This is a genomic window from Sulfuricurvum kujiense DSM 16994, assembly GCF_000183725.1.
Taxonomy (GTDB): domain Bacteria; phylum Campylobacterota; class Campylobacteria; order Campylobacterales; family Sulfurimonadaceae; genus Sulfuricurvum; species Sulfuricurvum kujiense.
In genome coordinates this window covers 1,380,978-1,438,648 of the sequence record NC_014762.1, presented here as the reverse complement: position 1 = coordinate 1,438,648, position 57,671 = coordinate 1,380,978, and the positions used below count along the sequence as shown (strand labels likewise).

Below are 57,671 nucleotides of genomic sequence, written 5' to 3'. Positions count from 1 at the left end.
CTAAAAAAGTCGATTTGATCCGAATTGATGATTACCGGCGTGTTAAAGGGGATAAAGTCATCGTTAACACGGTCTACGGACAAGCTTCTGCCGAGAGTGCCAATAATGAGCCGGTCGTTATGACGTTCACCCTTCAAGAGAAAAAATCAAAAGCCAAAAGTTCGACTAAATGATAGAGATTATTGATTCTTCTTTTGTAACGTCGGCACCGAATATCCGGTTGACGCCGGAGAATGAGTACCAAAACGAAGTCGCTTTTATGGCCAGGTCCAATACCGGGAAAAGTTCGTTGCTCAATACGTTGACCAAACGCAAATCACTCGCAAAGGTTTCGGCGACGCCGGGGAAAACGCGATTGATCAACTATTTTGACGTAGTGTTCGCCGATCGGGAGACCAATGAGCGCCTCAGTGCAAAATTTGTCGACTTGCCGGGTTTCGGATACGCTAAGGTAGCCAAATCGCTCAAAACCGATTGGGAGAGCAATCTTACAGGTTTTATCGCCGAACGCAAGCAGATCCGTATTTTTGTCCATCTTATCGATTGCCGTCATCCCGATTTGGAAATCGACCGTTCGGTAGACGCGTATTTGCATGAAATTTGTTCTCCGGATCAGGTTATCGTGACTATTTTTACCAAAATCGACAAGCTGAACCAAAAAGAGCTTTCTGAACTTAAAAAAAGGTTTCCCGGAGCCATTATGGTTTCGAATACAAAACGCCGCGGTGTCGATGCGATCGTCGAGCACCTTTACCGTCTGCTGAAAAGTGACGAGCAATGAATATCACCTATAAAAAACCAACATTGCTTGATATTCCCGCCATGCAGCAGCTGGTTGCTCCTGAAATCGAAAGCGGGGTTATTTTGCCACGCAGCAATGATGAAATCGCTACCAATATCCGATCGTATTTTTTGGCACTGGACGGTGAAAAGCTGGTAGGATTCGTAGCTTTGCATATACACTCTCCGGCATTGGCGGAACTGCGATCGATGATTATAGACACGGCGTACCGCGGTCGTAATATCGGTACTACCTTGGTTGAAAATGCGTGCGAAGAGGGGCGCCGTTTAGGTCTTAAAGAGGTTCTGGCTCTAACGTATCAGCAACGTTTTTTTGAAAGATTGGGGTTTGTCGAAATTCCCAAAGAGTCAATCCCGGAACACAAAATCTGGGCTGATTGTATTAAATGTAAACACTTTCCGGTATGCAACGAAGTTTCTCTTATCAAAACGTTATAAGCCGGCTGCTTTTAGTCGTTCTTTTCGTTTTTTATATCAGCCTAAGCAGCATGTACTTGCTGATGCCCCCTTTGCTGGCCGTCCTTTTTTTTCTTTATTATGACGCGCTAAGCAAACATGACCTTTTTTCTTTGGTCACCGTTGCGGTGATGCTGCTGATTTTTGAAGCTGAAAAAGGGTTTTGGTTCGGCAGTACACTTGTGTTTTTTACGGTTATAACGCAGTATATGCTGCCGAAAGTCGAACAGACTATCCGATGTAAAATTTGTCTTGCGGCAGTTTTGGTCGCTCTGGCCTATCCCGGATATTGGATGTTTATGTGGTTTGTAAATCAAGTATTGATGTTGAGCCCGCCGGTCATTGATTGGCATATGTGGCTTTATATGATTATAGAATTTTTGATCGTTTCGGTATTTATATGAAAATTAAAATATTATTGTCCATCTTTATCATCGTTTGGATCGGATTGATAGTAAGGGTATTTCACCTTGCCGTTCAGTTTAACGAATATTATGAAAACCTTTCTGAGAACAACAGTATCAAATCTGAGCTCTCCGCACCGGTACGGGGTGAAATCCTCGATCGTAACAAAGAGCCGGTGGCGATTAATGAACTGGGCTTTAAAATAGCATTTGCACCTCATTTGACAAAAGGAAAAGACAGCTCTCGGCTGGATGCTGAAATTTCCTATCTGGTATCGATGATTCCGACACTGGATGCGAAAAAAATAGCAAAAACCTATAAGATGCAAGATTCGTATTACAATCATGCTTATATCGATGTCGTCGATTTTGTTCCCCATGAGACAATCATCCCGATTTATGCATTGATGAATCTGCGTGATTCGATTAAAATTTCCCCATCACCGAAACGGCTTTATCCTTATGGTCTTATCGGAGCACATCTTATCGGATACGTCGCAAAAGCCAATCAAAAAGAGATTGATGCCGACCCGTCATTGCAGCTGTTGGGACATGTGGGGAAAAACGGTATTGAAAAATATTACAACAAATACTTGCAAGGTGTTGCAGGAGAACGACGTATTAAAGTCAATGCGCACAATGTCGAAATTGAAGAGTTGGGACGAAGTGCGACACAGGAAAACCATAATCTTGTATTGAATCTCGATATGAACCTTCAAAGCTTCATTACACAGGCATTTGAAACCAAAGTGGGAGCTATTATCGTTATGGATATCCACGGTGCGATTTATGCCGCCGGAAGCTATCCTGAATACGATATCAACCGGTTTGTCTCCGGAATCAGTTCGGAAGAGTGGAACGCACTGATGAGCAGTGTCGATTCACCTTTTACGAACAAATTGATCAACGGACTTTATCCTCCCGGATCGACGATTAAAAATAATATGGGGTTGATCTACATCAACTCCGGGGTATGGAACGAATATACGACGATCAACAGTACCGGATCGATGCGATTAGGGAATCGGACGTTTCGCGACTGGAAAAAGAACGGACACGGTCCTACGAACATTACTAAAGCTATCGTAGAGAGCTGTGATGATTATTTTTACCAAGGATCCTTGCAAGTCGGAATCGATCGGATGAGCAACGGATTGATGCGGATGGGATTGGGCAAAAAAACCGGCATCGATTTGCCGAATGAATTTATCGGGACCGTACCGAGCCGTACCTGGAAACGTGAAAAATTCCATAAACCGTGGTATCAGGGCGAAACGCTCAATACGTCCATCGGGCAGGGTGATATGCTGGTTACGCCGATGCAGATTGCACAGCAAACCGCATTAATGGCGACCGGAATGCTGCCGATTCCCCATATAGCCAAAATGATCGGCAATGCTCCGTATACTCCTGCCCCGTTGGATGTTTTGACCCCTGCGGAAAAACAAAAGCTCCCTATTATCCAACAGGCAATGCGCGGCGTATGTAATGATCCGGGAGGTACGGCAAAAGCGTATGTTTATACCCGCTTTCCGATTGCCGGAAAAACGGGTACTGCACAGACGACCGGGATTTCCCAAACGGTCAAAGAACGTCAAAAAGAGTATTCGATGGATTATTTTAAACGTTCGCATGCATGGTTTACAACCTACGGACCGGCCGATAATCCGCAGTTTGTTGTAACGGTCATGGTAGAGCACGGAGGACACGGAGGAGAAGCGACGGGGGGAATCGTATCATCCATCTATAATAAGCTTGATGATTTAGGCTATATCAAAAAGAACCTGCCGACGGAAGCGCCAACGACTCCGTTGAAGAATCCGTAAATTCTATTCTTCCAAAGTTCTGACAATCAAACTTTTTGGAAGCTTGAAGGTCTCAATGAGCTCTATCTCTTTTTGACGCATTTCGCCGTTATCGACTTCATGGTCGAATCCGAGTAAATGAAGCATCCCGTGGATAAAGAGAAGGGCGATTTCGTGATCTTCGCTGTGTTTGAGCTCATTAGCGACCGATGCGACTTTATCGACACTGATGACGATGCTCCCAAGGGGCGCTCCCGGGAACGGATCGCTGGGGAAACTGAGGACGTCGGTAGCTTTATCTATACCTCTGAATTCGCGGTTGATTTCAGCGATTTCAACATTATCGGTAAGAATTAATTCTATCTCACGGTCGCTCAGCAAATCGGCAATCTGCTCCAAAAGCTGAAAATTATAGGTTTTATCGGTTCGGTTATCTAGTTCAATCATAGCGGTATTGTAGCATATGTTCTGAATACTTATAAAAGTGCCAAAAATAGGGCTTTCAATCAACCTAAAATAGGCAAAAAGTCGGTCACTGACAAACCGAAAACGTACCAATATGGCAACGGTTGCCACGAAGGTTGCCACGGATGACACGCTTTTATATAAAAAACTACATAACCTAATATGGCTCAAGTAGGTTAGTCTTAATACCTAATCCTAACTCTTTTTTATTGATATTTTTAATTAGTAAAAACTTTTTATATCAATATTATTCGATATAATCTTTCAAAATATATTATCTACCTATTTGAAAGTAAAATCATATGATGCAAAACTTACTGCAAGAGGCAATATCAAATTTTAAAAATGCTAAAACACCAGATAGTAAACTAGCCAGTATTAATTTGATTCTTCAAATAGAAATTAGAGACCAAGAAAAATATTCATTTCTTTTATACAAACACCTCAAAATTTGGTTGAAATACTATTTACTATCAATTGAAAAAAAACAATTTTCATATGATGAAATCGTTTATGAGAAAATATATAAAACTATTTCTTATTTGCCAACTGAAGAACGTGTTAATGCATTAAATTATTTTATCCGTCTTTTGCATCAGCACCATAGAACTAATGAAATTGATAAATACAAGCAACTGAAAAAAAAATTTCAACTTGATATTTTATTAAAAGAACATAATTATTTTGGCTTTATTGTTAAATTAGCTCTTTATGATTTATATTCTTTAATTATGACTTTGTTATTTTCATTAATAATATTTACATGTATTTTTTATCATCTACAAGAAAATTTTAGATTACTTTCTATTTCTTTAATTGAATATGATAAAAATATTTTTTTAAATTATTTTGGTAATGTTGTAGCTTTTATTTTTAATATCAACAAAAAACTTCTTTTAAATACAATGCCTGAACTGCTTTTTATGAGTAGTATGAAAATATATTTTTATTTCTTGATTACTTATTTTGTAGTTAAAGAAATTTCTAATAAGGTGGAAAAAATTTGATAACTTTTAATAATAGTGACTTATCTATCAAAAGATTTATTTCTGTTTTATATCGTAATATCTTAGTTTTTTATTCGATTTTTCTTTTATTTGTTCAAAATTCAATACTTACATGGTATATGTATATATTTATCATTATTATATATATATTCATTTATTTTCAGCTTCTTAAGAACCAAAAACACTTCTTGCGTACACTAAATGATTATGTTTTTATAGCCCTAATCTTATTTGATAAAAATATTATAGAAATATACAATATCCTATTGCTTTTATTCCCATTATTTAATTCACCAAATCATCTTAATAATAAGCGCAATCCATTTCTACTTTTAGGGTTGTCATCGTTGATATTTTCAATTATTTTTATATATCAACATGGATTTGATCCCAAAATAATATATATATTAGTTGGATTGTTTTTTTTAACATTAATAAGTTATGCTGAAGTAGGTCGAACAAAAATAATAAATGACTTGTTCAATATCTTTGAAAGTATAGATAAAATTACTGGAGAGACCAGCAACTCATTACAATTGCCTAAAATATATAATAAAGTCATTGAAAGTTTGGAAAATATTCTTACAAAAGTAAACAGTGTCGAGATGATTGCATGCTTTGTCGAATCAGAAAAAACGCGTGAATTACAGATAAGAAGCACTTCGCAATTAATTTTAAAATATGATATAAAAAATTTAGAAGACGCAAGTAAATCAAATGAAAAAAGCATCAATATTCCAGTAATTATTGATGATAAAGTATATAAAAATACATTATATATAAGGATTAATAAATATATTTTTCTTCTTATTTTTTCAAGAGAAATTCAATCTATGAACTTACTTTATTTGATTATAACAGATGAATTAATCAAACCTATATTATTGAAAATTACAAAAATTCTTGATTTTGAAGATGCCTTAAACAAACGAAAATACACAAATTTGAAAAAACTAAATGCAGAGTTACATTATGTGAATCATGTTGTTCAATCTATACATTTTTTAAAGAATAAGTTTTCACCCATTAAAAGTTATTTTCAGTTATTACAAAAACTTGAGACAGTTGATATTGATAAAAAAGAGCAATTATTAGAAATTATTCAAGAGACAAAAGAACGTGCTCTAATTTCATTACACAATATCGAAACAAAAACATTGCAAGTATTAGATAAAACAAATAGCCCATTTGCATCCTATGAGATGGAAAAAATTAAGCTAAAACACATTTATATGTTAATTATGCCTTTATGGTTAGAAAACTTTTCTGAAACAGATGTAATCGTTAATTGTTCAAAAGAAGATATGGATAAAACTTCCTTTAAATTAAATAGAAATTTACTTGAATTCTTTTTTACTGATATCATTGAGAATATAAGAAAATACTCAAGTGGAAAACAATCTATAACGTATGAATATGGAAGTGAAGCTAGAATTATTTTTAAAAATACAGTTCATGAAGCCACTAAGAAAAAAACTGAATTGAAAGAATTAATAAATAATTTCAATAGAGCAGATAGGCTTGAAATTAACCGTAGAAATAGCTTTGGATTGGTACATATTTTAGAATTGTCTGATATATTACATATTCATTGTAAACTATCTTTGGAAGATGAAAAATACTTTACAACAACATTAACATTAGGAAGGGATACAGATGAAAAAAATACTTATCTTTGAAAATGAATATGCTGATCATGAGCCTGCTTTTAAAGCTATAAATTTGTTGTCTTTTGATAATCAACTACAAATTACACAATACAATACATCTCAAGAACTTACAAATATTTCAAATATTGATGCTTATGATGCCATAATAATTGATATTGATTTGTCTTTAAAAAGTCATAAAGATGGATTTGGGATTATTCAAGACATAGATACATTTAACAAAGATGTATTAAAAAAGGTTATGGTATTGACTGGTTCTTCTAAGGTCGAAGAAAAATTGATAGAACAAGGTTATGATATTAGGGTAGCCATTAAACCAATTGATATTGATCAAATAGCGGATATGTTAAAAGACATTCTGAAGTAATTTTTTTTTAAACAATACTGTTCAAGTTTTACGAGTATTTTTTATGTATGAATTAATCGATATCTCGCCTACCGTAATAACTTCGTATTTTGAAGCAATTGAAAAAGCTGATAAACATCCTAACGCAAATAAACTTTTTATTGTAGCAGTCAAAAATACCTTTCATACACTTGAACCTCGTTGCCCCAATGGTGTTGCACAAAACTTCTCAAGCCTTATTTTGATCGTAAGCGATTCGTTGGTACAATCACGCCCAAAGGTATAAATGATGAAAAAAGCACTTTGTATTATGAGCGGCGGAATGGATTCGACCCTTGTCGCCTATATCATGCGTTCGCGGGGATATGAGATCGTTGCACTCCATTTTAACTACGGACAGCGCACCGTTGCAAAAGAACTCTCCTGTTTCCGAGAAATATGCAAAGATCTAGGGGTGAATGAAAAATACGAAATCGACCTCGATTTTTTTAAAACCATCGGGGCATCGGCATTGACCGATCACAGCATCGATGTCCCAACCGGGGGAATAGAACCGGGAGTTCCTATCACCTATGTACCGTTTCGAAACGGAATCTTTCTTTCTATCGCTACCGCAATTGCCGAAAAAGAGGGATGTTCTGCTATCGCTATCGGAGTCGTCGAAGAGGATAGCAGCGGCTATCCCGATTGCCGCGAATCGTTTATCGATGCATTTACGAAAGCGGCAAATCTCGGTACGAAAGAGAGTACCAATCTGAGCATCGAAATGCCGCTTGTCCGCCTCCAAAAATCGCAGATTGTCCAAGAAGCGATACAGCTAGATGTTCCTTTGCACCTGACATGGAGCTGCTACTCAAGCGAAGATAAAGCGTGCGGTGTATGCGACAGCTGCCGTCTGCGTCTTAGAGGCTTTGAACGTGCCGGAGCGGTTGATCCTATAGACTATGTTTAACGCGCATACCTCTCCTGTCTCGATCGAATATCGTCCCCGTAATCGTAATACGTACATACGGATTACGCATAGTGGAGAAGTAATGGTACGGACCCCTCTTAAAACCGAATCCTCAGTCCGCCGTATCTTAAAACTTCGCGAGGAGTGGATAAAAGATAAGCTGAATGCATTGCAGGTCAGTTTAGAGGAGCGGCCCGTATTGGGAAAAGAGATCCGTTTTCGTGGGGAAAAACGCTCGATCGAGCAGCTTCCGAATCTTCAAAAAAAGATCGAAAAATGCAAAAATGAGCTTAATATTGAAAAATATTATCATCAATTTTACAAAGATGAAGCATTGTTGACCATTCCTTCCCGTGTCTCTTATTACGCTAGAAAGATGGAACTTCATCCGAGTGCTGTACGATTTAAACGTCTTCGAAGCCGCTGGGGAAGCTGTGATTCCAAAGGGGTGGTCACGTTTAACACGATGATGATGCAGCTCTCTTACGAGCAGATGGATTACATTATTGTCCATGAACTCGCCCATTTACGTCATATGAATCATTCCAGAGCGTTTCACGATTTGGTGAAGCGCTATCTGCCCGAGGCATCGAAGTTGCGTGCCGAATTAAAATCGATCCGGCCGGTACTTTAGCTAAAAAACGAGTTCGAGTTGTTTCATCGCCGAACGCGACGGATTCAAAATCCCTTTATCGACTCCGGCAACGAGGGCAAAATGAAAGACTTTGGATTGCAAGATAGAGAGTATCTCTTCGGGATAACGGTAGAAAAAGATATTTTCTATGCCGATGGTGAGGGCGGAACGCATCGAATCGGGAAGGATATAGATGATTTTAGCCCACGATGCCTGAACATCAAGAAAATCGATCTGTTCATCAATAAGTTCTAAGAGCGGCTCGAAAATCACTACCCGGTCACTGCTTCCGAACTCTTTGCTCTCCAGTCTTGAATTGGTAAAAACGGGGATAAAGTGACCCATTTTACTAAATCCTTTGATTTGGAAAGGGATTCGCAAAAAGGTGTAGAAAAAGAGGATATGTTCCAGATAGGGGATAAAAAACGGTGAGAGCATCTGCCGTTCGTAAAACGTATCGTTGTGTATGAACGAGGTCTCAAATAGGGTTTGCTCGATAATAGTGATCGTTTTTTCTTGAGCACGGATAAGCTGAGAATGTTCGACAAAAATATCGGGATCGGTCAACGTCGGGGAAAAAAGGACGATCGATTTTTTCTCCAGCGGCCATAGTTTTTCCCATATCTCGCGCATAGAACCTTCAATATTGCAAAAGTTTGCCGGTGTGGAAATCATGGTTGAGAGATGCAGGGTAATCGGATCGCACGCATACACTTGCAGCTCTTTTTCAAGAAGGTAAAATCGGAGAAGTTTTTTGAGGGCATTATCGATATTATCGACTTTGATCCATGCGATTTCGCTGTCACTGATCTGTGTCGGTTTATCGAACATAACGCCGTATGCGCCGTTTTGGAGCGCTTCAGGAATATCCTCGGGCGAATAGGCGACGAAAAACGATCCGCGCTTTACTTTGGAAGCGTCGAATACGACATTTTCAAAGACGCTGACTGCAGGGTCTCCTAAAAGAGAACCTTTGCTCAGTGCGAGGATATTTTCCAGTCTCATCCAACCGAACTTCCGCTAAGACGTGGTTTTTCCGGGCGGACTAGGCAGAGCCCTTCGGCATCTTTTGCCGCTAAGATCATCCCCTCAGAGAGCATTCCCATCAGTTTTGCCGGCTTTAGGTTGGCTACGACGCATACTTGGGTTCCTACCAGAGATTCGGCGCTGTAGTATTCACGGATACCCGCAACGATTTGGCGCGGCGACTCCTCACCCAAATCGACTTGCAGTTTGAGCAGTTTTGAGCTTTTAGGTACTTCTTTGGCTTCCAGAACGGTTCCGATTTTAATCGAGGTTTGGAAAAACTGATCGATGGTTATAAGGCCGTCAGGACTTACCGTACTCTCTTTTTTATTTTCCGTTTTAGGTTTGGTTTCCGCTTTAGGAGCCTCTTCGATCATCGCTTTCGGGGCTTCTTGCATCAAAGGCTCTTCAACGCGCGGGAAAAGCGGCGGGATTTTTTTGATGGTAAACGTCGCAAGCAGCGCTTTATTGGCTATAAGATTACGGTAGCTCTCAGTCGTAATCTCAAATCCGAGCGCATCGGCAATCGTTGCCGTCGTAGCCGGCATGATAGCGTTCAGCATAACCGATGCTTTTGCCAATAAATTCGCGACCAATGCTACGGTTGCGAGCGCTTCATCGGTTCGACCCTCTTTGATCTTAACCCACGGCGCATGCTCTTCGATAGCCTTATTGCCGATCGTAAACACTTTCCACAACTCTTCAAGATAGCGGTGAAGCTGCAATTCGTCCAGATACGTTTCAAGTGAATCCAAAATGCCATGAGCATCGTTTAGCTCTTTTGCATGATATTGTGCGACATTTCCGCTGTCAATGACAAAGTCGGAGTATTTTTCGCTCATTCCGATGATACGGTTCAGAAGGTTCCCCAAATCATTGGAGAGGTCGGAGTTCATGCGATCGATCAGGGCACGTTGTGAGAAATCGCCATCCTGTCCGAACGGAACTTCGCGCATCATAAAATAGCGGAAATTTTCAACTCCGTAGTGTTTGGATACTTCTCTGGGATCGACAACGTTCCCTTTGGATTTCGACATTTTTTCACCGTCGCGGGTCCACCAGCCGTGTGCCCCGATATGTTTTGGGAGCGGAAGGCCGAGACTCATCAAAAATGCCGGCCAGTAAATGGCATGGAATCGGAGGATATCCTTCCCGACAAGCTGAACGTTTGCCGGCCAAAAGAGCATTTTCGATTCATCGGAGCCGTATCCCAGAGCGGTGACGTAGTTCATCAGCGCATCAAGCCAAACGTACATAACGTGCTTCGGCTCGTTCAATGATTCGGGCAAATGCACTCCCCAGCTAAAGCTGGTGCGTGTGACCGAAAGATCGTTAAGGCCACCCTTGACGAAGCTGATTACTTCGTTGCGGCGAGATTTCGGGAGGATAAATTCCGGATGGGCTTCATAATAGTCCAATAGCGGTTTTTCGTATTTGGAGAGACGGAAAAAGTAGCTCTCTTCTTTGACGATGGTGGTCGCTCTTCCGCAGTCAGGACAGCATCCGCCGTCCATAAGCTGTGATTCCGGGAAAAAAGTTTCACAGCTGACGCAATAGTTCCCCTCATAAAAATCTTTATAGATGTCACCGTTTTCGAACATTTTCAAAAATGCGGCTTGAACCCCTTTTTTATGGGCATCATCCGTCGTTCGGATAAATTGATCGTAACTGATATTAAACTCATCCCACAGATTTCGGAACGTGGCGCTGATCTCATCGGCGAACTGTTGCGTCGGTTTATTTTGTTTTACTGCCGATTCTTCGATTTTTTGACCGTGTTCGTCGGTACCGGTCAGAAAATAGGTCTCATTTCCGATGAGGCGCGAATGGCGGGCTAACGTGTCGGCAATAAAGGTAGTGTAGGCATGACCGATATGAGCTTCACCGTTGACATAATAAATTGGGGTAGTAATATAGTTTTTCATTGGTATCCTTAGACAAATTGACCGTGCGTACAGTATTGATGGAATAATTATCGTAATTCTATCGGGTGTTACATTTGAAAGTATTAAATTGCAGGTTGATTTTCGGTAACTTTTAGAGCTTCTATGGCGCATAATCTGATATGAGGGAGTTTTTCGCGAATCACCATTTCTATAATCGGAAGATTGATCCCCTCATAATCGTGAGCGATAAAATTTCGTATATCATATGAGCCTTTGAGGTCTTCTCGATCAAAGTGAGTCAAGATAGTGAAAGCGGCATCGTTTTTGAGTTTTTCAAACTGTTCCGCCATCGCAACAAGGTGCATCAAAATGGCTGGACGTTTGAGTTTTGTATCCGATAACGCGGCAACTATCCCGTCGCTTTCATCGACAATTTCGAGAATAAGATTGATTTTTTCGATGATGGTTTGAACACGTTCTGCGTCACGAAGATCAGACATAAATCGCCTCTTTGAGCAATTTATCTCTTTTGACGTCATCTAATCCTGATAGATCACAAATATCGACACGTCTCCCGCCGAAACGATACGATATAGCACTTCGGAGTTCTTCGATTACACGCAATGCTTCCCATCCGGGATGTACTTGTAAAAAACGGGGAGTAGTATACATCACGATGTCGATATCGCTACCCCATACGGCACTTTCATGTGCATAACTACCAAATAATCCTAATTTTTCGATCCCTTCGCTTTCTAATTTCGGGCGGATGGATGAGAGATAGGCTAAGATTTCTTCTTTTTTTGTCATGAGTTAATTATAACAGAGTTTAGGGGGTTTTCTAGTTCTATTTTGTCATTCCGTACTTGATACGAAATGACGGGGAAAGTGGATTCCCGATCGAGTCGGGGATGACGAAGATAGGTTTAAAAATCAAATCCGCCGGTTTCACCCTTGGACATACTCTCATAAACACTTCGGATGTATTTCGTTCGAATTTCACATCCGATGCACTTTTCGCACACGTAGCAGCTGCTCACATTTTGGACTTGCTGACACTCTTGAAGATCATTCATAGCCGCATCAAGCCGTTCTTCATAAACGCTATTGCTGTCCTGCATAGACACTTATGACCTCATTTATTTCATCGCATGAACCAAAGAAGCACGGACTGGTATCGTGGACATGGCGCGGGTTTTTCTCTAAAACGCGTATAGTTCCGTCAACCGCTTTTCCTCCTGCTGTTTCAAAGATGAATGCGAAAGGAAATACTTCAAACAACATTCTAAGCTTCCCTTCGGGTTTATCGCTCGCACCGGGATAGCTGAACAATCCGCCCCCTTTGAGGAGGATCTGATGCAGATCGGGAACCATACCGCCGGAGTAGCGCAGGCGGTAACCGCGTGCGAAAAAGGAATCGATCATGGTTTTATGAAACGGAGCCCAGCATTGCTGCGTTCCGCCGGGAGCATTAATCTTCCCTTTTTCATTTAAATGGATCTCTTTGACGTATTCGAATTCACCGTTTTGGAGGAGATAAAGCTTTACTTTTCCCTCATAGGCAAACACAAGTTCAACTCGAGGCCCGTAGACTACGTAGCACGAAGCGACCATTTTCTCTGGGGTAAACGCTCCTTCGTAAATACCGAAGATCGATCCGACACTGAGATTCACATCGACAAGCGAAGACCCGTCTAACGGATCGAATGCGATGAAATAGTGGCCGTTTTCGTTTAGAATCATCGGCTCTTCTTTCTCTTCGCTTGCGATCGTATGGACACCCTCTATTTGGCTCAGCTCTTCTTCGATGATCAAGTCACTTTGGATATCAAGCTGCAGCTGCGTTTCCCCCGAGCTGTTTTGCTCTTGGGAATAGCCGATATCTTTTACATCAATCGCGTGCTTGATACGGATAGCGCTTTTTTGTATCGCCGTTAAAATTGGGTTCATTGCATTACCTTTGCGTGAGTTAAAATCCATTCGATTGTCTGGTCTGGGTTGTTCAGATCGAGAATATCGATTCCCTCAGGGATACTATAGTGCGAGGTATCGATACTCTCATCGATCGCCAAAGCGTTCATATATGGAAAATAATCGGTATCGATAGTACCTCTGAAAATACTGATTCTCGGAAGCGGAAGATTTTTTAACCCCTCTACGAGAAGGACGTCGAAATCACCGAATAGGGCCACCAGTTCATCGAGCTCTTTATGGCGCTGTGAGAAATAGGTGGTGCGGGTAGGGGAGGTGACGATGACCTCCGCTCCCGTGTCGCTGAATTTATAACTGTCTTTTCCGGGAACGTCAAATTGAGCTTTGTCTTTCGGATCATTTTTGATAATGGCGACGTCCAGAGCGTGCTCATGAATCAATTTACGTGCAACTTTCAGAATCAGCGTCGTTTTGCCGCTATTGGAGGGGCCGGTAAAGGCTACTGCTAAACGTTTTTTCAAAAAAAGCAACCTCAATGTAAAATAATGGCTATTATAGTCAACAATCATTGAAAGTTCGTTAAGGCGAGTTGACGTATAATAACGATTATTCGATGACAAAAGGATTATAATGCGGTTTTCATGGATAGCAATATCTGCTTTATTGGTCTTTGGCGGCTGTTCGCAAAAAGGGGCATTTGATCTTTTTAAGATGGATGAAGCGCATGAACGTGCGGTTGAACAGCTTCGCAGCGGGGCAATCGTCCTCTCATTAGAGACCAAAGCTATTTTTTCATCTTTGTATCTTAATAATACCGATCCGGCGCACTATAGCGATGGTGAAAACTTTATTGTTTCCGTTTATTTTGAAAATGACGATAAAGGCTATAAAACAAGAGAGTTGGAATCGAACGGCTATACGCTATCCCTAAACGGCAAAAAGGCGACGCTTATCGAGCCTCTTTCCGAAAAAGACCCTAAACGTCTCCTAATGCCGGTCCAAAACAATTGGAACCGTTATTATTATGTTAAATTCGACTCAGTGCCTGAACCTTCTTTAGCGCTTCGGCTCGAAAATAATCAGACTGGCTCGGTTGTATTAAATTATCAAAAATGGCCTTTAGTGACACCGGCTCCCCAAAAATCTTCTTATAAATAACATAGTTGGCAAGAACCTTCTTGCCGTACTCGCGATTTTCGTCATTTCCGATCAGTTCCATACTTAAAAACGGCTCAAATTCACCCGGTAAAAATCGGCCGCCATTCATCAAAAGACGTTTTGTCGACCCGATACCGCCGTTATATCCGTATGCGATCAAAATCGGGTTATGCAGGTAATCGATCAAGTGCTGCATATGGGCTATTGAATATGCGATGCTCATTTCAGGTTTGAGCATGTCAAAATAGGTAGTCGGCTTAAGCGGATGTGCTTTGCTGATAGTATCGATATTAAACGGCATTATCTGCATTAGTCCCAGTGCAAACGAGCGTGAAATAAGCCCGGGAACAAATCGGGTTTCCTGCCGCATAAGAGCATAAACAAGCGCTTTTTGATCGGTACTTAAATTGGTCATATATTGATCGTAAGCCATTGTGAAATTATGAATATACGGCTCATACGTCCGCTCCAGTACATATCCTTGAACTCCTACGGAGTCGTCCCCGTCGCATCGATCGATTAGATTGACGAGTGTATCGGGTGTCGAAGCTTTAATCTCCTCAGCAAATTCCCGCCATTGAAACGGATCGATACCGTTGATGCTGTCGCTGCGATGAACGGTCGGAAGGGAGGTGAAATAGTTTTCTGTCGGAAGCTGGAGCAACTCGCGTGCATACAGAACATACATATTGATATCAAGACTCTTGGAGAGTTCATCCAGATAGGTCTGATCTTTGGTGATCTGATAAATCCAGAATGTACTTTTGTCCCGATCAATAGGAGAATAGAAACGTCCTTTTGCCTCTTTTAAATGCTCGAGTGCAATGTCGAATTTTCCGTATTTTATATCGTTCATCGCAAGGAAAAAATGGGTTTGCGGATCGAAGTGGCCGCCTGTAACGGCGCAAAGCGACTGCTGCATTTGAACCATTTCGGGATCGGTAACGGTGAGAAAAACGATTTGGGAAAAATACGGATTTTGGGTCAGCGCGTTTACAACGTCATAGGAGAGGGGATGATTGAAATTCTCATGCCGATAGAGCGCTCCGGAGAGACGAAAAACGGTAGTCTCATTGGTAAGATTATCCGTCGACGTATAGAGGCTCTCCTGATTCATCGCCCGGAGCCATTCGGTATTTCCGAATCGGTTATTCAGCCGCGCAGCGATAGTTTCACGTTCTTCGGGTTTAAGGGCTATGGCTTTTGCCGGAGTAAGTGCGAGCATGAGGCAGTCGTCTTGTTCGATAACGGGAAGGTTGCATGCCAGCTCTTGCATGCATGTTGCCGTATATTTGATTTCCGGTTCATCCGTTTTTTTCGCATAGTCGAATAAAAACCGTTCGTTGACATTTTCGACCTGGTAGAACGCTTCAGCCGCTTCCGAAGCGCTGATATCCTGATGTAAAAACTGCCAGATCAAAAAATTCTTTTGACGGGACGCGGGTTTGTCATTGATATCCGAGAGGGTAATACTCCATGCTCCGGAAGTGAGGAGCAGGGCTAAAAAGGCAGAACGCATCATGAGGAATAAACCAATGCGTTGATAACGTTCACCAAAATAACGTCGATAACTTGAAGTAAAATCACCAAAATCAGCGGCGCAAGGTCAATCCCGTTGAAAACCGTCGGCATAAGGCGGCGGAGCGCGCGATACGCCGGTTCGGTAAGACGGTAGATAATCTGAACGATAGGATTATAAGGATCAGGGCGTACCCATGAAAGGAGGGCGCCGATAATCAGAACCCAGATATAAACGGTGATAAGCGAGTGGACGATTCCGCCCAAACCAGAAACGATTCCCCCCATCATTTGACCACCTCTTTCAGATAATTTTTAATGTGCATGTATAAATCTCCCATTTCAGGTCCGTGTTCAACTCCGCTTAGAAGAAGACGAAGCGGCTCCAAGAGATTTTTTCCTTTGAGACCGCTGTGCTCCATCAGATATGTTTTATATGCCTCGTAATCATCGAAATGCGGTGCTTTCAAGGTCAGCTCACGTAAGATTTCAAATTCCTCTTTGTACTCATCCGGAACAGTTTTAGCACCGAAAACAGCCCTGATTTTTGTGCGGAGCTCTTTGAGCGTACTCGCCTCTTCGAGGAAAAGTTTTGCGAGATTTCCTATCTCTTCGTCGGCAAACCCGACATAACGCGATAGCTCTTTCGGATCGAGCCCTTTGAGATGTTCACGGTTGATAAATTTAAGTTTGTCGATATCGAAACGGGCAGGGGCTTTTGAAATCGTTTTAAGATCGAACCACTTGATCGCCTCTTTTAGGCTAAAAATTTCAACGGGTGTTTTATTGCCCATTAATATGAGGTAATTGCTGATCGCCTCAGGCACGTATCCCTCTTCAAGGAGCCACTTTACACTCGAAGCGTCATCGCGTTTCGACATCTTTTTTCCATCATTTCCGAGGATGATCGGCAGATGGGCATATTCGACTTTTTTCGTATATCCGAGCGCTTCATGGATCGCTATTTGTTTAGGGGTATTACTCAGATGATCTTCGCCGCGAATGATCAATGATACATCGGCGAGCATGTCATCTACCGCACATGCGAAATTATAGGTAGGGTATTTGTCGGCACGCATCAAAATAAAGCTGTCAATGTCATCGGGGACGAACGTCGATTCCCCTTTAATGATGTCGGTGACGGTAATAGCGTGATCAGGTTTTTTAAGACGGATCGTGAAAGGAAGCGGATTGTCGATAACTTCTTCCGGGGGGAGATTTTCGCAAGCACCGTCATAACGGTAGGCAGTTTTCCCCTCTATTGCCGATTCTCGTTTAGCATCTAGTGTTTCGGGAGCACAAAAACAGTTAAATGCTTTTTTATCCTGAAGAAGCTGTAACGCCATTGCCCGATGAAAACGGAGATTATCGCTTTGAAGCTGCTGTTCTTGGTATTGGATCCCGAAAAGTGCCAAAATCTCAAATATCTCTTTATCTTTTCCGGGGATATTGCGCTCTTTATCGGTATCTTCAATACGGATCAGGAGAGGTTCTTCACGCTGTACAGAGGATATATAATTAAACAAAGCGACACGAAGATTGCCGATGTGCATATCGCCGGTCGGGCTTGGGGCAAAACGGAGCATGTAAAATTTCCTATATCTTTTTTACAATCTTAGCAGAAACTCCGTTTAAGGCAGCTTTGAGTGCTTTTTGAAAGTGTTAGAATCAGATTTGGTATAATATAGTCTATATTTAATAACCGATAAATTTTAAAACCTTAGGGATACAGGTGTCCATTCAAAAAATTGCCAAATATGCTAAGCACTTTGATCTTCTTATCGTTCATGAAGAGGGATTTGTTTTACCGTTCCAGGAATATGCGGAGGATGTTTTTCGAACTGTCAGCTTGAAATCTCCGGAAAAAATCATTTCCGAAACTTCTCCTACTTCATGCCACTTATTGATTGCATGCGGGTCATACGAATTTTTTAAAAAACCTTCGCTCAAAAATGCGGTTTCTTTGCTCAATCCTCTCGAAACCATCATTTTGACTCCCGATTATTCTAACATCAATCTTTATAAAATTGCGCTTTATTTCCGTGTTGCGAATGTAAGTTTCGTCCCCTCAAATGAAGAAGAATTTGTCAAAACGATGATGGCTGTTTTTTCAACTTTGGTGAAAAAACACAATGAGTCTATCGTGAACAACTATGAGCGGATGATTTCTGAATTTTCCACTAACCTTTTTTGGATTCATAAGCAAGCAAAAGCGGTATACGTCAATGAAGCTTTTAAACGAAAATTCGGAATTAAAAATTTAGATGAACTGAACCATTACTTTCATGACAAAGATATGGCGGATATGTTTAAATCTTCCGGCATTGCTCAAAAAATTATTTCTAAAGAAGATACCGAAGGCGAAATAAAAGAATATTTGGTGACAAACCAGCCTCTTAATGACGGGGAGTATCTCGTAAGTATGGCTCCTTTGCTTGTGCCGCTGAAAAATGAAAAACAGCTTCATAACCGAATGGGATTTATCGAACTTTTAAAAGATGCTTTTGTCATTCACAAAGGTGAAAATGAAGCTATCCCGATTATTATTATGCATATTGAGAATTCGGATAAAATCATTGAGATGCACGATGAAAATATATTCAACGATCTGTGTAAAGAGATGATTGAACTTGCACAAGTCCATTTTAAAGATGATATAGAGATCGCGCAATGGAATAAACATATTTATACCCTTATCGCATCCAGGGCTTCTTTGGATGAACTGAAAAAATCGTTGGAGAAGTTTCATCAAAATCTGAAGCTTGAAGCATCGGTTGACGGGGCATCGCTGGTCATAGATTCGTTTATCATCGATATGCACGGCGTCGAGCTCAACAAAGCAATCGGAATTATCGATCATATCAAACACAAGCAGCTCCTCTCTAGGGATTTGGCCCATTTAGTCCATTTTGAAATTTCCGCATCGCCGCAAGAATCAGTGGATGAGCAGGAACATGCGCTCCATTATCTTGAAAAAATGATTATGTCCAAGACCCCGGTAAAGGTTTTGAACTTTTATAAAGGAATTCGGATCAGTACGGCAGCACAGATTGTCAAAATTTCGAACGAGACGGTGTATCTTTCTATAGAAAAAATTCAGGGATATGCGATGAAACTTGAACAGCACGTCGTGATTCAAGGGACCAATATCCCTTTCGACATCCTTGCCAGTGTCAAGATCGTTGATGTAGCTAAAAAAATTGCCGTCCTGTCTAATTTTGAGCCGTTGGAAGCTTCCGGCAATAACCGTCAATATATCAGGATACAAAGCGACCATAGAATGCACGTTACGATTGCGACTGCCAAAAGCGTCATCTCCGGTACGATTTTAGATATTTCGATAAAATCGATTGCGTGTAAATTAAGCGTTTCAAAAGTTCCGTTAAAACTGGATTCCAAAGTCAATCTGCAATTCAATCTCCCCCTTGAGCGATTTGAGGGCGGTATGGTAACCATGGTTATCGCCGGGAAAATACAGTATATTCAAGAAGGGGACGAGTTTACCAAGGTAGTCGTGGAACTCATGCTTGCCGAGCCGTATGAGAGTTATCTGATCGAGTATATATATGCCCGTCAACAGGCACTCGTTAATGAGATTAAAACGATTGCCAATAAACTTTAAATCTTTTTACTGAGTGCTTCGATATGTCCGCTGTTGCCCAGTACAACCAAAATATCCCCTTTTTCGAGAATATCATCTTTTTCAAACGATGTGTACCAAATGCCCTGATGTTTATAGGCAATAGGCTTTACCTCGAACTCTGATTCGAATATAGGAGAGAGAATCGATGTTCCAACCCAAAACGATGGGACAGTCAACTTGGCGATCTTCATCGTAATAGAAAGATCGATGGTTTCATAGTGCATGTTTTTGACCATTTTTTTAACGATTTTTTTCGCCGATTCCATCTCGGGATAAATCACTTTGGCCGCACCGAGTTTTGAGAGGATCTGCCCGTGCACCGTTGTAATCGCTTTGGCAACGACCGTCTCCACCCCAAGCTCTTTAAGAGCCATAACGGTCAAAATACTCGCTTCGATGTTTTCACCGATACTCACAACGGCGACATCGACGCTACCGATCCCCGCTTCGCGTAATGCACGCATATCGGTAGAATCGAGGATTACAGCATCTTGTACAAATTCGTTAATTTCACGAACCTGTTCTTCATCCACATCAACGGCGATAACACTAAGTCCTTGTTGTGCCAGCCCTTTGGCGACATGAAATCCGAATTTTCCCAAACCAATTACAGCAAATGTTTCCATCTAAATTATAACCTTTCCTTCTGCATATTTTATACGGCTCTCCACCGCTTTTCCAACGATGATAATAGTAAAAGCAAATACGCCCACTCTTCCCATCAGCATTAATACTATAATATTGATTTTTCCCCAATCGCTAAAAAGGGCACTGTAGCTCAATACTCCGCCATCTCCCGTCGATACACCTACCGTCCCGAATGCCGAAGTCGTTTCAAACAATATACGTAAAAAAGGCAAATGCTCCACTTCGCTCAAGATAATAGTGGTCATTACGACATAAAAAGAGGCGACGAAAATCACCGCATAGGCTTTATTAATCTGATATTGGGCAATGGAACGGCGGAAGATATGCGCGTTTGTATCACCGCGAAGCGTATACCAGACACCGATAAGCGCCAAAGCAACCGCAGTCGTTTTAATCCCCCCGGCCGTACCGCCCGGACTCCCCCCGGTCATCATAAAGAAGGTAGAGAAGAAAAGATTGGAGTCGGTCAAAGTCGAAAAATCGATACTGTTGAATCCGGCAGTACGGTAATTAACGGATGCAAACCATGCAGCTAAAATCTTCTCATAAGTATCAAGTCCGCCAAATGATTTTGGATTGTTCCACTCTAAAGACAAAAGCAGTATCATCCCGATAAGAATCAAGATTCCGCTCATCCAAAGAACAATTTTCGTATGCGTAGAGATCCGAAGTAACCGATCGCGGCGAAAATTATATATTTCCAATAGAACTATGTATCCTAAACCGCCCAGAATAACCAACAACGGTATCGCCATATTGATAACAAAATCACCTCTAAAACTCATCATATTGTCGCTGAACAATGAAAATCCGGCATTATTAAAGGCGGATATCGAATGAAATGTTCCAAACCATACTGCTTTGCCAAACGGCATATCAACCCAAAATCGGAGTGTCAAAATCAACATTCCCACCGCTTCTATGATAATAATTGAAGCGAATACAATTTTCAAAAAACGGACCAACCCGTCCATTCCCGGATGGTTGAGGGACTCTTTTAGAATAAGCCGGTCGCGATGACCAATCTTTTGTTTACGCATTACCGCCATAAAGGTCACTGCAGTCATATAGCCAAGCCCGCCGATCTGGATAAGGGAGAGGATAACGACATGTCCAAACGGCGTAAAATCGACCGGAGTGTCTTTGACGATCAATCCCGTCACACAAACTGCCGAAGTTGCAGTAAAAACGGCATCAACAAATCTAAGTTCACCGTTATGGGCAAAGGGGAGCGACAGAAGCAACGCACCTCCGAATATGAGTGCTATAAAGCTAAAAAGAATAATTTTTATCTCTTGCGTATGTATTTTCTATCCTTTTACTAATACTACTTTTTTTGAAAAAAGAGGAAGAGAAAGTATATCACTGAACCCATATTGAATACTTAAAAAAGTGGTTGTGACACATTGCTGAAATGTTCTAGACATTTCGATATAATTCGTAAAAAAAGCCATATTGAAATTGAATAAAATAATTGAAGGCAGAGAAAAATGCTACCGGTGCTATCGCCCGATAACATCCTGCATGTGCCCGTATGTTAAGCCTATAGCGACACAAACTAAATTTGTTATCTTAATGCACCCCAAAGAGTTTAAAAAAACCAAAAACGGCACCGGAAGACTTACCCATCTCTCACTGCCGAATTCAGAACTCTATATTGATGTCGATTTCAGCGAGCATAGCGCCATTAATGCATTGATTGAGGACAGTAACAACCTCTGCTATGTTCTTTATCCCGGGAAAAAAAGCATCAATCTAAACACCCGGAAGATTGATGCGCAGGGCAAACAAATTGTCATCTTCATTATCGATTCAACCTGGGCATGCTCGGTAAAAATGCTCAGAGTCAGCCGCAATCTTCAAACATTGCCGCGCGTCAGTTTCACCCACTCTAAAACTTCCCAATTCCTTATTAAGGAACAGCCCGAAGCATACTGTCTTTCGACGATCGAATCGACATTGAGTGTATTGGAATTATTGCATCAGCAGGGTCTTGAAGCGATAGAAGAGGGGGCTTTTGAAGCTTTTTTAAATCCGTTCAAAGCTATGGTGGAATATCAAATCGGATGTGCTTCGCACTCTGAAGAGAGCGTCAGATTTAAGACAAGAAGAGAAGAGATTTAATTCTCTTTTTCATCTTCGAATTCTAAAAGCAAACCCGCTGCATCGACAATCTCTTTTTCCCGCTCTTTCAGCGCTTCTGCTTCTTCGACTTTTGCATGTTCGACTTCAACGTATTCTATAAATATTTCAATATCTTCGTCAGTGTTATAAAATTCTTTGTATCCCAAAGCGATTTCGACAAATTCGTTTCCGCATCCGAAATCAACTAATTTCTGTTTTAGATCCATTGCTTAATAAACTCCTGATGCTTTTTCTTTGTAGGAATCGAAAACTTCATCCTGAGCCGGGGCGAGCTGGAAATAGCCGTCAAGTTCTCGATGTTTTGACTGCAAAAGGGTTTCGAAGTCATTTTGCGTTACCGGAATATTATCCTGAAATTTATCGAGTAAAATGGTAGTGTTCCCCAATAATACCAGATAGCTCATCGTTCCGTAATCGAGCATTGCCACAGTATGGGAATTATCAAGCGGTTTTTGAAAACGGATATGAACTCCCCCGCTCTCATTTGACATAGGAAGAGATGCGGAGAGTGACGCTTTTGTTTCCGCAGCGGTCGTTTTATCAAATAACCATGGAGATTTCGGCTCATTTTTCATGGCTGTAGTGCGTTTGGCTATATTTTGTTTCAACCAGAATAAAATAGCAATCCCGATGATTAATATGCCGATAACAACATAATAGCTTTGCTCGAATTCATTTCCTTTTTTTGTCGGAAGCCCATCCACCGATGTTTCATCGACCGGTGTATTCTGCGTAGCGGAATTTACGGCTTCAGGATGCATAAATCGTAGACGCAGACCATATGAATCGGAGGTTTTAGAGGCTTGCATAATGACGTTATTCGAAAGTTCGGCAATAATTTTGATATTTTCGTTTTCAGGTGTAATGGTAAGTTTGTTGAGATATTTGGAAGTAACGTTTTTGACTACCGGAGAATCGATAAACGCCTCTTCAAGCTTTACGATGACGGTATCGTTCTGGCGATTTTGGCGCAATACCCCTTCATACGGAGTATCGAACGTCAACATCACATCGACGCGGTCATTCCGGTCATATACGTTGTAACTTAAAATTTTAGCTCCCCATAAAAAAGCGGGAAGAAGCAGCAGAGGAAGTAAATATCTCATAGTCTCTCTTTTGATAGGTAATACAATACGGCGCTCGAATCGAGTACCTCATTGATACGTATCGCTAAATTCTTCTCATAAACCATTACTTCCCCCTTACCGATAATACGTCTGTTGACATACGATTCCACGCTTTCCCCCGCCGGTTTGCCCAAGTCGATGACGGAACCTTTTTCCAGTTTGAGTATTTCGTCCAACGTGAGAGTCGTTTGTCCCAAATCCGAAACAAATTCCACTTCCATGTCAAGCAATCCGTCGTAATCCATCCATGAAAGTTCTTTTTCAGGATCGAAACCGTGTTCATGATGTAAAGAAGTTTCTGCCGCTACTGTTTCATCCATCTCTTAGAGCCTTTGCAAAGCAATTGTCATTTCTCCGCCATTAATACCGATACATTTTGAATTATCCAATTGAACCGCCGATACCTCTTCATCCGATAAAAGAAAAGGGGTCGCAATCGATAAAGATGTTTCATATAACTCACCGGCCAGTACTTTTGCACTTCCGACAATCATATTGGTTGTTTCCAACAGCATATCGATGAGTGTCTGTTCATCACTCTCATCTTCGCCCAAAAAAATCTCGGCTATGGTCTGAATCAACATCGGATCGCATCCGATATAAGCACGGTGAATCTCACCGTTCGTCGTTTCAATATCGATATAAGCAAAAAGCGTTCTCTTTTTAGTTGAGTCTATAAAATCATAAGGGAGGCGTATTTGATGAAGAAAAAAATTAGTGGCTGCTTCGACAATAATCGGTAACATTACATCCCTCACTCTTGTTAAATATCTATGAGAATCGATTATAGCGTAAAATCTAATGAACGAAAAGGGTATTAGTTGAAGCACTAAGGGGGTATAATCGCGCGCCATAATCTAAACAAAGATAAAATATGACTATTGAATTAGCACTTTTAGGGGTAGGGGTCGGTACACTGTCAGGATTTTTCGGAATCGGCGGCGGTACGGTGAGTGTTCCGATTCTGCTCTATCTCGGGTTTGGTATCAAAGAGGCAATCGGCATATCGGTTACCCAAATGGTTGCCGGTTCGTTGTTGGCGGCGTGGATCCATCATAAAAAACAAACGTATGCGATCGGCGATATCAAATATTTCGGTTACGGCGGAATTCTTGGTGCGATAGCGGGCGGGATATTGGTCAAAGCACTCCATTCGAGTATATTGGAATGGCTTTTTCTCTCAATTGTCGCCTTTACGCTGGGGCGACTGGCTCTTTCCAATCCCGAACCGACCCGTCCGGAAGTGGTCAATCGGCCGTTATATACGTTTGTCGGAAGCGTGATCGGCGTATTTTCCGGAATGCTTGGAGTTGGAGGTTCGATTTTGATGACGCCGGTACTGGTTAGTTTTATGGGATTTCCGCTGAAGAAAGCTTCAGCAGTAGGACATTTTTTTGTTACGTTTTCTTCCGTTTCGGCTTTGGCGACACTTTTGTGGCTCGGTCTTGTGAATCTTGAAGCGGGTCTGACGATGGCTTTGAGCTCATTATTCGGCATTATGGCGGGCATCGCGTTGCTGCATCGGGTCAAAGTGACTCATTACAAACAGGTATTGGTTATTTTTTACATCATTATTTTTGCCATTACGGCATACAAACTTATCGCGGGGTAACTTATGGACAAGATTAAAATTATCGGAGCACGGGAGCATAACCTCAAAAACATCTCTTTGGAGATCCCGAAAAACAAGCTGATTGTATGTACCGGAATCAGCGGAAGCGGTAAATCGACATTGGCCTTTGACACCCTTTATGCCGAGGGACAGCGCCGCTATATCGAGTCTCTCTCATCGTATGCCCGTCAATTTTTGGACCGTGTCGGAAAGCCCGATGTCGATAAAATCGAAGGCCTCACTCCGGCTATTGCGATCGATCAAAAAACGACCTCAAAAAATCCCCGTTCAACCGTAGGAACGATTACCGAGATCTATGACTATCTGAGACTTTTGTATGCCCGTATCGGAGTTCAACACTGTCATCTGTGCGGCAAGCCGATATCCAAAATGTCGGCTCAAGATATAATCACACAGGTTTTAAAGCTTCCCGAAGGTTCCAAAATCGTCATACTTGCACCGCTCGTACGGGAGAAAAAAGGCTCCTTTGCCGATATTCTCGAATCGCTCCGTCATAAAGGGTATGTACGTGCCATGATCGACGGCGTCATGGTGCGTCTGGATGAAGAGATTGATCTCTCCAAGACCAAAAAACATACTCTTAAAGTTGTGATTGACCGTCTCATCATAAAAGATGACAACCATGACCGTGTGGCCCAAGACGTCGAAAAAGCGCTCAAAGAGTCTTATGGAGAGGTAGAAATTGAGATTCAGAACCACGACGAAGTAGGGATGGCTGACAAGCTGATCCACTACAGTGAACACAGCGCCTGTTTTGACTGTAAAGTGAGTTTTGATCCGCTCGAACCGCTCTCGTTTTCGTTTAACTCTCCCAAAGGGGCATGTTCTGAATGCGACGGCCTCGGCATCCGCTATGCGCTCGATTACGACAAAATTATCGATTCCGAACTCCCCATAGAGAAAGGGGCGATAAAAATCGTTTACGGATTTAACAAAGGGTATTATTTTACCTTCCTAAAAGCGTTTTGCGCTGCGGAAGGGATCAGTATTACGGCTCCGTTTTATGCACTCGAAGAGTATCAGAAAAAAGCGATCCTCCACGGCAGCGTCGATGAAGTCGAATTCAAGTGGCAGGACCATCCTATCAAGCGTGTATGGCCGGGAATCGTACGCATCGCATACGATATTTTCAAAGATGAAAAAGATCTCGCCGATTACATGTCCGAAAAACCGTGCAACATCTGTAATTCTCACCGTCTCAAGCGCGAATCGCTTGCCGTTCGCGTTGCCCAAAAGGGGATCGGGGATGTGATATCGATGCCCCTTAAAGATTCGTATGCGTGGTTTGCCGATCCAAAGACATTTGATGGTCTGAGCGATCAAAATGCAATGATTGCCGCACCGATTTTAAATGAGATACGCGAACGTCTTTTCTTTTTGTTTGATGTCGGTTTAGGATACCTCTCCCTCAGCCGCGACGCCCGCACCATCAGCGGGGGGGAAGCCCAGCGTATCCGTATCGCTTCTCAGATCGGAAGCGGTTTGACAGGGGTAATGTATGTTCTGGATGAGCCGAGTATCGGATTGCATGAACGCGATACCCTCAAACTGATTCGAACGCTCCGTTCATTGCAGGAAAAAGGGAATACCGTTATCGTTGTCGAACATGACAAAGAGACGATTGAAAATGCCGACTACATTGTTGATATCGGCCCCGGTGCCGGAAAATTCGGCGGTAATGTCGTCTTTGCAGGTACGTTGGAGGAAATGAAACAATCCAATACCCTCACGGCCGACTACCTCTCTGGACGCAAACAAATCAAATATTTTTATCGACGCGAACAAAAAGAGTGGATGGCAATCAATAATGTTACATTAAATAATATTACCAATTTGAGCGTAAAAATTCCACTTCATAATTTTGTCTGTGTAACGGGAGTCAGCGGCAGCGGAAAAAGCTCTCTGATTCTGCAGACGTTGCTTCCCGTTACTCGCGAAATACTGAACCATGCACGTAAAATAAACCGTGTCGCCGGGGTCGAAGTAGAAGGTCTGGAAAAACTCGACAAAGTGATCTATCTCGATCAAAGCCCGATCGGACGTACGCCTCGTTCGAACCCTGCCACTTATACGGGTGTCATGGACGAAATTCGAAATCTATTCACGAAAACCAAAGAAGCACAGATCCGCGGCTATACGGCATCGCGCTTTAGCTTTAACGTCAAAGGGGGGCGATGTGAAAAATGTCAGGGAGAAGGGGAAATCAAGATCGAAATGCACTTCCTTCCCGACATTATGGTCAAGTGTGATTCGTGTCACGGAAGCCGATACAATCTCCAAACACTTCAGGTTGAGTATAAAGGGAAAACCATCTCCGATGTTCTGAATATGTCGGTCGGCGAAGCACTCGAATTTTTTGCACCGATCCCGAAAATCAAAGCGATTCTACAGACACTTAGCGATGTCGGGCTTGATTACATTACGCTGGGACAAAATGCCGTTACCCTCTCAGGAGGGGAAGCGCAGCGGATTAAACTGGCCAAAGAGCTTAGCCGACGCGATACGGGAAATACCCTCTATATCCTTGATGAACCGACGACGGGTCTGCATTTTGATGACGTCAACCGTTTGACAAAGGTACTTCATAATTTCGTCGAACTCGGTAACTCCGTACTGGTTATCGAGCACAATCTCGATATGATAAAAAATGCCGACTATATCATCGATATGGGGCCTGAGGGGGGCAGCGGCGGCGGATTATTGGTCGCGCAGGGGAACCCTGAAGAAGTTGCCGAGAGCTGGGAAAAAACGGGAAGTTTCACCGGAAAATATTTAGCTCTTGAGCTAAATAGGCTATAATAAGATTAACAGGATTTACAGAGGATTTTTATGAAAAGCTCGATTATAAACAGTATTAAATCTTTGCCGCCGCTTCCTAAAACGGTGATAGAGATGCAACGTATTTGTAATGATCCCGACAGTTCGATCAATGATCTGATTAAAACTGTCGAACAAGACCCGATGATCGTTGCCAACTTGCTTAAAGCCGCCAATTCGCCTCTGTACAGTTTCCGACGCGAGATACTCAATGTCTCTCAGGCGGTCTCTTTGTTCGGGATGAGTATGACGAGATCTATCGGTATCGGCAATTCGGTCCGCAAACTGCTCAATGTCGACATGGAACCCTATGGAATTACATCGGACCGTTTTGCGGAAATTTCATCGATGCAGGCTGCTTTGGTTCATGAATGGTACATGAAAATAGACCGCCTTAAAGCCGATAAGCTTTTTTTAGCCGCATTTTTGCAGGAGACGGGAAAAATTATTATCGCAAGCGACGTTATTCAAGAAGATTTAGCTGCCAATTTTAAATCCGATATTGAAGTGACGATTGACATTGCAAGAGTTGAGCGCTCTTACATTCATGAAACGACGGCTACCGTGACGGCGGAAATTTTTACCCACTGGAATTTTGATAAAGAATTTGTTGAGATGATTAAATTTTCCGATGCGCCTGCCAAAGCGCCGGATGATGTCAAAGAGTACTCTACCGCTCTGAACATCATTAAAACGATTATTCCGGTCAATAATCCGCTGGGGGAACACGGAATCTCATATGGCCTTAAAAAAGCGGAAGATGCGGGCTATGACGTCACTATGCTTCAAGCGGCAATTGATTCGATGCTCGCTCGAATCCGTGCCTGATAAAGACGATTGATGGCACAACCTACCGTTACTATAATCGATACTTTCGGATTTTTCTTTCGTTCGTTTTATGCACTTCCCCCTCTAAAGAATAGACACGGGTTTCCTACCGGACTTTTGACCGGATTCATTAACTTTATTGCATCACTGCACAAAGACCACAGCAGCGATTATTTGATATTCGCTCTCGATGCAAAAGGGCCGAGTTTCCGGGCCGAGATCGATCCAAATTATAAAGCCAACCGTTCACCCGCGCCCGAAGAGCTGATCCAGCAACTCCCCATCGCTATCGACTGGATCGATAAAATGGGTTATAAATCTCTATCCCAAAGCGGGTATGAGGCCGATGACATGATCGCATCGGTTGTTCGTCAAGCGCGCCAACACGGTTTTTTGGTTCGCGTCGTTTCCCATGATAAAGACCTCTATCAGCTGATCGATGATGATCGGGTCGTGTTGGTCGATGCGATCAGCAAAAAAGTGATGAATGAACGTCACTGCGATGAAAAATACGGTGTTCATCCGTGCCAGTTTATCGATTATCAATCCCTTATCGGCGATACTGCCGATAATGTCCCCGGTGTCAAAGGGATCGGTAAAGTGACGGCACAAAAACTTCTTTCTCAGTTCGGGACGCTGGATACACTGTATGAACGCATCGAAGAGGTTACCCCTCCGCGGATACGGGGTCTGCTTGAAACGTACCGTGACGATGCATTCCGCTCCCGCGAACTGGTACGTCTTAAAGATGATGTGTTTGATACGCTCGATTTTTCGGAGTTTGCAATGCATTTCGATAATCCGTTTTTGCCTATCTATGATGATCTGGTGCACTATGAGATGAACGCCGTATTGCGTACCCTTAAAGCCAAAGCATTGTTTGAAGAGTCACAGCCCTCAAATACGCCTCAGAGTGAAAAAACTGAAAAAGCGGAAGTTCCGCAGTGCGATAGTCTCGATGGATGCAGTGTTTTGATCGATAGCGATGCCGCTTTAATTGCCCTGATGGAAACGATAGCCGATGATGCACTTATCGCCTTTGATACCGAAACGACTGGGCTTGACCCGAGTAAAGATCATTTGGTAGGTTTTAGCTTCAGCACTGATGGCAAAACCGGATATTATGTTCCGATGATGCACAGTTATCTCGGAGTCGGGGATCAGGTCAGTACTGAAGCGGCGGCGAAAGCAATTCGATTGATATTTGAACATCGCGTTATCGGACATAATATTAAATTCGATCTTCATTTTGTCACCCGGTTTTTGGGTGTTGACCGCTTAAGTATCTATGCCGATACGATGGTTCTCGCTTGGCTGACCGACTCGTCGCGCTCACTGGCGATGGACAACTTGTCACAATCACTTTTGCATCACGAGATGATCCATTTCAAAGATACGGTAAAAAAAGGGGAGAACTTCGCTTCCGTCGCTATCGAAGATGCCTGTAAATATGCGGGAGAAGACGCTTACATAACCTACCGTCTGTACGAAGTGCTCAAAGAGCAGCTGCTGCTAAAAGGCGGACAAGAAGCATTAGACGAAGCGTTTGATGTCGAGTTTCCGTTTACATTGACATTGCTGGGAATGGAGAAAGAGGGGATAGCCGTCGATACGGCGGTTTTGGAACTCTTTAAAAAAGAGGTTGCCCATGAGATAGCGACACTGACCGAGCAGATACACAGTGCGTGCGGAACCGTCTTTAATCTCAATTCTCCCAAACAACTCGGTGTCATCTTGTTTGAGACGCTTGGGCTTCCTCACGGCAAGAAAACCAAAACGGGATACAGCACCGACGAGCAGGTTTTGGAGGGGCTTCAATTTGAACATCCGATGATTCCGATGCTGTTGCAGTATCGCGAGTACCACAAGCTCTATTCGACCTATATCGAACCGCTGATCGCTTTGGCGCAAAATGATCCCTCATCGCGCATTTATACGTCTTTTGTCCAGACGGGGACGGCGACGGGTCGGCTCAGCTCCAAAAATCCGAATCTCCAAAATATCCCCGTCAAAACGGCATTGGGAATGCGGATACGCGAAGCGTTCGTGGCACCTCGGGGCAAAAAACTGATCGGGATCGACTATTCTCAGATCGAGCTTCGTCTCCTCGCCCATTTCAGTGAAGACACTGTTTTGGTCAATGCCTTTAACGAGGGGCACGACATCCATATGCAAACGGCGATAGCACTGTTCGGTGCGGAGGATGCATCTAGGAAGCGTAATATCGCCAAGACGGTCAATTTCGGTCTATTGTACGGGATGGGGCAGAAAAAACTTTCCGATACTCTCGGGATTACGACGAAAGAGGCCAAAGAGATCATTGAACGCTATTTCGAGACGTTTCCGAGTGTCAAAGGATATTTCAACGGCATTGTTGAACAGGCCAAAGAGATAGGGTATGTCGAGACACTGCTGCACCGTCGCCGCTATTTTGATTTCGGTTCCGCTACCCCGATGCTGAAAGCTGCCTATGAGCGCGAGTCGGTCAATACAGTCTTTCAAGGAAGTGCGTCTGATCTTATCAAACTCTCGATGAATAAAATTGACACGATGATCCGAACCGAAGGTTTGCGAGCCCGAATGCTGCTGCAAATCCACGATGAACTGATTTTCGAAGTGGATGCGGATGTTGCCGAAGAATACGCCGTCCGTTTTGTCGATGCGATGGAACGTATTTTAGAACTACGGGTTCCGCTCAAAACTTCGATGCATATCGGAAACCACTGGGGCGAGTTAAAATAGTTTAGAGGAGATTTACATGGTCGAAAAAATCTTAGCCAATCTCGAAAAGTCCAATTGTTCAACCGACGACACTTTTTTACAGGCGGTAAGCGAAGTGCTCGCTTCATTGGAACCGATTATCAAGAGTGATTCACGTTACGAGCAGTTCGCTATTTTGGAACGTCTTGTCACACCGGATCGGATCATACAGTTTAAAATCCAATGGCTCGATGATAACAATAACGTCCAAATCAACAACGGATATCGAATCCAGTTCAATAATTCGCTAGGACCCTACAAAGGGGGACTTCGGTTTCATCCCAGCGTCAATATCAATATTCTGAAATTTCTTGCGTTCGAGCAGATTTTTAAAAACTCGTTGACAGGGCTTCCGGTCGGGGGAGCAAAGGGGGGGAGCGATTTCGATCCCAAAGGGAAAAGCGAATTTGAGATCATGCGGTTCTGCCATGCTTTTATGCGCGAACTTCACACCTATATCGGAGCGCGTATCGATGTACCCGCCGGAGATATCGGCGTAGGGAGCCGTGAGATCGGCTACCTTTTCGGCGAATATAAACACATTACCAAGAATTACGACGGTGTACTCAGCGGGAAACCGTATGCGTTCGGCGGATCGCTTCTTCGCCCTCAGGCTACGGGATACGGCGTCGTCTATTTCGCCCGGGAGATGCTCTCCCAGGAGCTGCAGGAATCTTTGGAGGGAAAAGTGTGTACGGTGAGCGGCGCCGGAAACGTTGCAATCCATACGATTGAGAAGCTTCAGCAGTTGGGGGCTCTCGTCGTGACCGCCAGTGACAGTGATGGAACAATCTATGATCCCAGAGGCATTGATCTTACCGTCGTCCGTGAGCTCAAAGAGAATGGCAGACGTTTGTCACTCTCAGGGTATGCGGATCGCATTCCTGGATCAGTCTATACCTCCAAAAATGATTATCCTGCGCAAGGGCATGCGGTATGGCAGTATCCCTGTTTTGCCGCTTTTCCGTGTGCTACTCAGAACGAACTCTCCCTTTTTGATGCGAAATCGCTGATAGAAAACGGATGCGTAGCCGTTATCGAAGGGGCCAATATGCCGACGGCCCCGGATGCGATCGAATTGTTTCAGCGTGAGGGGGTACTCTTCTCCCCCGGAAAAGCTTCCAATGCCGGGGGTGTCTCGGTCAGTGAATTTGAGATGTCTCAAAACGCATCTATGGAAAAATGGGATTTTGACAAAGTGGACCGTAAACTCGATGAGCTGATGCGCCAGATTTACAAACGGGTCTCACTGACGGCTAAGGAGTACGGAGTGGAGCGAAACTTCGTTGACGGCGCAAATATCGCCGCATTTAAACGGGTTGCCGAAGCGATGATTCTTGAAGGCGTTTGATTGTTAATAGTGAATTAACAAATATTTACCAATGTGCGACTACAATTGCACCATACTATACAGACAGGTCTATGAATGAATAAAATTCTCTCCCTTTTGAGCTCCATGAAAACCATGGCCGCTCTTATGCTTATTTTTGCCGTCTCGATCGGCTATGCTACGTTTATTGAAAACGATTACGGATCAATGACCGCCAAAGCGGATGTCTATAATGCCCGTTGGTTTGAAATTCTTCTTGCATTGCTCGCCGTTAATTTAACCCTCAATATCATCAATTTTAAAATGGCACGAAAGGGCAAACAACTCGTATTTATTTTTCATGCCGCCTTTTTGATTATCCTTGTCGGTGCGGCGGTTACCCGATATATCGGGTACGAGGGGACCATGCACATCCGCGAAGGAGAAAGCAATAACGCCATAATCAGCGCCGAGCCGTATGTCACATTCAATGTTGACAAGGGGGGCAAGCAATACGAATTCAAAGAGAATCTGTTTCTTTCCAAACGTACTGCAAACCATTTTGACCGGACTTTGTCCGTCGACGGTGAGCAGATCAATGTCCGACTTGAGCAATACATGGGGGATGCCCGCTATGAACCTGCCGCTGATCCAAAAGGGGAGCCTCTTTTTAACCTTATGGTTACCGGTGCGATGGGGGCGCAGCAAGTCGCTCTCAAACAAGGCGAGTTTGTCGAAGCGAACGATGTCGTCATCGATTTTGATTCTAACCAAACGTTCAAAAAGCCGGTTGTTTCACTAAGCGTCGAGGGAGATAAGCCTTATATCACTACCCCTTCTTCCCTTGCTACCCTCAGTATGGATACACAGCAAAACGGTATGCTTAATGGCGGAAAACACGAGATGACGAAACGGACATTGTTCCAAACGTCTCAGAGCGGCTTTGTATTGCGGAACTTCCTTCCTAAAGCCTCGATGCAGCTGGTTTCAGCCCCTAAAGGGAAAGGTCCCATGATGCAGGGTGGGCAGGATGCTTTAACCTTGACGTTTACAAGTAAAGAGAACAAAGTGACGGAAGTGATATTGGGGAGTCCGGGAGCTATAGGCGAAGCTAAAAAAGTAGTTTTGGGTGATACCGTAATCAATGTCGCTTACGGTTCTATCGAGCGCAAAATCCCGTTTTCGGTTGCTTTGCGCGATTTTGAGCTGGAACGTTATCCGGGATCCATGTCTCCGGCATCCTATGCCAGCGAAGTAAGCGTCATCGATCCTGCGAATCAGGAAAAATTCGATTTCCGTATCTACATGAACCATATTCTTGATTACCAAGGATTCCGATTTTTCCAATCTTCATTCGATCAGGATGAACTCGGTACCGTTTTATCGGTCAATCATGATCCGGGGACATTGATCACCTATATCGGCTATATTCTGCTTGCATTCGGAATGTTCGGAGTCCTTATCGTGAAAAACGGCCGTTTCAATGCTTTGGGTGAAAAACTCAAAGCGATCAAAGCTGAAAAAACGTTAGCGGCTTTAGCCGTTGTCACTCTTGTACTGTTCAGCTCGACGAACGCGATCGCCGCAGACGAAGAAAATCCCGTAATAAAAATTGCAAAAGGGTTTGATAAAGCACACGCCGATAAATTCGGGCATCTTATCGTACAAGATGCCAGCGGTCGCATGAAACCGATGGATACGCTGAGCCATGAGATTTTGGCTAAACTCAACCGCAACGATGCCTTTTTAGGTTTGAATTCGAACCAAGTCGTTCTGGGGATGATGCTTCGTCCCGACGCATGGCGTGAGATTGCTATCATCCGCACCGGAGATAAAGAGATCAATAAAATGATCGGCCTGCCGGAGAGTGCAAAAACCGCCGCATTCTCACAGTTTTTTGAAGCTCCCGATGAAATCAAAGGATACAAATTAGGACAGCTTGTTGACGAAGCCAACCGAAAAGCGCCGGGTCAACGGGATAAATTTGACAAAGCTCTTTTGCAGGTTGACGAACGTGTCAATGTCGCTTATATGGTCTATACCGGTTCACTCGTCCGTATGTGGCCTAAACCGGGCGATAAGAACCATAAATGGGACGCTACTATCGAAGCGTTACAGACACTTAGCCCGAAAGAGAGTGAAATTGTGCGCCTTCTCGCCATCAGCTATTTCGGTTCTATCGATCAGGCAATGAAAAGCGGTGATTGGACAAAAGCGGACGAAGCGCTTGACCGTATCGACAAATACCAGCGATTTGTCGGAGCGAGCGTTTATCCGAACGATTTGAAATCAAAAGTAGAGATTTTCTATAACAAAGCCAATATCTTTGAGCAATTATGGCCTTTATATTTCGTCGTCGGATTTACTCTGCTCATCTTGTCGTTTATCAAAATCATCAAACCGACGTTTAAAGAAGAGTGGCTCAGCAAAGTCTCTTTCGGCTTATTGGTTCTTTTCTTTGCCGCACATACTGCAGGATTAATTATGCGCTGGTATATTTCAGGACACGCACCGTGGTCAAACGGCTATGAATCGATGATCTATATCGGTTGGGCGAGTGTACTGGCAGGATTTATCTTCTCAAAGCGCTCTGTAATGACGATGGCGGCTACAGCCATCATGACAGGACTTATCCTCTTTGTCGCTCATCTAAACTGGATGGATCCGCAGGTGACCAACCTCGTACCGGTACTACAATCGTACTGGCTGGCAATCCATGTTGCCATGATTACGGCAAGTTACGGATTCTTGGGACTCGGCGCACTCCTTGGGATGATTGCTCTCATCCTTTTTATTCTCAAAAAACCGGAAAATTCTGCACGGTTGAATCAGGCCATTAAAGAGCTGAACGCTATTAACGAGATGAGTCTGTTGGTCGGTTTGATTCTCCTTACTGTCGGAAACTTCCTCGGAGGTGTTTGGGCAAATGAGAGCTGGGGACGTTATTGGGGATGGGATCCGAAAGAGACGTGGGCCTTGGTCACAATTCTCGTGTATGCCGTTGTCATCCACTTGCGAATGATCAAAGGGGCTTACAGCGACTATATTTTCAGCGTTGTGTCGCTTCTCGCATTTACATCGGTACTTATGACCTATTTCGGTGTAAACTACTACTTAGCAGGTATGCACTCGTATGCCAAAGGCGATCCCGTCCCGGTACCGGATTTCGTCCCATGGACGTATGCTGTGATTGCCATCGTTATTGCGATGGCTTATACAAAGAGATCTACAAAAATTTAATTTTTGTATTTTGCAACAAACTTGCAACACTAAACTGTAATAATGGATAGTTAAGATCCATAAAAGGATATTACAGTGGAGAATGCAATAAAAGGTCTCTTTTATGCATACAAGCATCTCCCTGTCGGGGTGATGCTGTTCAAGAAAAGAACCCTTTTTTTTATAAATGACCATCTTCAAAATGTTCTACTCTTATCTGCACTCTCAAAAGAGCGTATAATCGAAATCATCGGTAACCGCTTAGGAATACCGAACCCAACGCATAACACAGTTCATGACTTCTTTTTTAACAATAGCTATTTTTTAAATCAAAACAGTATCATTCAAATTGAACGCCGAAGCATTAGTGATGATATAACCATCTTCGTCTTAGTCAAGATATCTGAACAGTCGATAGAAGCTATAAAGAATAGCAGCCAATCTCTTCCAAATCTCCTTCAAAAAAAACATGAATATTCACCCCTTAATAACAGTGAGTGGAAATTGCTTACGAACGCATTGGGAACGAACTTTGAGGATAAAAAATTTATTTCGATAGTTCTTTATAAAGGGATCCCTCTCAAAGCCGAAAGTAAAATAATCAGTATCAGCAATGAAATGATTGAAATAAGTATTGAAAGAAATCAACTTATCGCAACGGAAACAGGCAAGGAATGGCTGATCGGCATCAAACAAGATTTGATGATTGCGGGGGATGTATCCAGTTATGATTTGAAAGGGGGAAGAATATGGCTGAAAAATCTTCGCCTTGTCTCAGAGGGGTTTCACCTGCGAAACAATATACGCTATGCGATAGAAAAAATCGGCCATTTAAATATATTTAGCAAAAATGAGAAAACTATTTCCTTGCCGTTACACGATTTATCGGAAAAAGGTGTTTCCGTGCAAACCGATGATCCAACAGTATTGGTAACTATATCATCCAAAATTGGTAAACCCTTAGATGCACAAATTATTGTCGACAATCTGAATGTATCCGTTGAAGCTATACCGCTTTATATTGAAACTATGGATATCCCCGGAATGATGAAAGTGGCATTCAGTATCGTATATGATTCGCATAACGAAACCCTACTGCATAATTGGATGAATAACGAGCAGCACAGCGTGATCAAAAAAGTCCGTCATTTTATCCAAATGATATCCGGGGAAAAACCGGATATCCCGAACGGATAGTTATTTAAACCATCCTTTGACTTTTTCAAAAGCCGATTCAAACAACGACTCGTGAGGTTTAGATTCGATACCGAAACTCTCCTGGAGCTTTTGCAACAACTCCTCTTGAGCCGAGTTTAGACGGTTAGGGTAGGTGAGGTGGATTTGGGCAATCAAATCCCCTTTGCCGCGACCGTGTACATCAGTAACCCCTTCATTTCGGAAACGGTACTGCTGACCGTCTTTGGTTCCCGTTTCGAGTTCCAATGTCAATTCACCGTTCAATGAAGGAATCGTGATATCTTCACCCAGGACCGCTTGGGTAAAAAATACGGGAACTTCGAGATAGATATCGTTGCCGTTTCGGATAAAGTGACTGTCTTCTTCGACTTCAAACGTCACATACAAATCGCCTCTTACGCCGCTTTTTCCGGTATTACCCCGTCCCGAGACACGTAAACGGTTCCCCGTATCGATTCCGGCAGGGACTTTGATAGTAACGGTCTCTTTTTCTTCCGTATAGCTCTTGCCTTTACAGTCGGGGCATTTTTCACTTGCCATGGTACCTTCGCCGTGACAGGCAGGGCAGGTTTGGGAGAAGGTCATAAAGCCTTGGCGTACATACACCTGTCCTTTGCCGCCGCACTGGCTGCACGAAGTGACTTTGCCGTCTTTGGCTCCGGTACCTTTACAGGGTTTACAGGAATTTTTGGCGGTAAATTTGACCTCTTTTTCGCATCCGAAAACCGCTTCTTTGAAGCTGACACGCATCTCTACGCCCAAATCGAGCGGGAATTTATCGCTTTGCGCGCGTGATTGGCGACGTCCGCCTCCCGCAAAACCGTTGAACATCTCTTCAAAAATACTTCCGAGATCGTCAAACCCGCCGCTGCTTCTACGACCGCCACCCCCTTGAAGACCTTCTTTCCCGTAACGGTCATAAATAGAGCGCTGCTGATCGTCACTCAGGACTTGATATGCTTCATTGCAGAGTTTGAATTTATGTTCTGCCGTCGGATCATCCGGATTACGGTCAGGATGGTAGAGTTTAGCCATTTTGCGGTACGCTTTTTTGATTTCGTCTCCGCTGGCATTTTTACTAATCTCTAAAATCTCATAATAACTCATTTCTTCCACGAAACAACTCCAAAAACATATTTTTTTGCAATTATACCATGTCAAAAAGAGTGTTAGCTTAATTGAGTCATTAAGACTAAACTATTTGTGGTACAACCTTTGCTACAATATCGATTATGAAACGTTCCCTTGAAAAATTTAACCGCCTTGTCGATGCCCTCCAAAATCTCCCGACCGTCGGGCAGAAATCGGCGACCCGTTTAGCCTATCATATGGTTATGAACGACAGCTTCGGGGCACTTAAACTCGCCCATGCGATCGAAAATGCTATTACCTCTTTGAAAAAATGCCGTTCCTGCGGTGGATTGAGCGAAGATGAACTGTGTTCGATTTGCAGTGATGAGCGGCGTAATCATGAAGTGCTTTGTATTGTCGAAAATGCCAAAGATATTTTGACCTTTGAAGAAAACGGCCTTTTTGACGGTCGTTATTTTGTTTTAGACTCTATAGAAGAGCTTGATATAGCCCATTTGCGCGGAGTGATCCAAAGCGGAATCAAAGAGGTGATTTTCGCATTGACCCCATCGATCGCCAATCAGGGAGTTATGCTCTATATCGAAGATAAACTGATCGATTGCGATGTCCGATTCAGCCGAATCGCGCAGGGGGTTCCGACGGGTGTGAGTTTGGAAAACGTCGATATACTATCGCTTACCAAAGCGATGGAAGACCGCGTCAGCATATAAATCACATATATTTTTTCGTTCTGCTCGTTGCTTCCGCATTGCGAGGATCATCCGGCCAGTAGTGTTTGGGGTATCTCCCTTTTAGCTCTTTTTTGACATCACCGTACGAGCCGTTCCAAAAGCCGACAAGATCGCGGGTCACTTGGATCGGGCGGCGTGCCGGCGAAAGCAGATGCACCAACAGCGCTATTTTCCCCTCCAAAACGCTCGGATGGCTCTCCAATCCGAAAACTTCCTGTATCCTCACAGCCAGAACGATCCCCTCGGGATCAGAGTAATCGAGTGGAATTGAACTTCCGGTCGGGGCCGTAAAATGCGTCGGTAATAATAGATCAAGACGCTGACTCTGTTCCCACGAAAGCTGTGATGCGAGGATGGCATGCAGATCAAGCGATTCACACTCGCGCAAAGAGCTCTGTGCCGTTAGATAGGGAAGCAGCCATATTTCCAACGACCCCAGCAGCGCCTCGTCACTAAAATCGCCGAAACTGCTTTCGGGAGCATGGTAGTGCAATGTTTGGAGGCGATGGCGAAGAGCAATCGACTGTACCGACCAGGGGAGGGCGTCAAGTCCCATTAAACGTATCCCCTCCAAAAGTTTTTCTTTCATTAAAACCGGATCAGGACTCTCAATCGGACGCGACTCAATGACGATAGCACCCAAACGACGAATCTCTCGGGCTTCGACCCGTCCCGTATTGCTATTCCATGTTATCGTCTCATCGGTAGTAAAAAGTTCGGGGGCATGATGCTCTAAAAGCTCATATTCAAGCGGAGCACATTGGTATATCTCTCCGGTCGTTGATTCGCCGTCGCTTTGAGTGACGACGAGCCATTCTGAGCCAAATAGATCATCCTCTCGCCGCAAACGTCCCTCTTTGCCGTTGCTGAGGAGATATTTCTCCCCTTTGGATGTACGAATACGTGCTATTCGATCAGGATAGGCGACGGAGAGTAAAATAGCGATCATTGCTGAGGGGAAATCGCGTGATAAACAAAGCGATGTATTCAGCCGTTTTGAAAGGTCACTCGCGTTCATGAGGATGACTTTAGCATTCTCTGCAATTACGGACGGGAGCGTTTTTTTGATCATCGCATCGCATAAGCTCCAAAACCGCTCCCGCATATCGGAAGTTCGGACAGAACTTCGGGTGTAGAGATCGCGTTCGCTTAGCAAAGAAGCAAGTAAAATCGCTTCACTCTGATACCCGAGTAAGCGCCCGATGAGGATCATGTGCGCCAAGCGGGGATGAATCCCCAACCCCAACATCTCTTTGCCGTGCGCCGTTATGACACCTTTATCATCGATCGCCCCCAATGAGCCAAGCAAAGACTCGCCGTGCATCAGTGCCTTGGACGGCGGCGGAGTAAGCCATGATAGATCCGAATCCCCCCATGCGCTGAGTTCTAAGGCTAGAGGAGTCAAGTCGCAAAGACGGATTTCCGGTTCTTTATGGGGAGAGAGACTGTGATGAGCCGCCGCACCCCACAGACGGTAACATTTTCCCGCTTCAAGCCGTCCTGCACGTCCTGAACGCTGTTGTGCAGAAGCTCGGGAAATTTTTTGGGTAACTAAACGCTCCATACCGCTTTTCGGATCGAACATAAGCACTTTTTCCAGTCCGGAGTCAACAACGATACTGATCCCCTCGATCGTCAAACTGGTTTCGGCGATATTGGTGGCCAAGACAATTTTACGTTTTTGTGACGGTGCTATGGCATGTTGCTGCGCTTCTTTTGTGAGTTCGCCGTACAGTGGAGCGATATCGATATCCATCGTGCGGCAATACTCTTTGAGAAAAGTATCAAGTTCTTTGATCTCACGGGTACCGGGCAAAAACACCAGAATACTTCCCTTATCCTGCTCGATGACTTTCGTGAGCAGGTTCATGATAGAGGGAACAATCTTTTTAGGCTCGACCGGCGATGAGTTTGGGGGCAAATGCTCAACGCTAATCGGATAACTGCGCCCCTCACTGGTGATAAGAGGAGGATGGTTCAATAGGGTTTGTAAAGAAGCAGTATCGAGGGTTGCAGACATAACGACAATTTTGAGATCATCGCGTAAAAACTCCTGTGACTGCAGAGAAAAGGCTAGAGATACGTCACTGTGCAGATGACGTTCATGGAACTCATCAAAGATAATAAGGGCGATATTTTCCAATGACGGATCACGCTGAAGCATACGGGTCAAAATCCCCTCGGTGACGACAACTATTTTCGTCTGATCAGAGAGTTTTTTTTCGGAACGGATTTGATATCCGACCCTCATTCCTACCTTTTCGCCCAGCATATCCGCCATACGCATTGCAGCACTCCGTGCGGCGATACGACGGGGTTCCAGCATGATGATCTGTTTACCGTTGAGCCAGGGTTCGTTAAGCAAGGCGAGGGGGACGGCAGTCGTCTTTCCCGCTCCCGGAGGGGCTTGAAGGATTAGACGGCTGTTATTCAATAAGGCTGATCGTATATCGTCGATAACGTCCAAAACGGGGAGATGCATAATAGGGTTCAATCAGCCGAATAATTTAAATCGTCGCGCTTCAACTCCGTGAATGACAAAATAGAGTTCATAATAATGGTTGACAATGGTTTGGAATCGATCCAGACTCGGACGGGTAGATGCGAATAAAATATGGTCATTCGGCTGCAGCAAGGTAGATTCATCCGGTAAAAGGATGAATTCTCCATTTGAACGCTCAAGCCCCAAAATGACTATCTCCAGATCTTCGCCGTCATGGTAAGGATTACGAATCAATTGTCCGATAGATACGGACGCTTCAGTTAAATAGCGGCTGAGCGCATACATATGGTGTTCATCGATCTCCATTTCGATCAGAGCAGGGCGCTTATTAACTTTTTTGGTAATCAGCAGCAATGTATCAACATACATTTCTTTATTGTATTTTGATACTTCATCGATAAATTTAAACGTCATCGGACGATCAATGTAGTTATAGCCGTCCAGTGCGGCGATTTGATCAAGAATAAATATTTTATCCACTCTGAGATTGCTAAAAAGACTTCTCTCTTCAAGCTCATTTTCCCGCACGATAACAAAAATTTTAGGATTCAGGCTACGCGCGGTCGCAACGATGGAGAGATTGATCGCATCATCATTGGTTCCGGCGATAATACAGGCGGCATCCATAATCCCGGCCTGAATGAAAAAATCCTGATCCGAAGAGACTTTTTCATGGGTATCTTTATTAATATCCAGATAGGTGTATTCAATACGGTTGTTATCAAGAGTCTTTTGAAGCGTGTTTCCGAACCGCCCTTTAGAACATACGATATATTTCCCGATAGGGAGGATATCGCTTTTGCTGACATGCAGATTTCCCCCCTGAACCCAACTCAAAAGATTAAACAGGTACGGGGAACGCAGAGCGAAATCGATCCGTTTGGAGATAATCGAGAAGGCGTCGATGACGTGATTGACACCGATATTAGAGAGATTTTCGCCCCCCTGTTTAATCCCGGACCGGGCTATAATACGAAGTCCCTGATTTAAAACACGGGCGCGGACACAGATTTTGAGGTTGAGCTGATCATCATCGAACAACGTAACCAAAAATTTACACTGAGGTGATTCAATTCCCGATGATTTAAGTACATTCGTCATCGAAGCATCGGCAACGATTGCGGGAATCGAGGGGAGATACATTTCACTTTGCAGTGCTTCGATTTTTTCGATACTTTTATCAATAACGATGATACGGTAAAGATTATCTTTATTGAGCCTATCGATCAACAGTTTCCCCGCATCGGTATAGCCGCATACGATGATAAAATCTTGCCTGAGGTGACGAACCTTGCGGCGGAATGTATTCATTTTGATCGCATTGGTAAACGTTTTCTCTTGAAGCAATGCGATAATAGAACCCAATGCGTAAATCCATGCCGGAACGCTCGAATAAATTGTAAGAAGAACAACCAACCGCTGAGGATAGGTAAAAGCATACGGGATCTCACCAAATCCGATCGTCGTCGCAGTGTATCCGACGATATACATCGCATCAAAAAAACTGAGATAAACCGTTTTCCCCTCTCCGTCAACACCCGGAACAGCGGTGAGAAGGATAACAGGGATGGCATGGGCTAGATTTAGGACAATGAGGGGAGTCCTCATTTTTCGCAAAAAAAGCCAAATGGTCGATTCGTTACTCATAGATCAGTAATCAGCGTTTGAGAAGAAGCGTTTCACCGACGAAAAGGGTGACAGAGATAATATTCGCAACCAATGCGCCGACAGCTAAAGAGACGACAATAGTAAAGAGTTCCGGGGTCATAACGCTGGTCATATTGACAATCCCCCAGAAAGACGCTGCGGCAAGAAGTTGCAAGTCCGCTACGAAACTAGTAGCCAGAAGAACCGATCCGGTTTGGGTTTTATCCCCCAGTTTCATGATCGTAGCAATAATATTAACGGTAATGGCTGCGACCAATTCATAAACACTGTGATAGGCAATCACATCGAAATCACCGTACACAAATCCAAAGTTCAGTGTAAGGGCCAGGATGATAAAAAAACCGGAAATCACTTTTTCGGAATTCATATATACCTCTTTTTCTTTTATTGTACATTATTCTTACTTTAGACAATGTCAAAAAGACGAATGAAGTGTTACACGAGCGGATTTGAGTGCACTTTGGGATGAAAACGGATCGTTTTTTACCGGAACCAGTGTATTAATCGGAGTTTCCGGATAGCCGAACGGGGCAAACAGATGATTCGGTGCCAGTTTCCCGAACCGTACCGGAAGCTCGAGCGAGCCTAAGTGGTTGGTGATGATTACAGGCTCCCCCTCGTATATCCCCAACGCTTCCCCCTCCTCGGCGTTCATCAAAAGATAGGGGTATTCTTCCTCTTTTAAAAGTTCGGCAACCTGCCCGGTACGGGTCATCGTATGCCACTGTTTTTTGGTTCGGCCGGTAATCAGGACAAACGTATCTTTATCCCGCTGAGGGGCCGAGGAGAGGATAGGATGAAACTGGGCTCTGCACGTCGGTGTGGCGAAATGTTCATCCGCATAGAGACGCTCCCCTCCCCATTGGAATGAGAGCGATTCATACGCTTGGTTACTTTGATCGCATAACCGCCCCTCGGTAAGTGCTTTATACTCGTTATAGATCGCTTCTGCCCCGTGATAGTCAAATCCCTCAAATCCCAGTTTCTGCGCTACGCTGCAAATAATGTCAATGTCGCTTTTGGCTCCCTCAGGGCCGGATTTAAACGGGCGCAAGCGTTTGATAAAACGTTCCGAGTTGGTCATGCTCCCCTCTTTTTCTCCCCATGATAGTGTCGGCAGGACGAGATTGGCAAGCGATGCCGTTTCGCTGAGGACGCAGTCTTGGACAACCAAAAAAAGGTTCGGATTTTTGAGGGCACTCTGTGTTTTTTTCACGTCGGGAAGGGTGAGGAGAGGATTGGTGCAGGCGACCCACAAAAATCGGATTTGATCGGCGGCTATGGCATCGATCGCATCGGTAATAGTGATACCGGGAGTAGGGGCAATCGTATGTAACGGAAGATTCCAGTACGCTTCGCATACGGCTCGATCATCGCCGTTGCGGACATCACGGTATCCCGGCAGGGCGTTGGAGAGATATCCGACTTCCCGTCCTCCCATCGCGTTGGGCTGACCGGTAAGGGAAAGGGGTAGCCCTTTTTGGGCATTTAAACGCCCCGTGGCTAAAAAGAGGTTGATGAAACCGAGATTTCGCATGACGCCATCATGTGCCTGATTAAGTCCCTGACACCATAACCCCAGTATCTTTTTATCGGATGCAAAGAGTTCGACCAGTGATTCGGCATCGTTCAAAGAGAGTCCGCAGGAGGCGACGGAATCGGCAAAAGAGATATCCATGGCTGCAGATACGGTTTGCTCGAACCCTTCGGTCGCGCGATCGATGAAAACGGTATCACATGCACCGCGTCGATAGAGCTCGGCTAAGAGGGCGTTATAAAGGGTCGTATCGCTTCCGCTAGAGAGACCGATCCACAGATCGCTTTTTTCGGCCGTCTCGGTATAGATCGGATCGATGACGATGATTTTTGTCTCGGGATGGGCTTTTTTACGTGATAGTATCCGACGGAAGATGACCGGATGCGCCCACGCGGGATTGGAGCCGCTGATGATAATGGCATCGGCATCGTCGATATCGGCGTAACTGCCTATCGGACCGTCGCTTCCGAACGCCATTTTGTGGGCGACGACGGCGGTTGCCATGCAAAGGCGGGAGTTCGCGTCGACGTTGTTGGTTCCCAAATGCCCTTTGATCAGTTTGGTAAAGAGATAGCTCTCCTCGCTCAGAAGCTGCCCTGAGAGATAAAAGTAGAGTGCCTCTTTGGGAAGATCGGAAATGTTTTGGGCGAGGAGGGCGGTTGCTTCATCCCACGATATTTCCTGAAAAGGTTTTGTCTTATCCGAGCGATAAAGCGGGGAAGTCAGGCGGTGAGCATCGAGGGCTTTCGCCATCTGAATCGGTTTGAAACACAGATCCCCTTGGGTCGAGGGGTTGGTTTTATCCCCTTTGACTTTGTATCCGTTCTCATTGCACTCGACAGAGAGTGCGCATCCCGTTCCGCAAAACGGGCAGCCCGTTAAGGTGATATTATCCGTTTTCATGGAGCTTTTTCTCGATGTCGCTGACGATTTCGGTAAAAACCTGATACCGAAGCATCGGGTTGGGATGGAGCATTTTTTCGATAATCTCTTTATAGGGGCGATAAGATACGTCCAACGATGCGGTATCAAATAGATACGGTTTTTTCCCCTCGGCAAACGGGTCTTCGACGTCATAGGCTTTGCTTTTGGTCATCGAATGGACCAGTGCCAAACCGAAATGGTAAATCTCATCGGGCTCTTTATGACTTCCGCCGTGCGTTTTAAGATTAAAACGGAGTTTTGCTTCGAGCGAATGTTGCTCCATGAGGCGATTCCATTGCATTACAAACCCGATCGCATAGTTGCTGTATCGATGCTGTAACCGTCGGATAAAACGTTCCAGATTCTCTTTGTCCGTTTTAAGATCGCGATACTCACGCATTAACTCGGCAACGTACTCTTTCGCCTCATCCAGGATAACCCCTTTGAGCAAAAGATGCCCCTCTCCCCCCTCGCCGCTGAGGGTTCCGCCGATAAAGATATCGACCCCCAGCATTGTTTTGCCCCCTTTAGCGACTTTGCATCCGACGAATCCCAAATCTCCCGCTCCGTGAACACCGCACCCTTTGATGCAGGCCGACCAATAGAGGCGGATTTTAGCATCTTCGATCGGCACGGTATAGGCGAGATATTCGCTCATAGTGATGGCATCAGGCTTGCCGGGTATAACACCGAAAGGACAATGCTCGCTTCCGGCGCACGCGATGAGGTTCGCCATATACGGTGAAGGGCGATTCGGATAGTTGACAAACAGCGGTGATTGCAAAGCGCTCTCTTCGTCATGGACACCGGCGACAATGAGATTTTGCTCGATCGTCAGACGGATTGAGCCGTTTTGTGATCGGGCGATTTCTGCCGCGTGATAGAGATCGCTTCCGCTGAACACACCGGACGGAACGGCCGAATACAGGGCGAACGATCCGTCTTTTAGGGCTATTTTTCCGTAATGATCGCCCCCCTCCAATGCCGTTAGAGACTCTCCCGCGTGCGCCATAGGGCGCCCGAGATACTCTTCGATCGCTGAACGAAACTCATCCATACCGACCGCTTCTATGAGAAATTTGAGACGGTTCTTGTTGCGGTTGTCCCGAAAGCCGTAGGTTTTAAAGAGGGTTGCTACCGCTTCGAACACTTCGGGTGCTTCGCTCGGCAATACAAACATATCGGCAGTGTGGGCCAACGATCCGACACGTCCCCCCAGATAGAGATTAAAACCGTAAACTCCCTCTTTCTGGGCAAGCGAGAGGGCGAAGTCCTGACCGAAGATGTTGCATCGGTTGGAGAGGGATCCGTTGATGCCGATGTTGAATTTTCTAGGGAGGGTGGTGATCCAGTCGGGATTTTTTAAAAAGAGCGATTGAATATCTTCCAAAATACTACGACAGGCAATAATATTGTCCATGGCCAACCCATCAAGCGGATCGATGAGAATGTTACGGAAATTATCGACTCCGGTTTGATATCCCGTGAGGCCGACATCTTCGAGCCGTTTGTACAGTTCGGGGATATCTTCGATCCGCAGGTATCGCAGTTCGATCTGCTGTCGGGTTGTTAGATCGATGTAGTCTTGACCGAACGTTTTGGCGACATACGCGAGTGCCGTAGCCTGCTCGACATTTAAAGCGCCTCCGGCAATCCGTACACGGAGCATAAAACGCTCCGGAGTGGCGGGACGGTCGAAAATACCGAAACTTTTGAGGACAAAATCTTTATCGTCATCACTGATCGATGCGTAGCCGTTTTTCGAATAGCCTATCAGCCGTTCCCACGCTTCGGTTGCGTTAAAGGCATCTTTGATCGATTCGGTTTTGTGGCGTTTGGCGCTGCGCGCTTCATTAGCCTGCATGAGCGATGTCATACGATACCTCCTTCGGTTCATAACGGTATTTCGGGAGAATCTGAGATAGATTGACTACTTCTCCGAACACTAAGATCGCCGGTTTAGGCGCCCCTTTGGCCGTTGCGACAAGCTCACTGAGGGTCGTGACGATAGAGCTTTGGATCGCGGTTGTGGCATTGGAGACGATGGCGACGGGAAGATGAGGATCGATTCCCTGATCCAGCGCCTCTTTGACGATTTGGCGTATGCGGCTGAGCCCCATCAGCACGACCGTCGTATGGTCGCTTACCCCGAGCATCGGAATCCATGAGAGATTGACCCGGTCACCGGACAGATGTGCCGATACGACCGAGACCCCGGTACTGACACCGCGGGCAGTCGGAGCAATCCCGACCGAGAGCGGGCCTGAGAGCGCCGAGGAGATACCGGGGATGACTTCCGTCTCTATACCGTTTGATGAGGCATAGATCGCCTCTTCGGTACCCCGGCCGAAGATATAGGGATCGCCGCATTTGAGACGGCCTACCGTGTAGCCTTGACGGGCATATTCGGTAATCATTGCGTTGATCGTCTCTTGCGGGAAACTGTGTTTTCCTTTCTCTTTTCCGACAAATACCACTTTGGTGTGCGGCAAGATCAGATCGATGATCTCCTGGGTGAGGAGATGGTCGATCAGGGCAATATCAAGTTTATGAATTGTTTTAAGTGCTTTGAGGGTTAATAGATCGGCATCACCGGGACCACATCCGATCAAATAGAGTTTTCCGTGCATCTTATTTTCCTTGGAGTCTTTATTCAGACTTTTTTATCTTTAAAAATAATAGTCAAAAATATCGAGAAGTAAATCAAATTTATGATTATTTTTTAATCACCCGATTTTCTTTATGTAGAAGGGTAAAATAGGGGGCGGCTGAATACGCAAAGGTATTCAGCCGTATGAAGCAAGAAGGCTAGAACTTATAATCGAGTTGGAGCCAGATTTTATCGGTATCAGCGTATGTTGTTGTCGGATTGACGTCACCGGCATTATAAAAAGCGGCTTTCACAAGAGCGTTTAGCCCTTTTACACCGGGAATCGCATTGGTGTAGAGCAGATCCCATTCATTCCCTAAGTCGCTTTTGCCGCCCATTTCCACGTCCGTTGCGAAATCATGATACACGACCATCGCTTTTCCCAGACCTGCCGCACTGTAGCCGAGGGTCACGCTTGTATCTTTGAGGCCGCCTGTCGGGGTAGCCAAAAATTTATCGGCCCATCCGTTGAAGGCATGAAGCGTGGCCAGAGGGGTCTGAAATTTGGTTTTGCCATCAGTCGTTGTCGTTCCGCTTAAAAACTCGTATCCTGCACCCGCAAAAAAGCCGTTCATATCGGCTTTTAGATCCAGGTTGTAGTAGTAGGCATCGGCTTGAACATTTTGATTTGCCGGAAGATTGTCGGTGTCACGCGACGCATCCCCCTGTGAAGCGTATTCGGCACGGTAGGCGACTTTTGCATTCGCGAAAGGAAGCGTCCCCGTCAATGCGATTCCGACGGTATCGCTGGCAGACGAGATCATATAGTCATAGGCGGTAATTTTGAGCATATCACTCACTTTGTACGATCCGTTGAGGATTATGGAGTTTGTCTTCGACGTCGGATTATTATTGATCGCCAGATCTCTTCCCCAGACATACGCACCGGTCAGCGTCAACGCGTCAATGGTGTTATCGCTGATGAGTGCCGCATCAAAAACTTGCGGCATCTGACGCCAGTCAACCGATCCTACGAAACGCTGATTGTCGATGTTGATGATCTGACGTCCGACTTTGGCCGTTGTTTTGTTCAGTTTGTAGTGCAGATAGGCTTGAGTAATACGTGACTGCTGAGGATCGGCGATCGTATCGTAAGCGGTACTTGAACGGCTGTTTGTGACACTGTAATAGTGCTCTCCGCCGATCGATTGAACAGTTGTCCCTTCTACTTTTCCTGAGAGGCCTTCGATGCCGAGCAGTTGCGCCTCCAAACCGAGCACCGCGCGCACGGTCATAGCATTGGCGGCACTGCCCGATGCGGTAGATTCGTCGTCTACGGTTTCATAACGGGGGCGGATTTCGCCGTTGAACTTAGCATTGCCCAATAGGCTAAAGCCCTCATCGGCGCTCAAAGAGACTGTAACCGGACTGGCCATCGTCAAGATGGCAATGGCTGATAATGTGATTTTTATCATGTGTGAATCCTTGTCGTGTTATAGGGTATTTATTCATCTTCTTTTGCGAATTTCGAATAGAGAAACTCGATGATCGCACCACGGCATCGAAGATACTCTTCGTTATGCTGTAATTCCAGACGATTGCGGGGACGCGGAAGATTGACCTCCAATACCTCACCGATCGTCGCTTCCGGTCCGTTAGTCATCATAATGACCCGATCCGATAGCAGTACCGCTTCGTCGACATCGTGGGTGATGATGATGACGGTATTTCCTGTTTGCATCTGAATCCGCATTAAATGATCTTGCAGGTTGGCCCTGGTCAATGAGTCGAGTGCTCCGAACGGTTCATCCATCAGCAGTACTTTTGGCTCGATGGCGAGTGCACGGGCGATTCCGACACGTTGTTTCATCCCCCCGCTGATCTCACCGGGAAATTTATCTTTCGCATGGTCGAGATTGACCATATGGATGTATTTCATCACATGATCGCGGATCTCGCCGGGGCTCAGATCGTCTCCCAATACTTTTCGAACGGCCATCTCGATGTTTTGATACACACTGAGCCATGGTAGGAGTGAATGGTTTTGAAAGACTACCGCCCGTTCCGGTCCGGGTGCCGTGATATGTTTGTCTTCCAACAGTATGGTTCCGTTACTGATCGTATCCAAGCCGGCTATCAGATTGAGAATCGTCGATTTTCCGCAGCCGGAGTGTCCGATAATCGAAACGATTTCATTTTCTCTAATCTCGAGTTTGACATCCCGAAGGGCGACATACTCTTTTCCTCCGCCCAAAGGGAAGATTTTATCGACATGATCGATTTTTAAAAATGGTTTTACACTCATGCTCGTCCTCGCTTTCGATAATCAAAGAAATCGGCAATCAACCCCATAATAGCATCCAAAATAAGCCCTATTACACCGACAATCGCAATCCCGATAATGATCGAGTGGTAATTGAGATTGTTATATTCATCCCAGATCCAAAAGCCGATACCGATACCGCCGGTGAGCATTTCTGCCGCGACGATAACGAGCCATGCTATCCCCAGCGACAGACGCATTCCCGTAAAAATAAACGGAACCGCTACAGGGAGAATGATCTGAAACACTTTTTCAAACGGCGTGAGCTGCAACACTTTCGCGACGTTGAGATAATCCTCGCTTACACTTCTCACACCCAGAGCCGTATTGATGATGATCGGCCAGATCGAGGTGATAAAAATGGTTGTAATCGCAGTTAAATTAATATCTTTAAAGACAAACAACAGCAGAGGCAGCCATGCCAGCGGTGAAACCGGTTTGAGTATCTGGATAAACGGGTTGAGAGCGATAAACGCATTTTTACTCATCCCGATCAACAGTCCTAGCGGCACTCCGACAAGAATGGCCAGAGCGAATCCGCCGAATACCCTCTCTAGAGAGTTGAGTATCTGCCATCCGATCCCTTTGTCATCCTCATTGTTGATATAAAACGGATCGGCGAACACCTCTTTGGCGACATCGTACGTTTCACTCGGAGTAGGAAACTGTTCCACATGACTCGATAGTGCCGACCATCCGGCGATTATGAGTACGAGTACGAGCAGAGGAAGAACAATCCTCTTGCCCAATTCAAACACATTGGAATTCATAACTCAACCCTTATTTGATAAATTTCGGATTAGCACAGCCTGCAGGACCGTAAGGACATACATACGCCGGCTGAAGTGTTTTAACTTTCCACGTATTTGCTTTGGCCAAAGCTGCTTTGGAAACTTTGGCATGATTGACTTTGGTATCATAGATATAATCTACGGCATGATTGGGGTCAAACACTTTGCCGTCGATAAATTTGTTATATTGGTCTTTACCGTCTATTTTCCACGGTGAAGCAGGGAGGCTGTACCCTACGCTTTTCGCTGCTTTGGCAAACAAATCGGGACGGTAAACCGCTTCGACCGTTTTTTTCATGTCGATCGCTTTATTGATTTGACCCCAGCGGATCATCTGAGTCAGATACCACATCCCGTGGCTGTAGAACGGATATGCGGCATAATTGTTTGCAAAGACGTTAAACATCGGATTAGGTTCACTCGGTTTTCCTTTTAGGAATTGAAATGTACCTGTCATCGAATTGTCGATAATATCTTTAGGGGCATTGACATACTCTTTTTTAGAGAGGATGGCGGAAGCCTCTTTCCGGTTATCCCAAGAAGCATCAAGCCATTTTTGCGCCTCAATGATCGATTGCATGACGGCTTGGGTAGTCTCCGGATTTTTATCGGCAAATGATTTGGTCGACATCAATACTTTTTCGGGTTTATTGTTCCAAATGTCATAGTTGGTAACCAAAGACGAACCTAGATTTGCCATTACCGCCCGTTCATTCCACGGTTCACCGACACAATATCCGTCAATATTACCGGCTTGAAGATTCGCGACCATCTGAGGCGGCGGAACAACCTTAAGCGTCGTATCGGCATCCGGATCAATTCCGCTCATTGCCATCCAATAACGAATTTCATAGTTATGGGTAGAGACAGGAAATACCATACCGAATTCAAGAGGCTTATATTTTGATCCTTCAGCGGCACGTTTGGCATCGATCAATTTTTTGAGTGAGGCAGACGTAACCGGTCGTTTGACCGAATCCAATCCGTATTTTTCCATTTGATCGATTACGTCGTTACTGAAGGTAATTGCATTACCGTTGTAATCGAGGGAGAGGAGGGCATACATCGGTGTATTTCCGCTGATACCGAGTGTCGCGGCTAACGGCATCACGGCAAGAGCGTGGGAATAGTCGTATTCTCCACTGATCACTTTTTGCTGTATTCCGGCCCATCCGCCCCCTTCTTTTACGACATCAACGTTTAATCCGTGTTTGGCAAAGAAACCTTTTTCTTTCGCAATGACGATCGGAGCACAATCGGTAAGGGCGATAAACCCTATTTTCAAATTTGCTTTTTCCGGTGCGGCCATGGCTATAGAGGCGGCAATAGAGAGCACTAATGCACCTTTTCCTAAAATACTCAAGCTTTTCATAATGAAACTCCTTATTAAGACTATTTTGTCTGAAATAATTGTAGAGTAAAAATTAGAAATACTATGCAGTATGTTGATTAAAAAATAATCACTTTTATGTATGGTGTGAGAATTGTGAAAATAAGAGGTCTAAATCCGTTTTACTTTTCGCAAGATGACGTCATCGGTGATCTCGCTCAGGCGCATGGCGGAGTACATCTCCAGCATCTCTTGGCGCCATACATCCCATTGCGCATGCAAAGCGCACGGTTTTTCCGCTTCGCAATCTCCGATACCTAAAACGCAGGTATCAAAAAAGACGCTTCCGTCTACGGCATCGATAATCGAGAGCAGGGTGATTTCCGATGCGGGTTTTGAAAGGCTCACCCCTCCCGAGGCACCCCGCAAAGAGACCAATATCCCCGCATGAACCAGTTTTTGGAGCGATTTTGAGAGAAAGTGATACGGCAGTTCCAGCGATTCGCTGATCTCTTGTATACGATAAAACTTTCCGATTTCTTTGGTGGAGAGCCATACGGCGGCGCGGATAGTATCTTGACAAGCAGAAGAGAGCATAGAGGGACCTTCTAAGGAAACTGATAGCTGCATTATACAAAACTTCCAGTAATAAGAGATGGATGCCTTAAAAGAAAGAGCACTCAAAATATGAAGTATCAAATGCTAAAATATTCTCGACAAAGGGTGAAAGTGCAAAAAATTATAATTAATCAAAAATATTTCGGTTCGATAGAATTAGAAAATACCGACGAGGCGAAACGTCTCTTTGCCAAAGTCAAAAGGGCTTTCGGTGAGGGGAAAGCGATGAATATCGGGATTATTTTCCCCCCCTATAAACTCAAAGCACTGGAGAGTTATCAAAAGGGTGGGGCGAGAGAGGAACTCGCCGATATCGAGCTGTACATCGAACTGGGAAAGGTGCTGAAATTTGATACGACCGATGCGCAAAAACTCAAAAACAAGATCGAACTAATCAATGATATTGCCCATAACCACTACAACATTTCCAAACGTCTGACCCTGATAAACAAGTCCAAAGCGACGCAAAACCGCGGAGATTATCTGTTTTGGGATATTGAAAACTTTTCCAACATCGGATCGTTGTTCAACGACGTTATCGAGAAATTCGACATTCCCGATAATCGTATTTATGTCGCGGCCAACCCTGATTCTCTGTATCTATACAAAAGCCAATGGGAAGCCGATCTGTACGATTATAAAAAGACGCTTCAGTCGTTTAATTTCACCAAATGCGATCACGGCAAGAATGTCGCCGATGATATTTTACTGGGGCACTTTCAAACGCTTTCGCTCAAAAATGCAAATGTTTATCTGATGACGTTTGACCGGGAGCTCAAAGAGCGGTTTATCGCTGAATGCCATCCGAGCAACAATCTGTTTATACTTGAAAAGTAGTTGTTTTCAGGCTACTTCGAAACATAGAGGACAAAGGTTACAATCTCGGCAGCGAGGGCAAGAAAAAATCCGATCTTGTAAAACATGACGGGCGAACGCTCGATCAGGGGTGTCTCATCGCTGAAGAAAGGTTTGACTTTCTCGGGCGCTTTAAGCTCATAAAAAAATTCGGAGTAGTGAGTGTAGCGACGCTCCGGCGAAACGGCAATGGCACGCATGATGATCGAATCAAGCCAGAGGGGGATATTGCTGTTGAGCTTGACCGGACGTTTGGGAGTTTTGAACGTCGGAGTCTGGAACGGTTCGATCTCGCCGTAAGGGAGTTTGCCGCTCAAAGCCCAGTAGAGGGTGACTCCGATTGAGAAGATTTCGGTCGATTCGTTGATAACGCCTCCGATGAACCGTTCGGGCGCAAGGTATGAGGGGGTCCCCGCTCGGGAGTCGGTCGAAAAAATTTCGACAATCGAGCCGAAATCGACCATTTTAAAATTGACCCCCGCTTCCCCTTCCTTTTTGTAGACGATGATATTTTCGGGTTTAATGTCGCCGTGCACCAATCCCAGATGCAGCAGATGGGCTTCGGCTCGGTGGAGAAATTTTCCGAGTTCGATTGCATTGTCGATGGAGAGAGGGCGGTTTTTGACGTAATCTTTTAAATTGATTCCCTCAACGAGGTCCATCATATAATAGCGGACACTGCGCCCTTCGGGAATCCATGCGTGACCGAAGGCTTTGTGGGTGATCTGTTTTGCGGTCCATGCTTCGCGGACGAATTCGTCCAAGGCTTGTTCATCATACGCGCGCATCGGGAATTTCATGACATAGAATTGCCCCTGCTTGCTCACTTTCCAGATCCGCCGGTGTTCCATCATCGGTGATATGAGGGTATATCCGTCGATAATGTCACCTTCATACAGCGATTTAGGGATAGGAAGATCGTTGTTTTTGAGTGCGTGCAGCGGATCGAGTGATTCGATACGAAAGATCTGCAGACTCATATCATCACGATCGTGCAGTTGGCCGTCTTGAGCGGCGTGGTTGATGATCGTTGCAGATCCTAATCCCTGATGTACCAGATCCATAAAACTTTTTTCATCGATCAGATTGTAGACGCCGTCGCTGCATAAAACCAGAGTGTCTCCGACGGCGATCGGGGTAGAGACGATATTCGGATCGATGTTTTCACTCATGCCGCAGGCTTGGGTCAGGACGTGCGACATGTATTCATCATCCATCGTATGATCGGTACTGAGGCGCTTGAACTCTCCGTTTTGTTTCAAAAGATAGATGCGGGAATCTCCGAGATTGAGGGTATAGAGGCTCTCGCCTTCGATGATTGCCAGACAGAGTGTTGTCAGCAGTTCGATTTGCCCGTACTGGGAAATCGACTCTTTAAAGAGGAGCCCGTTGATATGGCGGGTAAAGACTTCCATCGTTTTGGAAATCCCCCATGCTTTTGGACGGGATTTGAACTGATTGATAAAAAATTTGACACTCTGACGGGCGGCGGTTCCGCCGCGTTTGGCGCTCCCCACGCCGTCGCACAATACCGATACGAAAAGCGAATTATCGATAATGGCATAGGCGCATGCGTCATCTCCTGTGGAACCGGGTTTGGGAAGAATATATTCGCTGGATTGCAGTTGCAGCATGCTAAAAGTCCAAGTTATATAGGATTTTGTCAATTTCATATTTACGGTGCGATGCACCGTATAATACAGGATTTAAATCCGTCCGCCTGCAGTCGCACCCCACGTCGTTCTCCATCGGGTTTTTACCAGAGAGATACCCGATATCGCCACTAAAACGAATCCGGCAAAGATTAAGAACCCGGCGGCATAACCGTCAAATGCCCCCTGAGACCAACCGAATGTTTTGATTAAAGCCGATCCGCCCAATCCTCCGGCCGCACCGATAAGTCCGGTCATAATCCCGATATCTTTACCAAAGCGCTGCGGTACGAGCTGGAACACCGAACCGTTTGCCATTCCGAGATTCGCCATGATCAAAAACATCACCGTAATCGCTGCCCAAAACGGCAGGTCGATCAAGGCCGTGATCAGAGACAACACTACAATGCTACCATAAAATACATAGAGGGATTTTACCCCGCCCATTTTATCGGCGATAGCCCCTCCGACCGGACGCAAAACAGCCCCGGCGAAGATACAGAGAGCTCCGAAATATCCTGCCATGACTTTGACATTGTCTTCATTCAGAATATCCAGACCGATAGCGGACATATCGCTTTGATAGGTGTTCATCAAATAGACTTTCATATAGTTGGCAAATCCGACAAACCCACCGAATGAGACTGCATAAAAGAGGTTGAACCACCAGGTGTCTTTATCCCCTAGAAGTTTCATGTAGTCTTTGAATCTCTTCGGGTTCGGCTTATAAATGCTTAGCGGGGCATCTTTTGCCAAAAACATATAGGCGATGAAAATGATTGTTGATAGGACTCCGCCCACGAGAAAAACCGATGGCCATCCCCACAGTTGAGCGATCTTAGGAGCAAACAAAAAGTCGATCACGACCCCGATGTTTCCCGCACCCGCAATACCCAAAACAACCCCCTGAAGACGCGGCGGATACCATTGTCCCGCTTGCGGAAGGGCAACGGCGAACGACGCACCGCCGAATCCGAGACCGAGCGCAACCAGCAGCAGCTGATTATAGGTAATCGCATCCGATTGGATGAATGCGAAGAAGAGGGTGAAAATAACGATCAATTGTGATCCCAACGCGGTCTTTTTCGGTCCGAATTTATCGACGAAGAAACCGAGAAGAATCCGTAAAAGGGCTCCGGACATAATCGGAAGCGCCAGCAAGGTCGCGATCTGCGAATCATTGAGGGCATTGCCTGCCGCACTTAGCGTCTCATTGATCTCAGTCGCCAACGGTCCGAGCATCGTCCACATCATAAAACTAAAGTCGAAATACAAGAAGGCGGCCAGCAGTGACGGCCAGTGCCCCTCTTTTTTCAATTCACCCAATTTCATATCCACTCCTAATTAGGATTTTTTTATCTGAAATAATTGTAACGCGAAAATTTCACTGTTAATACTATATTATGATTAAAAATTAATCATATTGATGTTTAAAATAAAAATCATGCTATAAAGTCAATAATTGAAGATAAATCGATAGTGCATGTATAATACGCTAGGATAAATCCCACGGAAAATTTATATATAAATCTGCGTTTAAAAATTGAAAAATAGAGGCCTGATATGCAAATACGCGTATATTACGAAGACACTGATGTCGGGGGAGTCGTCTACCACTCCAACTATCTTAACTTCTGCGAACGGGCCCGCAGTCAGCTTTTTTTTGATGCC

53 protein-coding genes (2 of these 53 cut by a window edge) are annotated in these 57,671 nt (G+C 44.5%); 22 read left to right on the top strand and 31 right to left on the bottom strand.

Going from position 1 to position 57,671, the window contains the following annotated elements; genetic code table 11:
* The 5 genes in view from lptA to mrdA are tightly spaced (each overlapping or abutting the next) and all read left to right on the top strand, a layout consistent with a single transcriptional unit that may run on beyond the window.
* Window positions 1-173, top strand: partial view of a lipopolysaccharide transport periplasmic protein LptA gene (gene lptA, locus SULKU_RS07190; RefSeq protein ID WP_013460287.1) — the end only. 319 nt of this gene lie to the left of the window's left edge; the window shows 173 of its 492 coding nt (coding positions 320-492); its start codon lies beyond the left edge, outside the window; its stop codon occupies window positions 171-173.
* Window positions 170-781, top strand: coding sequence for a ribosome biogenesis GTP-binding protein YihA/YsxC (gene yihA, locus SULKU_RS07185; RefSeq protein ID WP_013460286.1), 612 nt, complete (start codon window positions 170-172; stop codon window positions 779-781). The genes lptA and yihA overlap by 4 nt, the downstream gene beginning before the upstream one ends.
* Window positions 778-1,239 carry an N-acetyltransferase gene (locus SULKU_RS07180; protein WP_013460285.1) on the top strand — a complete coding sequence of 154 codons (462 nt, stop codon included), beginning with the start codon at window positions 778-780 and terminating at the stop codon, window positions 1,237-1,239. Before yihA ends, SULKU_RS07180 begins: the two co-directional genes overlap by 4 nt.
* Window positions 1,206-1,661, top strand: coding sequence for a hypothetical protein (locus SULKU_RS07175; protein ID WP_013460284.1), 456 nt, complete (start codon window positions 1,206-1,208; stop codon window positions 1,659-1,661). Before SULKU_RS07180 ends, SULKU_RS07175 begins: the two co-directional genes overlap by 34 nt.
* A complete protein-coding gene (mrdA, locus tag SULKU_RS07170) occupies window positions 1,658-3,487 on the top strand; it encodes a penicillin-binding protein 2 (RefSeq protein WP_013460283.1) in 1,830 nt (609 codons plus the stop codon). Before SULKU_RS07175 ends, mrdA begins: the two co-directional genes overlap by 4 nt.
* Window positions 3,488-3,490: 3 nt before the next feature.
* Here mrdA and ybeY read toward each other — a convergent pair whose 3' ends face one another.
* The gene (gene ybeY / locus SULKU_RS07165) at window positions 3,491-3,913 is read right to left on the bottom strand and encodes an rRNA maturation RNase YbeY (RefSeq protein WP_041667017.1); all 423 of its coding nucleotides are present in this window, start codon (window positions 3,911-3,913) and stop codon (window positions 3,491-3,493) included.
* A 320-nt stretch (window positions 3,914-4,233) separates the two neighbouring features.
* Here ybeY and SULKU_RS07160 point away from each other — a divergent pair, with 320 nt between their 5' ends.
* The 5 genes from SULKU_RS07160 (at window position 4,234) to SULKU_RS14405 (ending at window position 8,540) form a co-directional block, all read left to right on the top strand.
* Window positions 4,234-4,938, top strand: coding sequence for a hypothetical protein (locus SULKU_RS07160; protein ID WP_013460281.1), 705 nt, complete (start codon window positions 4,234-4,236; stop codon window positions 4,936-4,938).
* A 188-nt stretch (window positions 4,939-5,126) separates the two neighbouring features.
* Entirely contained in the window at window positions 5,127-6,617 is a 1,491-nt protein-coding gene (locus SULKU_RS07155) for a hypothetical protein (protein ID WP_151174278.1), read from the top strand.
* Window positions 6,595-6,975, top strand: a complete 381-nt coding sequence (locus SULKU_RS07150; protein WP_013460279.1) for a DNA-binding transcriptional response regulator — start codon at window positions 6,595-6,597, stop codon at window positions 6,973-6,975. Before SULKU_RS07155 ends, SULKU_RS07150 begins: the two co-directional genes overlap by 23 nt.
* A 265-nt stretch (window positions 6,976-7,240) precedes the next feature.
* Complete coding sequence (queC, locus tag SULKU_RS07140; protein WP_013460277.1) at window positions 7,241-7,906, top strand: 7-cyano-7-deazaguanine synthase QueC; 666 nt, start codon at window positions 7,241-7,243, stop codon at window positions 7,904-7,906.
* Window positions 7,899-8,540: a M48 family metallopeptidase gene (locus SULKU_RS14405; protein ID WP_013460276.1), complete on the top strand. Its 642-nt coding sequence runs from the start codon at window positions 7,899-7,901 to the stop codon at window positions 8,538-8,540. The genes queC and SULKU_RS14405 overlap by 8 nt, the downstream gene beginning before the upstream one ends.
* Here the strand turns inward: SULKU_RS14405 and SULKU_RS07130 are convergent, their stop codons facing one another.
* The 10 genes from SULKU_RS07130 to gltX all read right to left on the bottom strand — a co-directional run bounded on the left by SULKU_RS07130 (window position 8,541) and on the right by gltX (window position 17,646).
* A complete protein-coding gene (locus tag SULKU_RS07130; protein ID WP_013460275.1) occupies window positions 8,541-9,545 on the bottom strand; it encodes a hypothetical protein in 1,005 nt (334 codons plus the stop codon).
* Window positions 9,542-11,491: a methionine--tRNA ligase gene (gene metG, locus SULKU_RS07125; RefSeq protein WP_013460274.1), complete on the bottom strand. Its 1,950-nt coding sequence runs from the start codon at window positions 11,489-11,491 to the stop codon at window positions 9,542-9,544. The genes SULKU_RS07130 and metG overlap by 4 nt, the downstream gene beginning before the upstream one ends.
* Before the next feature lie 83 nt (window positions 11,492-11,574).
* A complete protein-coding gene (locus SULKU_RS07120) occupies window positions 11,575-11,952 on the bottom strand; it encodes a HepT-like ribonuclease domain-containing protein (protein WP_013460273.1) in 378 nt (125 codons plus the stop codon).
* Window positions 11,945-12,262: a nucleotidyltransferase family protein gene (locus SULKU_RS07115; RefSeq protein WP_013460272.1), complete on the bottom strand. Its 318-nt coding sequence runs from the start codon at window positions 12,260-12,262 to the stop codon at window positions 11,945-11,947. Before SULKU_RS07115 ends, SULKU_RS07120 begins: the two co-directional genes overlap by 8 nt.
* 116 nt (window positions 12,263-12,378) lie before the next feature.
* Window positions 12,379-12,573 carry a hypothetical protein gene (locus SULKU_RS07110; protein WP_013460271.1) on the bottom strand — a complete coding sequence of 65 codons (195 nt, stop codon included), beginning with the start codon at window positions 12,571-12,573 and terminating at the stop codon, window positions 12,379-12,381.
* Window positions 12,557-13,402: a class 1 fructose-bisphosphatase gene (locus SULKU_RS07105; protein WP_013460270.1), complete on the bottom strand. Its 846-nt coding sequence runs from the start codon at window positions 13,400-13,402 to the stop codon at window positions 12,557-12,559. The genes SULKU_RS07110 and SULKU_RS07105 overlap by 17 nt, the downstream gene beginning before the upstream one ends.
* Window positions 13,399-13,905, bottom strand: a complete 507-nt coding sequence (mobB, locus tag SULKU_RS07100; RefSeq protein ID WP_013460269.1) for a molybdopterin-guanine dinucleotide biosynthesis protein B — start codon at window positions 13,903-13,905, stop codon at window positions 13,399-13,401. The genes SULKU_RS07105 and mobB overlap by 4 nt, the downstream gene beginning before the upstream one ends.
* 506 nt (window positions 13,906-14,411) lie before the next feature.
* Window positions 14,412-16,064, bottom strand: coding sequence for a lytic transglycosylase domain-containing protein (locus tag SULKU_RS07095; RefSeq protein WP_013460267.1), 1,653 nt, complete (start codon window positions 16,062-16,064; stop codon window positions 14,412-14,414).
* The gene (locus SULKU_RS07090) at window positions 16,061-16,351 is read right to left on the bottom strand and encodes a YggT family protein (RefSeq protein ID WP_013460266.1); all 291 of its coding nucleotides are present in this window, start codon (window positions 16,349-16,351) and stop codon (window positions 16,061-16,063) included. Before SULKU_RS07090 ends, SULKU_RS07095 begins: the two co-directional genes overlap by 4 nt.
* Entirely contained in the window at window positions 16,348-17,646 is a 1,299-nt protein-coding gene (gene gltX, locus SULKU_RS07085) for a glutamate--tRNA ligase (RefSeq protein WP_013460265.1), read from the bottom strand. The genes SULKU_RS07090 and gltX overlap by 4 nt, the downstream gene beginning before the upstream one ends.
* Window positions 17,647-17,792: 146 nt before the next feature.
* On the opposite strand from gltX, the gene SULKU_RS07080 reads away from it, so the two are divergent.
* Entirely contained in the window at window positions 17,793-19,682 is a 1,890-nt protein-coding gene (locus SULKU_RS07080; RefSeq protein ID WP_013460264.1) for a PilZ domain-containing protein, read from the top strand.
* On the opposite strand, the gene SULKU_RS07075 is transcribed toward SULKU_RS07080, so the two are convergent.
* Both SULKU_RS07075 and SULKU_RS07070 read right to left on the bottom strand, forming a co-directional pair.
* The gene (locus SULKU_RS07075; RefSeq protein WP_013460263.1) at window positions 19,679-20,329 is read right to left on the bottom strand and encodes a potassium channel family protein; all 651 of its coding nucleotides are present in this window, start codon (window positions 20,327-20,329) and stop codon (window positions 19,679-19,681) included. The two genes, SULKU_RS07080 and SULKU_RS07075, sit on opposite strands and share 4 nt — an antisense overlap.
* The gene (locus SULKU_RS07070; RefSeq protein ID WP_342613693.1) at window positions 20,330-21,634 is read right to left on the bottom strand and encodes a TrkH family potassium uptake protein; all 1,305 of its coding nucleotides are present in this window, start codon (window positions 21,632-21,634) and stop codon (window positions 20,330-20,332) included.
* 172 nt (window positions 21,635-21,806) lie between these two features.
* On the opposite strand from SULKU_RS07070, the gene SULKU_RS07065 reads away from it, so the two are divergent.
* Window positions 21,807-22,475 carry a tRNA-uridine aminocarboxypropyltransferase gene (locus SULKU_RS07065; protein WP_013460261.1) on the top strand — a complete coding sequence of 223 codons (669 nt, stop codon included), beginning with the start codon at window positions 21,807-21,809 and terminating at the stop codon, window positions 22,473-22,475.
* Here SULKU_RS07065 and SULKU_RS07060 read toward each other — a convergent pair.
* Genes SULKU_RS07060 through SULKU_RS07045 form a run of 4 tightly spaced genes read right to left on the bottom strand, consistent with a single transcriptional unit; the run spans window position 22,472 to window position 24,369 of the window.
* Window positions 22,472-22,702: a hypothetical protein gene (locus tag SULKU_RS07060; RefSeq protein ID WP_013460260.1), complete on the bottom strand. Its 231-nt coding sequence runs from the start codon at window positions 22,700-22,702 to the stop codon at window positions 22,472-22,474. The two genes, SULKU_RS07065 and SULKU_RS07060, sit on opposite strands and share 4 nt — an antisense overlap.
* A gap of 3 nt (window positions 22,703-22,705) precedes the next feature.
* A complete protein-coding gene (locus SULKU_RS07055) occupies window positions 22,706-23,602 on the bottom strand; it encodes a hypothetical protein (RefSeq protein ID WP_013460259.1) in 897 nt (298 codons plus the stop codon).
* Window positions 23,599-23,943 carry a flagellar motor switch protein FliN gene (fliN, locus tag SULKU_RS07050; protein ID WP_013460258.1) on the bottom strand — a complete coding sequence of 115 codons (345 nt, stop codon included), beginning with the start codon at window positions 23,941-23,943 and terminating at the stop codon, window positions 23,599-23,601. Before fliN ends, SULKU_RS07055 begins: the two co-directional genes overlap by 4 nt.
* Window positions 23,944-23,946: 3 nt before the next feature.
* Window positions 23,947-24,369 carry a chemotaxis protein CheX gene (locus tag SULKU_RS07045; RefSeq protein ID WP_013460257.1) on the bottom strand — a complete coding sequence of 141 codons (423 nt, stop codon included), beginning with the start codon at window positions 24,367-24,369 and terminating at the stop codon, window positions 23,947-23,949.
* A 128-nt stretch (window positions 24,370-24,497) separates the two neighbouring features.
* Here SULKU_RS07045 and SULKU_RS07040 point away from each other — a divergent pair, with 128 nt between their 5' ends.
* The 7 genes from SULKU_RS07040 to SULKU_RS07010 all read left to right on the top strand — a co-directional run bounded on the left by SULKU_RS07040 (window position 24,498) and on the right by SULKU_RS07010 (window position 37,386).
* Window positions 24,498-25,235, top strand: coding sequence for a sulfite exporter TauE/SafE family protein (locus tag SULKU_RS07040; protein WP_013460256.1), 738 nt, complete (start codon window positions 24,498-24,500; stop codon window positions 25,233-25,235).
* A gap of 3 nt (window positions 25,236-25,238) precedes the next feature.
* Window positions 25,239-28,055, top strand: coding sequence for an excinuclease ABC subunit UvrA (gene uvrA / locus SULKU_RS07035; protein WP_013460255.1), 2,817 nt, complete (start codon window positions 25,239-25,241; stop codon window positions 28,053-28,055).
* Between the two features lie 30 nt (window positions 28,056-28,085).
* Window positions 28,086-28,901 carry an HDOD domain-containing protein gene (locus tag SULKU_RS07030; RefSeq protein WP_013460254.1) on the top strand — a complete coding sequence of 272 codons (816 nt, stop codon included), beginning with the start codon at window positions 28,086-28,088 and terminating at the stop codon, window positions 28,899-28,901.
* Between the two features lie 12 nt (window positions 28,902-28,913).
* Window positions 28,914-31,643, top strand: coding sequence for a DNA polymerase I (polA, locus tag SULKU_RS07025; RefSeq protein ID WP_013460253.1), 2,730 nt, complete (start codon window positions 28,914-28,916; stop codon window positions 31,641-31,643).
* A gap of 16 nt (window positions 31,644-31,659) precedes the next feature.
* A complete protein-coding gene (gene gdhA / locus SULKU_RS07020; protein ID WP_013460252.1) occupies window positions 31,660-33,012 on the top strand; it encodes an NADP-specific glutamate dehydrogenase in 1,353 nt (450 codons plus the stop codon).
* Window positions 33,013-33,087: 75 nt separating this feature from the next.
* Window positions 33,088-36,210: a cytochrome c biogenesis protein CcsA gene (locus SULKU_RS07015; RefSeq protein ID WP_013460251.1), complete on the top strand. Its 3,123-nt coding sequence runs from the start codon at window positions 33,088-33,090 to the stop codon at window positions 36,208-36,210.
* Between the two features lie 75 nt (window positions 36,211-36,285).
* Window positions 36,286-37,386 (top strand): hypothetical protein, encoded by a 1,101-nt coding sequence (locus SULKU_RS07010; protein WP_013460250.1) that lies wholly within the window; start codon window positions 36,286-36,288, stop codon window positions 37,384-37,386.
* Here SULKU_RS07010 and dnaJ read toward each other — a convergent pair whose 3' ends face one another.
* A complete protein-coding gene (gene dnaJ, locus SULKU_RS07005; protein ID WP_013460249.1) occupies window positions 37,387-38,502 on the bottom strand; it encodes a molecular chaperone DnaJ in 1,116 nt (371 codons plus the stop codon).
* Between the two features lie 116 nt (window positions 38,503-38,618).
* Between dnaJ and recR the strand changes: the two genes are divergently transcribed.
* The gene (gene recR, locus SULKU_RS07000) at window positions 38,619-39,188 is read left to right on the top strand and encodes a recombination mediator RecR (RefSeq protein WP_013460248.1); all 570 of its coding nucleotides are present in this window, start codon (window positions 38,619-38,621) and stop codon (window positions 39,186-39,188) included.
* A 1-nt stretch (window position 39,189) separates the two neighbouring features.
* Here the strand turns inward: recR and hrpB are convergent, their stop codons facing one another.
* The 11 genes from hrpB to SULKU_RS06945 form a co-directional block, all read right to left on the bottom strand.
* Window positions 39,190-41,691, bottom strand: a complete 2,502-nt coding sequence (gene hrpB / locus SULKU_RS06995; RefSeq protein WP_013460247.1) for an ATP-dependent helicase HrpB — start codon at window positions 41,689-41,691, stop codon at window positions 39,190-39,192.
* A gap of 12 nt (window positions 41,692-41,703) precedes the next feature.
* Window positions 41,704-43,359: a potassium channel family protein gene (locus tag SULKU_RS06990; protein ID WP_013460246.1), complete on the bottom strand. Its 1,656-nt coding sequence runs from the start codon at window positions 43,357-43,359 to the stop codon at window positions 41,704-41,706.
* A 10-nt stretch (window positions 43,360-43,369) separates the two neighbouring features.
* Window positions 43,370-43,747, bottom strand: a complete 378-nt coding sequence (locus SULKU_RS06985) for a DUF6394 family protein (RefSeq protein WP_013460245.1) — start codon at window positions 43,745-43,747, stop codon at window positions 43,370-43,372.
* Window positions 43,748-43,795: 48 nt separating this feature from the next.
* On the bottom strand, window positions 43,796-45,820 hold the full coding sequence (locus SULKU_RS06980) for a molybdopterin oxidoreductase family protein (RefSeq protein ID WP_013460244.1): 2,025 nt from the start codon (window positions 45,818-45,820) through the stop codon (window positions 43,796-43,798).
* Window positions 45,807-47,717, bottom strand: a complete 1,911-nt coding sequence (locus tag SULKU_RS06975) for a nitrite/sulfite reductase (protein WP_013460243.1) — start codon at window positions 47,715-47,717, stop codon at window positions 45,807-45,809. The genes SULKU_RS06980 and SULKU_RS06975 overlap by 14 nt, the downstream gene beginning before the upstream one ends.
* Window positions 47,695-48,471 carry a uroporphyrinogen-III C-methyltransferase gene (cobA, locus tag SULKU_RS06970; protein ID WP_013460242.1) on the bottom strand — a complete coding sequence of 259 codons (777 nt, stop codon included), beginning with the start codon at window positions 48,469-48,471 and terminating at the stop codon, window positions 47,695-47,697. Before cobA ends, SULKU_RS06975 begins: the two co-directional genes overlap by 23 nt.
* Window positions 48,472-48,649: 178 nt before the next feature.
* Complete coding sequence (locus tag SULKU_RS06965; protein WP_013460241.1) at window positions 48,650-49,906, bottom strand: alginate export family protein; 1,257 nt, start codon at window positions 49,904-49,906, stop codon at window positions 48,650-48,652.
* Window positions 49,907-49,935: 29 nt separating this feature from the next.
* Window positions 49,936-50,736 carry an ABC transporter ATP-binding protein gene (locus tag SULKU_RS06960; RefSeq protein ID WP_013460240.1) on the bottom strand — a complete coding sequence of 267 codons (801 nt, stop codon included), beginning with the start codon at window positions 50,734-50,736 and terminating at the stop codon, window positions 49,936-49,938.
* Window positions 50,733-51,524, bottom strand: a complete 792-nt coding sequence (gene ntrB, locus SULKU_RS06955; protein ID WP_013460239.1) for a nitrate ABC transporter permease — start codon at window positions 51,522-51,524, stop codon at window positions 50,733-50,735. The genes SULKU_RS06960 and ntrB overlap by 4 nt, the downstream gene beginning before the upstream one ends.
* Window positions 51,525-51,534: 10 nt before the next feature.
* Window positions 51,535-52,917, bottom strand: coding sequence for a CmpA/NrtA family ABC transporter substrate-binding protein (locus SULKU_RS06950; RefSeq protein WP_013460238.1), 1,383 nt, complete (start codon window positions 52,915-52,917; stop codon window positions 51,535-51,537).
* Between the two features lie 129 nt (window positions 52,918-53,046).
* Complete coding sequence (locus SULKU_RS06945; protein WP_013460237.1) at window positions 53,047-53,472, bottom strand: RrF2 family transcriptional regulator; 426 nt, start codon at window positions 53,470-53,472, stop codon at window positions 53,047-53,049.
* A gap of 132 nt (window positions 53,473-53,604) precedes the next feature.
* On the opposite strand from SULKU_RS06945, the gene SULKU_RS06940 reads away from it, so the two are divergent.
* Window positions 53,605-54,330: a hypothetical protein gene (locus SULKU_RS06940; protein WP_245535138.1), complete on the top strand. Its 726-nt coding sequence runs from the start codon at window positions 53,605-53,607 to the stop codon at window positions 54,328-54,330.
* An 11-nt stretch (window positions 54,331-54,341) separates the two neighbouring features.
* Here SULKU_RS06940 and SULKU_RS06935 read toward each other — a convergent pair whose 3' ends face one another.
* Both SULKU_RS06935 and SULKU_RS06930 read right to left on the bottom strand, forming a co-directional pair.
* Window positions 54,342-55,982, bottom strand: a complete 1,641-nt coding sequence (locus tag SULKU_RS06935; protein ID WP_013460235.1) for a bifunctional protein-serine/threonine kinase/phosphatase — start codon at window positions 55,980-55,982, stop codon at window positions 54,342-54,344.
* 72 nt (window positions 55,983-56,054) lie between these two features.
* Window positions 56,055-57,332, bottom strand: a complete 1,278-nt coding sequence (locus SULKU_RS06930) for an MFS transporter (protein ID WP_013460234.1) — start codon at window positions 57,330-57,332, stop codon at window positions 56,055-56,057.
* Between the two features lie 231 nt (window positions 57,333-57,563).
* Here SULKU_RS06930 and SULKU_RS06925 point away from each other — a divergent pair, with 231 nt between their 5' ends.
* Window positions 57,564-57,671, top strand: partial view of a YbgC/FadM family acyl-CoA thioesterase gene (locus SULKU_RS06925; RefSeq protein WP_013460233.1) — the beginning only. The gene runs 264 nt beyond the window's last position; the window shows 108 of its 372 coding nt (coding positions 1-108); the start codon lies at window positions 57,564-57,566; its stop codon lies off the right edge, out of view.

Bases quoted from the DNA above. Each gene is read 5' to 3' on its own strand.
- SULKU_RS06975 (WP_013460243.1), bottom strand. From the start codon at position 47,717: ATGACATCGCTCATGCAGGCTAATGAAGCGCGCAGCGCCAAACGCCAC.
- SULKU_RS07130 (WP_013460275.1), bottom strand. From the start codon at position 9,545: ATGAGACTGGAAAATATCCTCGCACTGAGCAAAGGTTCTCTTTTAGGA.
- ntrB (WP_013460239.1), bottom strand. From the start codon at position 51,524: ATGAATTCCAATGTGTTTGAATTGGGCAAGAGGATTGTTCTTCCTCTG.
- SULKU_RS06960 (WP_013460240.1), bottom strand. From the start codon at position 50,736: ATGAGTGTAAAACCATTTTTAAAAATCGATCATGTCGATAAAATCTTC.
- gltX (WP_013460265.1), bottom strand. From the start codon at position 17,646: ATGCTCCGTTTTGCCCCAAGCCCGACCGGCGATATGCACATCGGCAAT.
- polA (WP_013460253.1), top strand. From the start codon at position 28,914: ATGGCACAACCTACCGTTACTATAATCGATACTTTCGGATTTTTCTTT.
- SULKU_RS06945 (WP_013460237.1), bottom strand. From the start codon at position 53,472: ATGCTCTCTTCTGCTTGTCAAGATACTATCCGCGCCGCCGTATGGCTC.
- ybeY (WP_041667017.1), bottom strand. From the start codon at position 3,913: ATGATTGAACTAGATAACCGAACCGATAAAACCTATAATTTTCAGCTT.
- SULKU_RS07120 (WP_013460273.1), bottom strand. From the start codon at position 11,952: ATGTCTGATCTTCGTGACGCAGAACGTGTTCAAACCATCATCGAAAAA.
- SULKU_RS06935 (WP_013460235.1), bottom strand. From the start codon at position 55,982: ATGCTGCAACTGCAATCCAGCGAATATATTCTTCCCAAACCCGGTTCC.
- mrdA (WP_013460283.1), top strand. From the start codon at position 1,658: ATGAAAATTAAAATATTATTGTCCATCTTTATCATCGTTTGGATCGGA.
- SULKU_RS06980 (WP_013460244.1), bottom strand. From the start codon at position 45,820: ATGAAAACGGATAATATCACCTTAACGGGCTGCCCGTTTTGCGGAACG.
- SULKU_RS07095 (WP_013460267.1), bottom strand. From the start codon at position 16,064: ATGATGCGTTCTGCCTTTTTAGCCCTGCTCCTCACTTCCGGAGCATGG.
- SULKU_RS06990 (WP_013460246.1), bottom strand. From the start codon at position 43,359: ATGAGTAACGAATCGACCATTTGGCTTTTTTTGCGAAAAATGAGGACT.
- SULKU_RS06950 (WP_013460238.1), bottom strand. From the start codon at position 52,917: ATGAAAAGCTTGAGTATTTTAGGAAAAGGTGCATTAGTGCTCTCTATT.
- SULKU_RS07175 (WP_013460284.1), top strand. From the start codon at position 1,206: ATGCAACGAAGTTTCTCTTATCAAAACGTTATAAGCCGGCTGCTTTTA.
- SULKU_RS07110 (WP_013460271.1), bottom strand. From the start codon at position 12,573: ATGCAGGACAGCAATAGCGTTTATGAAGAACGGCTTGATGCGGCTATG.
- SULKU_RS07150 (WP_013460279.1), top strand. From the start codon at position 6,595: ATGAAAAAAATACTTATCTTTGAAAATGAATATGCTGATCATGAGCCT.
- SULKU_RS07180 (WP_013460285.1), top strand. From the start codon at position 778: ATGAATATCACCTATAAAAAACCAACATTGCTTGATATTCCCGCCATG.
- SULKU_RS07115 (WP_013460272.1), bottom strand. From the start codon at position 12,262: ATGACAAAAAAAGAAGAAATCTTAGCCTATCTCTCATCCATCCGCCCG.
- SULKU_RS06985 (WP_013460245.1), bottom strand. From the start codon at position 43,747: ATGAATTCCGAAAAAGTGATTTCCGGTTTTTTTATCATCCTGGCCCTT.
- SULKU_RS07040 (WP_013460256.1), top strand. From the start codon at position 24,498: ATGACTATTGAATTAGCACTTTTAGGGGTAGGGGTCGGTACACTGTCA.
- SULKU_RS07045 (WP_013460257.1), bottom strand. From the start codon at position 24,369: ATGTTACCGATTATTGTCGAAGCAGCCACTAATTTTTTTCTTCATCAA.
- SULKU_RS07015 (WP_013460251.1), top strand. From the start codon at position 33,088: ATGAATAAAATTCTCTCCCTTTTGAGCTCCATGAAAACCATGGCCGCT.
- SULKU_RS07090 (WP_013460266.1), bottom strand. From the start codon at position 16,351: ATGATGGGGGGAATCGTTTCTGGTTTGGGCGGAATCGTCCACTCGCTT.
- SULKU_RS07030 (WP_013460254.1), top strand. From the start codon at position 28,086: ATGAAAAGCTCGATTATAAACAGTATTAAATCTTTGCCGCCGCTTCCT.
- SULKU_RS07055 (WP_013460259.1), bottom strand. From the start codon at position 23,602: ATGAGATATTTACTTCCTCTGCTGCTTCTTCCCGCTTTTTTATGGGGA.
- yihA (WP_013460286.1), top strand. From the start codon at position 170: ATGATAGAGATTATTGATTCTTCTTTTGTAACGTCGGCACCGAATATC.
- fliN (WP_013460258.1), bottom strand. From the start codon at position 23,943: ATGGATGAAACAGTAGCGGCAGAAACTTCTTTACATCATGAACACGGT.
- queC (WP_013460277.1), top strand. From the start codon at position 7,241: ATGATGAAAAAAGCACTTTGTATTATGAGCGGCGGAATGGATTCGACC.
- hrpB (WP_013460247.1), bottom strand. From the start codon at position 41,691: ATGCATCTCCCCGTTTTGGACGTTATCGACGATATACGATCAGCCTTA.
- uvrA (WP_013460255.1), top strand. From the start codon at position 25,239: ATGGACAAGATTAAAATTATCGGAGCACGGGAGCATAACCTCAAAAAC.
- cobA (WP_013460242.1), bottom strand. From the start codon at position 48,471: ATGCACGGAAAACTCTATTTGATCGGATGTGGTCCCGGTGATGCCGAT.
- metG (WP_013460274.1), bottom strand. From the start codon at position 11,491: ATGAAAAACTATATTACTACCCCAATTTATTATGTCAACGGTGAAGCT.
- SULKU_RS07060 (WP_013460260.1), bottom strand. From the start codon at position 22,702: ATGGATCTAAAACAGAAATTAGTTGATTTCGGATGCGGAAACGAATTT.
- SULKU_RS14405 (WP_013460276.1), top strand. From the start codon at position 7,899: ATGTTTAACGCGCATACCTCTCCTGTCTCGATCGAATATCGTCCCCGT.
- SULKU_RS06930 (WP_013460234.1), bottom strand. From the start codon at position 57,332: ATGAAATTGGGTGAATTGAAAAAAGAGGGGCACTGGCCGTCACTGCTG.
- SULKU_RS07160 (WP_013460281.1), top strand. From the start codon at position 4,234: ATGATGCAAAACTTACTGCAAGAGGCAATATCAAATTTTAAAAATGCT.
- SULKU_RS06965 (WP_013460241.1), bottom strand. From the start codon at position 49,906: ATGATAAAAATCACATTATCAGCCATTGCCATCTTGACGATGGCCAGT.
- gdhA (WP_013460252.1), top strand. From the start codon at position 31,660: ATGGTCGAAAAAATCTTAGCCAATCTCGAAAAGTCCAATTGTTCAACC.
- SULKU_RS07075 (WP_013460263.1), bottom strand. From the start codon at position 20,329: ATGGAAACATTTGCTGTAATTGGTTTGGGAAAATTCGGATTTCATGTC.
- SULKU_RS07105 (WP_013460270.1), bottom strand. From the start codon at position 13,402: ATGAACCCAATTTTAACGGCGATACAAAAAAGCGCTATCCGTATCAAG.
- recR (WP_013460248.1), top strand. From the start codon at position 38,619: ATGAAACGTTCCCTTGAAAAATTTAACCGCCTTGTCGATGCCCTCCAA.